Origin of the sequence: Bradyrhizobium sp. HKCCYLRH3097 (genome assembly GCF_051167875.1) — a bacterium.
Taxonomy (GTDB): Bacteria; Pseudomonadota; Alphaproteobacteria; order Rhizobiales; family Xanthobacteraceae; genus Bradyrhizobium.
Genome location: NZ_JBNPTX010000001.1, coordinates 1,078,140 through 1,135,810, shown reverse-complemented (window position 1 = coordinate 1,135,810; position 57,671 = coordinate 1,078,140). Strand labels below are relative to the sequence as shown.

Below are 57,671 nucleotides of genomic sequence, written 5' to 3'. Positions count from 1 at the left end.
TCGGCGCCGCCTCGCTCGACCTCGCCTTCGTCGCCGCCGGTCGCTTCGACGCCTATTGGGAACGCGACCTGCAGCCCTGGGACATCGCGGCCGGCCTGATCATGGTGCGCGAGGCCGGCGGCACCGTGTCGGGCATCGACGGCAAGGAGGACGCGCTGGCGACCGGGCACGTCGTGTGCGGCAACGAGGTCATTCACCGCGAGCTCGTGAAGGTGCTGAAGGCGGCGGCGTAGCTTTGATTCTGCGCGGCCACGCCGTTCGCACCGCTCGCTTCACATACGGTGTCGTCCCGGCCTTGAGCCGGGACCCATAACCACCGGCTGTTCTGATGGAGCGAGATGGGGCGACCTGCGCGCCTCAAACATCTCCCTGGGGGTATGGGTCCCGGATCTGCGCGCGCATACGCGCGCTTCTCCGGGACGACGCCGAGGATGGAGTTGGCGGCCGAGCTCTACCGCCGGAAAGCTATCTACAGCCTGAACGCTATCTGCGCCCGCTGGTGAACGCCTGCGGCGTCGCCCCTGGCAGCGCCGGAGAGTTGATGTCGCTGTCGATCCGATCGGACGACTGGCCGGCATAGCTGAAGCCGAGCGACAGGCTGACATTGGAGGTCGGCTTGAACTCGACGCCGCCATTGATCGCGTAGGCCGGCGTAGACGTCGAGCGTCCGTCGAATGTTGCGAACGGGCCGCCCAGGCCGGGATTGTATTTCAGCGTGTCGAAGCCGCCGTAGAGGCTGACGCCGCTCTTGAACGTGTAGCCGTATTGCGCGCCCTCGGTGGTATACGAGCCGAGCGCCCCATAGCGATTGACGATGTTCGGGCTCAGGCCGACTCCCGAAAGCGCCGCCCAATTGTTCGTCACGCTGTAGCGCCGCGAGAAGAAGCCGCTGTCGCTGCCGTTCGTCGTGAAGCTCGGAAAGTTGCCGTAGGAGTCGAGGCTGCCGGCATCGCTGAAGCCGACCGGCCAGCCCGGCAGCCAGTATTTCACGGGGCCCGACTGGGCGTGAGCCGCGTGGCTGACAAGGGAGAGACCAGCAAGCGCGATTGCGAAGACAGATTTGCGAGAGACCATCGACATGCCGTGACCGTTTACATGCTGTGGGAGCATACACGCGGAGAGTGGCGAACTCCAGCCGGCGTCGGTGGAGTTCCGTTCTCCCGGCACGAGCGGTGTGCTCCCCTCCCCCTGGCGGAGAGGGAAGCGGAGCGCCTGTGAGGCAAGACCGCGGCACAATCCTCCGAAAAGGCCTATTCAACCTCACTCACGGCTTCGCCGGCGCCGGCGGCCCATAAGCCTCAAGCTCCGCCACCGGCTCCGTCTTCTCCCGATCCCCCGCGAGCACGCGCTGGACCGAGACGAAGAACACGGGGACCATCAACAGCGCCAGGATCACCACCGCGATCATGCCGCCCATCACGTTGGTGCCGAGCGCCTGCTGGCTGGCACCGCCGGCGCCCGTCGCCATCGACATCGGCAGCACGCCGCAGACGAAGGCGAGACCGGTCATGATGATCGGGCGGAAGCGCAAGGAGCAGGCCTCGATCGTCGCCGCGACCAGCGGCTTGCCGTGGGCGCGCAGATCCTTGGCGAACTCGATGATCAGGATCGCGTCCTTGGCGGCGAGACCGATGATGGTGATCAGCGCCACCGTGAAGTACACGTCGTTGGACAGGCCGCGCAGATTGGCGGCGACGACGGCGCCGAGGATGCCGAGCGGCACGGTCAAGAGCACCGCGAGCGGGATCGTCCAGCTCTCGTAGAGCGCAGCGAGACACAGGAACACGACCAGTGCCGAGAGACCGAGCAGCAGCGGCGCCTGCGAGCCCGACAGCTTCTCCTGCAACGACTGTCCGGTCCATTCATAGCCGAAGCCACGCGGCAGCTTGGCGGCGAGCCGCTCCATTTCCTTGAGCGCATCGCCCGAGGTGTAGCCCGGCTTGGCCTCGCCGGAGATGCGGATCGCCGGATAGTAGTTGAAGCCGGCGATCTGGCTCGGTCCCTTGGCCCATTGGATGGTCGCGAACGACGAGAACGGCACCAGCTGCCCCTTGGCGTTCTTGACGCTGTAGTTGAGTATGTCGTCCGCGTTCATGCGGCTGATGCGGTCGGCCTGCACCACGACGCGTTGCATGCGGCCGCGGTTCGGGAAGTCGTTCACGTAAGTAGAGCCGAGATTGGTCGAGATCGTGGTGTTGATGTCCTCGAAGGTGACGCCGAAGGCGCCGGCCTTCTCGCGGTCGATCATCAGATTGACCTGGGGTCCCGGCGGCAGACCCTCGACATAGACCTTCTGCAGCACCGGGCTCGCATTGGCTTCCGCGATCAGCTGGTCGGCGGCAGCGGTCAGCGCAGCATAGCCCTTCTGGCCGCGGTCCTGCAGGCGGAAGCTGAAGCCCGAGGAGTTGCCGAGATTGTCGATCGGCGGCGGCTGCAGCGCCGTGATCTTGGCGTCGCGCAAGCCGGCGAGATCGCGATTGATGTCGGCGACCAGCGCCGCGGCGCTGTCACGCTTGCCGCGCTCCGACCAGTCCTTCAGCGAAATGAAGGCCTGGGCGGTGTTGACGCCCTGGCCGGCATAGCTGAAGCCGGTCAGGAAGGTGACGTCCTCGATCCCTTCGCGCTTGGCGAGATACCTCTCGACGGCCTCCACCGCGGCCTGCGTCCGCGCGTAGGACGAGTCCGCCGGCGTCTGGACGTCGGTGGTGATGAAGCCCTGGTCGTCGACCGGCAGGAAGCCGCCGGGCAACTGGATGAAGGCGAAGGTCAGCCCGACCAGGAAGATCGCATAGATCAGCATCAGCCGTCCGGTGCGCTTCAGCGCGCCGCCGACCACGCCGGTGTAGCGGTTGCGGCTGTTGTCCATGAAGCGGTTGAACCAGCCGAACACGCCCTTCTTCGCGTGGCCGTGGCCGGCCGTGACCGGCTTCAGCAGCGTCGCGCACAACGCCGGGGTCAGCGACAGCGCCAGCAGCGCCGAGAAGCCGATCGCCGCCACCATGGTGACCGAGAACTGCCGGTAGATGATGCCGACCGAGCCGGGGAAGAACGCCATCGGCACGAACACCGCCATCAGCACCAGCGTGATGCCGATGATGGCGCCGGTGATCTGGCCCATCGCCTTGCGCGTCGCCTCCTTCGGCGACAGCCCCTCCTCGGTCATGATGCGCTCGACGTTCTCGACCACGACGATGGCGTCATCGACGAGGATGCCGACCGCGAGCACCATGCCGAACATCGTCAGCATGTTGATGGAGTAGCCGACCAGCATCAGCGTTGCGCAGGTGCCGAGCAGCGCCACGGGCACCACGATGGTCGGAATGATGGTGTAGCGGATGTTCTGCAGGAACAGGAACATCACCACGAACACCAGCACCACGGCTTCGACCAGGGTCATCAGCACCCGCTTGATCGACGCCTTCACCACCGGCGTGATGTCGTAGGGAATCTCATAGCTGATGTTGGAGGGGAAGAAGCGCGACAGCTCCTTCATCTTGGCCTCGACCGCGCTCGCGGTCGCCAGCGCATTGCCGGTCGGCGACAGCAGCACCGAGAGACCCGCGGTCGGCCTGCCGTTGAGGCGGGTGTTGAACTGATAGCTGAGGCCGCCGATTTCGACGCGCGCGACATCGCGCAGCCGCACCGTCGAGCCATCGGGATTGGCGCGCAGGATGATCGATCCGAACTCGTCGGGCGAATCGAGCTGGCCCTTGACCAGCACCAGAGCCGAGGTGCGCTGCAAGGTCGTCGCGGGCTCGGCGCCGATGCTGCCCGAGGCGACCTGCGCGTTCTGCGCGCCGATCGCCTTGGTGACGTCGTCGGCAGTGAGGCCGTAGCCGATCAGCTTGGCGGGATCGAGCCAGACGCGCAGCGAGCGCTCGGTCGAATACAGCGTGGCGCGGCCGACGCCGGGAATGCGCCTGACTTCGCCGAGCACGTTGCGGATCATGAAGTCGCCGAGGCCGACCTCGTCGAGGCTGCCGTCGGTCGACTGCAGCGTGATGATCTGCAGCACCGCGGCGGAGGCTTCCTCGACCAGGATGCCCTGCTGGATGACGGCGCGCGGCAGCCGCGCCTCGACACGCTTGAGGCGGTTCTGCACCTCGACCGAGGCGTCATTGGTCGACGTGCCCGGCACGAAGTTCGCCGTGATCTCGACCTGGCCGAGCGAATCGCTGGTGGATTCGAAGTTGAGAATGCCGGAGGCGCCGTTGAGCTCCTCCTCGATCAGCCGCGTCACGCTGTTGTAGAGATTCTCCGGCGACGCGCCGGGGTAGCTGGTCGAGATCGAGATCGAGGGCGGCGCGATGATCGGATATTGCGCCACCGCCAGCAGCGGAATCGCGATCGCGCCGATCAGGCAGATGAACAGCGCGACCACCCAGGCAAAGATCGGCCTGTCGATGAAGAAGCTCGGCATGGCGACTTACCGCGTCGCCGACTTCGATTCGAGCTGCGTCGCGGCGCTGACCTCGGTCCAGACCTGCGGCGCGACCCTGTCGCCGGCGGCGAACTTCTGGAAGCCGTCCACCACGACCTTGTCGCCGGCGCGCAGACCGTCGGTGATCAGCACCAGGCCATCCTGGGTCGGGCCGGTGCGCACCGGCCTGGCGATCGCGCGGTTGTCGTCGCGGATGACGTAGACCTCGGACCCGCCGGCCGCGTTGCGCTGCACCGCCTGCTGCGGCACGCCGACGGAGTCGCTGTCGATGCCCTGCTCGATGCGGACGCGGACATACATGCCCGGCAGGAGCTCGCGCTTCGGATTGGCGAACTCGCCGCGCAAGGTGACCTGACCGGTGGCGGCATCGACCTTGGCGTCGGAGAACAGGAGCTTGCCCGGAATCGAATACGGCGTGCCGTCGTCGAGCACGAGACGGACCTTGATCGCGTCGGGCGCGATCTGGTCGAGGTCGCCGGACTCGAACGCCCGGCGCAGGCGGTTGAGCTCGCTCACCGACTGGGTGAAGTCGGCATAGATCGGATCGAGCTGCTGGATCGTGACCAGCGAGGTCTCGTTCTGGACCGCGATGGCGCCCTCGCTGACCTGGGCCGCGCCGACGATGCCGTCGATCGGCGCGCGCACGGTCGCATAGTCGAGATTGAGCTGGGCACGCGCAAGATCGGCCTTGCGGGCCTCGATGTCGGCCGCTGCCTCGCGCTCGGTCGAGATCGCCTTCTCGTTCTCGACCGCCGGGGCTGCGCGCTCCTTGAACAGCAGGCTGATGCGGTGGGCCTGCTGCACCGCGCGCTCATGCACCGCCTCGGCCTTGGCCAGCGCAGCCCGGCTCGACAGGATCTCCACCTCGAACGGCTTCGGATCGATGCGATAGAGCGGATCGCCCGCCTTGACCTCGCTGCCCTGGCGGAACAGCCGCTCGACGATGATGCCCGAGACGCGCGGACGGACGTCGGAGACGCGGGTCGGCGCGATGCGGCCGGGCAGCTCGCGCACGATCGCTCGCGCCTTCTGCTCGACGGTCACGATGCCGACGTCCGGAATAACGATCTGCTCATTGGCGGAGGCCTGAGCCTGGATGGGGTCGTTACAGCCGGCCAGCAGCGGCGCGGCGGCCGCGAGCATCAATGCACTGCTGACCAGCGACGCGCGAAAACGTGACATGCGTGGAGGAGCCCCCTCGATGATGATGATGATGAAAACCAGTCGACTGGATGGCCCAGTCATGGCGCCATTCTGGCGCTCGCCTTGCTGCAACATAGAAAAGAGCTGCTGCGACGCAACGCGAAACCCGGGCGGCTTGATGTCACACGAACTACATAACTGATAGATCAAGCTTTTTCGGGACTCACCTAATTGTGAGTGCTTTGTGGCAGCAGGTTCCCAGCAGGTTCCGCGGAGCGAAACGCGAATCCCCCTCCAGCGCTGCGGCATCCCGCCGCAGCGAACAAATTAGTTCGCCGGCCGCAGGCGGTAGTGACTGACGCCCCATTCACGGCCTTCGTCGTGCCCGAACAGACCCGCGGTGGCGAGGAAGAACCAGCGCCAGCGGCGCATCCACAGCGCCGTGTCGTCGCCATAGACCGGCTGCAGCACCTGCAGGATGCGGTTGTAATCGGCATCGAAATTGGCGAGCCAGTCCCGTGCCGTGTGCTGATAATGCGTGCCGCTCCAGCGCCATTCCTTCTCGACCGCGAACAGATCCGCGTACTGCCGGATCAGGCCGTGGCTCGGCATGATGCCGCCGGTGAAGAAGTGCTGCGCGATCCAGTCCTCGCGATCGTTGCGGTCGAACAGGTAGGATCCGGTGCGGTGGGTGAAGATGTGCATGAACAGGCGGCCGTCCGGCGCGAGCCATGATCTGACCCGCGACAGCAGCTCGCGCCAGTTCATCATGTGCTCGAACATCTCGACCGAGACGATGCGATCAAAGCGCGCGTCGGGAGCGAACCCGTTCATGTCGGCGGTGACGACCCGCAGGTTGAGCAGGCCGCGCGCGGCCGCCATCTCCTCGATCGCGCGGCGCTGCGAGTGCGAGTTGGAGACCGCCGTGATCTTCGCACGCGGGAACTGCCGGGCCATGAACAGCGACAGCGAGCCCCAGCCGCAGCCGAGCTCCAGAATGGTCTGGCCATCCTGGAGATCGGCATTGGCGACGGTCTGGCGCAGCGCCTCCTCCTCCGCCTCCCGCAGGGTCGAGACCGGCTCCTTGTAGAAGCAGCAGGAGTATTTGCGGTTCGGCCCGAGCACGCGGGCGAAGAACGCCGCCGGCACCTCATAGTGCTGGCTGTTCGCCGCGTCGGTATGCTCGGCGATCGGCCGCGTCGTCAGCAGGCGGGCGAACTCTGGGTCACCCATCGCATCGGCCCCGCCGAGCCGCGCCGCCGTGCGCGAGCACAATTCGGAGATCGCGGAGCGGATGACGGCATCGGGCAGCGGCACGCGCTCGGCGGCGCCGATGATGGTCGAGATGAAGCTCATGCGGTGGCTCCGTTACTTCGTAAAAGGATTTGGCGGCAGGGGAAAGAACGCGCTGGTGCGCGCCTGATAGGCCCGGTAGCGATCGCCGCGCGAGCGCAGCATCTGCTGTTCCAGCGGCGGGATGCCGGTGACGTGGACCAGGATCCAGTACATGAACAATGGCGCGAGCAGGCTGGCGAGGCCCCACGGATGGTCGAACGACAGCGCGATGACCGGATAGGACAGCCAGCACACCCACTCGAAGAAATAGTTGGGATGGCGCGACCAGCGCCACAGGCCGACGTCGCACACCTTGCCCTTGTTGGCAGGATCGGCGCGGAACGCCTTGAGCTGAGCGTCGGCGACGCCCTCGCCGGCGATGCCTGCGAACAGCACGAGGATGCCGAGATAGTCCTGCAGCCGAAGCTCGGCGGCCGGCGCATGGGCGGCGACGAACATCGCGAACACCAGCGGGATCGAGCCCCAGGCCTGCTGCTGCAGGAACAGGAACATCTTTCGCGGTGCGGCCGCACCCCATTGCCGGGCAAACTCCGCGTAGCGCGGATCGTCGGAGATGCCGCGGCTGCGCGCTGCGACATGGCCGCCGAGCCGCAGCGACCAGACCGCCACCAGCACCGCGACCAGCCACTGCCGCGCGTTGGGGGCGGCGCCGCCGGCGGGCCAGATCGCGCCGGCGGCGCCGACCAGCCCGACGGAAAATGTCCAGATCGTGTCGACCCAGCCGGAGTTGCCGGTGCGCTGCTGCACGACCCAGGCGAGCCCCATCAGCACCGACATCGCCACGGCCATCGCCAGCAGCGCCTGCAGATATTCAACGACGGTCATGACAAAGCCAGGGCGTTCCCGTTAGATATGAGCCACGGGACTAACTACGCCGCGGATGCCCGCCGGTTTCAGCCATAGTTCCGCGCAGGGACGGGATTGCGCTGATCGCGGCTTTTTTCCCGCTGCTGCTGTGCCATAGTGGATTTCAGGGACCGGTCCCCGCAACGGATGTCATCGACAATGCCTCAAGGCTCCCCTTCCCGCTCCGCGATGGATCTCGAACCGACCAAGCTGTCCACGCCCCGGATCTTCCTGGTGCGGATGCTGGTCTTCCTGGTGCTGTGCGCCCTGGTCGGTGTCGTGCTGTACAAGCAGATCATCCTGGCGTTCTTCGCCAATCCCGGCCTGAACGCGCTGATCGGGGCGGTACTGTTGATCGGCGTCATCCTGGCGTTCCGCCAGGTGGTCCGGCTCTATCCGGAAGTGTCCTGGGTCAACAATTTCCGCATCGCCGATCCCGGCCTGGCGGTGCCTCGCCACCCGGTCCTGCTGGCGCCGATGGCCGCGATCCTCGGCCGCGAGCGCTCGGGGCGAATGTCGATCTCGCAGCAGACCATGCGCCACCTGCTCGACTCGATCGCCACCCGGCTCGACGAGGCCCGCGACATCTCGCGCTACATGACCGGCCTCCTGGTGTTCCTGGGCCTGCTCGGCACGTTCTGGGGCCTGATCGAAACGGTCGGCTCGGTCGGCAAGGTGATCGAGGGGCTCAAGGTCGGTGGCGACGCCGGCGCGCTGTTCGATACGCTGAAGGGCGGCCTTGCCGCGCCGCTGGGCGGCATGGGCATCTCGTTCTCGTCCTCGCTGTTCGGCCTCGCCGGCTCGCTGATCCTCGGTTTCCTCGACCTGCAATCGAGCCAGGCGCAGAACCGCTTCTATACCGATCTGGAGGACTGGCTCGCTGGCACCGTGCGGGAATATGGCGGCAGCGGCGACACCGGTGCCGACCTCTCGGTTGCCATCGAGCGGCTGCGCACCGCCTTGGAGGACGGCTCCAACCGCGGCGCCACCGCGGCGATGGCCAACCTCGCCGAGGCGATCCAGGGCCTGGTCGGGCACATGCGCACCGAGCAGCAGATGATCCGCGAATGGGCCGATGGCCAGGGCGAGCAGAACCGCGAGATCAAGCGGCTGCTGGAGCGGCTGGCGCGGCAGACCGAGAAGAGTTGAGCTGCTCCGCCGGCCGGCCGAAGACGAACTAGGAGACGCTGAATGGCGCTTGCCCGTACCCGCCGTGGAGATTCCGGCCTCAACTACTGGCCGGGCTTCGTCGATGCGCTGTCGACGCTGGTGCTGTCGATCGTGTTCCTGCTGACCGTGTTCCTGGTGGTGCAGTTTTTCCTGTCGCAGGAGGTCACCGGCAAGGACAAGGCGCTGGAGCAACTCAACGCCAAGATCGCGCAGCTCAACGAGATGCTGTCCCTGGAGAAGCTCGGCAAGCTCTCGCTGGACGACCAGGTTGCGCAACTGCGCGCCGGGCTCGCAAGCGCCGAAGCTGAGCGCGACCGCGTCAAGGGCCTCTATGACGGGCTCGCCAATGCCGGCAGCAATGCCGCCGGCCGCGCCAACGAACTCAACCGGGCACTCGACTCCGAGAAGCAGGTCACGGCGCGGGCGCTGGCCCAGATCGAGGTGCTCAACCAGCAGATCAGCGCACTGCGCCGCCAGCTCGCCGCGCTCGAGGATGCGCTCGATGCCTCGGAGAAGCGCGACAAGGAATCGCAGAGCCGCATCGCCGATCTCGGCTCGCGCCTCAACGTCGCGCTGGCACAGCGGGTCCAGGAGCTGACCCGGTACCGCTCGGAGTTCTTCGGCCGGCTGCGCGCCATCCTCGGCAACCGTCCCGACATTCGCGTCGTCGGCGACCGCTTCGTGTTCCAGTCCGAGGTGTTCTTCGACACGGGGCAGGCCACCCTGCTGCCCGAGGGCCAGCAGGAGCTGAATTCGGTGGCGACGGCGCTGGTCGATCTCGACAAGCAGATCCCCGCCGAGATCTCCTGGGTGCTGCGGGTCGACGGCCACACCGACGTTCGTCCGATCAACAGCCCGGTGTTCAAGTCGAACTGGGAGTTGTCCTCGGCGCGCGCCATCTCGGTAGTGCAGTATCTGATCTCGCTCGGCGTCCCTGCGCAGCGCCTGGTCGCGGCGGGCTTCGCCGAATTCCAGCCGCTCGACCCCGCGAACACAGAGGACGCCTTCCGCCGCAACCGGCGTATCGAGCTGAAGCTGACGGAGCGGTGACGTCGAGCTCCACCCTGCGCCCCTATCGCGCCGACGACGAGGACGCGGCAATCGCGCTGTGGCAGGAGACGTGGCAGCTCGCCTATCCCGCCATCGATTTTGCCGCGCGCGTTCCGTGGTGGCGCGAACGCTGGCGCAGCGAGCTGGTGCCGAAGGCTGATGTGATCGTGGCCGAGGCGGAGGGCGTGCTCGCCGGGTTCGTCACGATCGATGCGACGGGCTATCTCGATCAGCTGGTCGTCTCGCCCGAGCATTGGGGCTCGCCGCTCGCTACTCAGTTGGTCGATGCAGCGAAGGAGCGATCACCTCACGGCATCACGCTGCTTGTGAACAAAGACAACGCGCGCGCGATCCGCTTCTACAAGCGCAACGGCTTCATTGAAGCCGGCGAGGACGTCAACCCGACCTCGGGCCGTCCCGTGCTGCGGATGGTGTGGATGCCAACACAATCTGTTGAATCCGAGATGGTGCCGCAATGACGCTGCGCTCCCTCTCCCCGTTCTTACGGGGAGAGTGTTGGGGTGAGGGGCAGCCACGCGCACCGACCGTGCGGAGAGCCCCCCTCACCCGGATTGCATCTGACGATGCAATCCGACCTCTCCCCGCACGCGGGGCGAGGTGCACCGAGCGCGCCGCGATTTCTATTCACACAATTGCTGGCGCAGGGAGCTAACGACTTCTCTGCTCGACCCGTTTCGTATTGTCCTCAAACGCCGCGAAACAGCACGCCGATCGTCAGCACCACGAACGCGATCGCCAGCGCGTCGAAAGCGTGCGCTGCCGACAGCAGCGGCACCGAAGCATGCATGTAGTGCGCGAGCATCGCGACGAGGGCGAGCACCAGCGCAATTGCGAAGATGACGAACGAGGGCGGCGTGAGGGCAAAACTGCCACGACGATAAGGCATGTCCGTTGCTCCTGTTGGGACCCGGCACGCCTGCTACGAGCGGCGCGCCATCTGTTCCGGCAGGGAACGTACAAGGCGGGAGAAAGGTTGCAGGGGCGGGAACGAGAATTCCGAGGGTGTTGCCGCCCGTCCACGGTGTTGCAGGAACTACACGCCCTCGAACTGCAGCCGGGCCAGCCGCGCATAGAGGCCGTTGGCCGCAACCAGCGACGTGTGGGTGCCCTGCTCGACGATGCGGCCGCGATCCATGACCAGGATGCGGTCGCAGGACAGCACCGTCGCGAGGCGATGCGCGATCACCAGCGTGGTACGGTCCTTCATCAGCCCCTCGAGCGCGGTCTGCACCAGCGTCTCGCTCTCGGCGTCGAGCGCCGAGGTCGCCTCGTCGAGCAGCAGCAGCGGCGCATCGCGCAGGATGGCGCGCGCGATGGCGATGCGCTGGCGCTGGCCGCCCGAGAGCGTGACGCCGCGCTCGCCGAGCGAGGTGTCGAAGCCGTCCGGCAAGCGGCGGATGAATTCGCTGGCATGAGCGAGATCGGCGGCGCGCTCGACCTCGGCGTCGGTCGCCTCCGGCCGGCCGAAGCGGATGTTCTCGCGCGCGCTTGTCGCGAACACCACGGATTCCTGCGGCACCAGCGCGATGCGCTCGCGCATCCTGCGCGGGTCGGCCGCGCGCACCGGCACACCGTCGAACGAGATCGAGCCGGAGGCGGGATCGTAGAAGCGCAGCAGAAGATGGAACAGCGTGCTCTTGCCGGCGCCGGAGGGGCCGACGATCGCGACCTTCTCACCGGCGCGGATCGCAAACGAGACGTCATCGAGGACGCGGACATCGGGGCGGCCCGGATAGGCGAAGCTGACCCGCTCGAAGCCGAGGTCGCCACGCGCCGGCTCCGGCATCGGGCGCGGCTGCGCGGGCGCCGTGATTTCCGGCTGCACGTGCAACAGCTCGAACAGCCGCTCGGCGGCGCCGGACGCCGCCGACACTTCGCCCCAGACCTCCGAGAGCTGGCCGAGCCCGGCGGCGGCGAAGGCCGCGTAGAGCACGAACTGACCGAGCCGTCCGGCGCTGATCGCACCGGTCAGCACGTCGTGGGAGCCGACCCAGAGGATCGCGACGACGCTGGAGAACACGATGAAGATGATGATCGCGGTGAGCACGCCGCGTGCCTGGGTCGAGACCCGCGCCGCCTCGTAGGCCTGCTCGACCTCGCCGCCGAAACGCGCCGCCGCGAGCCTCTCGCTGGTATAGGCCTGCACCGTCCTGATCGAGCCGATCAGCTCGGACGCATAGGCCGAGGCGTCGGCGAGCGTGTCCTGGGCGTTGCGCGACAGCCGCCGGACCCAGCGCCCGAACGCCACCAGCGGCAGCACGATCAGCGGGATCGCCAGCAGCACGAAGCCGGACAGCTTCGGGCTCGTGATCACCATCATTGCGGTGGCGCCGATGAACAGCAGCAGATTGCGCAGCGCGATGGAAACGGAGGCGCCCGCCGCCGATTTGATCTGGGTGGTGTCGGCGGTGAGCCGCGACACCAGCTCGCCAGAGCGCGCGGAATCGAAGAAGGACGGCGACAGCGACATCAGATGCGCGAACACGTCGCGCCGGAGATCGGCGACGATGCGCTCGCCGATCGTCATGACGAGGTAGTAGCGGGCCGCGCTTGCCAGCGCGAGCACCGCCACGACGGCGATCATGACGCTGAAATAGCTGTTGATCAGCTCGATGCCTTTCGGCGTGAAGCCGAAATCGATCATGCGGCGGACCGCGATCGGCACCAGAAGCGTGGTCAGGGCCGCGACCGTGAGCGCGATCAGCGCCAGCAGGGCGCGGCCGCGATAGCGCAGGACATAGGGAGACAGCGCCAGCAGCGGGCGCAGCTTCGAGCGCCGCACAGGGCTTGCCGGCTCGGCCAATGCCTCGACGGCCGCAACGGCATCTCCAACCGGATCCTGCCCTGGGGCAGCGCCCTGCCGCTCGTCAAGCCGTTCCACTGCGCTCATGGGCCACCTGAGAATTCTTCCAAATACCGATCTGCCGTCCTGATAGGCCCGCCGGGCCGGGCTTGGCAAATCCGGAAACGTACCAAGGTGTTCATCCGCGACCTTGGCTTGTTTTAGGCAGAACCTTGGGCTATAGAGCCCGCCAATTGTCCCCCTTCAGTGACGACAGGATCAGGCGCGGCCGCGTCGCATCATGTCTTCGCATCGTGCCGTAGGATCAGCCATGAAAGCCGACATTCACCCGAATTATCATACGATTACGGTCGTGATGACCGATGGCACCGAGTACCAGACCCGCTCGACCTGGGGCAAAGAGGGCGACAAGCTCAACCTCGACATCGACCCCAAGTCGCACCCGGCCTGGACCGGCGGCACCCAGCAGATCATGGATCGCGGCGGCCGTGTCTCGCGCTTCCAGAAAAAGTTCCAGGGCTTCCTCAAGAAGGATTGATGCCGTCTTGCCCTCGGCACCGGCCTTCCTGGCCTGCGCCTGATCGACAGCTCACAGCAAAACGCCCCCGGAAACGGGGGCGTTTTTGTTTCTGAGCTGGTCGCAACGAGACCTTCGGCTGGGGGAGCGGCCCCGGCGGGGGCCGTCCGATGCCGGGGCCTACTGCTCGAACGCGGCCTTCAGCCGGTTGAGATGCGGCACCAGCGGATTGCCGATCGCGCTCTGGTCCGGCGGCGGGGAATGAATGGTCGAGTCGAGCCGGCGGACCCGCACCTGCAAGCTCATCGAGCGCGAGATCAGGCTCTGCAGCTGCTGCGGCAGCTTCTCCAGCAGATCATCCGGCCCGGGATCTGCGGCGGTGAGCTTGACCTTGGTCTTCTCGCGGTTGGCCTGGCTCAGGGTCATCTCGCCCTCCTTCACCGCGCGGTGCAGGAGCAGCCAGGACGCCAGTTGCATCAGGCGAGTGGTGAGACGCATGCTCTCGGTCGCGTAGGTCAGGCTGACGGCGCGGTCGAGCGCCTTGGCCTCGTTGCGGCCGTCGCCATCGAGATAGGCGGCGGTCTCCTCGACCAGATCCATGCCTTCCCGGAACAGCGCGCCGAATGCAGCAGAATTGGTGAGCCGCTCGTTGAACTGAACCAGAGCGCCATCGCCCAGCAAACGGTCCGACATGGTTAACGCCTCTTAAACGCGACTGTTTACGCAACCCGGCAACGTCGCCGGTATGATGAACAAATCATTGCGCGGCCGGTTTCGAGAGTCCAGCAGCAACGCCTTTTATGGTTTCCACGGCGTGGGCCATGCCGTGCCCTCGTACCACTTGCGACTGCAACACGGCCGATCGCGGCCGAGTCGCAGGATCAGCTCAACTAGCAACCATGATCACGGCAATAGTTTGCAGTCGTCGAACGAGGATCGTCACGGCTGCCGCGGCGCACGGGATTTTCGCGCCTGACCTGCTGGCGACCGAAGACCGGCACGGGCGCAATGAGCCGGCACGACGTTCGTTCCACGATCGCCGCCTGCGCATGGCGAGCGCGCCACGGGCGACCGCCCGGTTCGCCCGGCTCGGCGCGGGCGCAAAAAAAGAGCCGCCGTTTCCGGCGGCTTTGAAGTTGATAACAGGGAGGCGTCAAACAGAGTGGACAGGAGCCACTCGGTGTCCAAACGAGGACGGTTCCGGTTGTAAACGCGAAAGCTTAATCAACCGTAAATGGCGAAAATTTTTCAATCTTCGTTAGCCATGTCGGCCACTGGCCGACCGCGTTTCTACGGCTGCGAGGTTCACGACTTGAAGATGCTGGCGGCGGCATCACGCGAGGCGCGCTTTTTCGCCACCGCCTGCTCGATGCGCTCGATCTCGGCCCGGAGCAGCGCCACCCGGCTGGTCAGCTCCTCGACCGACAGCATCGACAGATCCTGCCCGATCTCGTGCGAAACGGCCTTGCGGGGCCGATCGTCGTCCTCGTTCGCCATCTCACCCTCCTCCCGGTTGCCAGCCATGCCCCGGCTGGCTTAAGCACGCGGCAGCACCCGCTTTCAGCCCTCGCCGAAGGATTTCTCATGGAACAGCTGCCCGCGCAAATGACCGTGGTCGCCATCAGCCAGCCGGGCGGACCCGAGGTGCTCAAGCCGGAAACCCGGCCCGTGCCCAAGCCCGGCCCCGGCGAGATCCTGATCAAGGTGAAGGCCGCCGGCGTTAACCGTCCCGACGTCGCCCAGCGCTCCGGCAGCTATCCGCCGCCGCCCGGCGCCAGCGACCTGCCGGGGCTGGAAGTGGCCGGGGAGGTCGTGGCGCTCGGCGAGGGCGCCGTCCGGCACAAGCTCGGCGACACCGTGATGTCCTTGGTCGCCGGCGGCGGCTATGCGCAATACTGCATCGCACAAGATGCGCAGGCGATGGCGGTGCCGCCGGCGCTGTCCCTCCTGGAAGCCGGCGCCCTGCCCGAGACCCTGATGACGGTCTGGCACAACGTGTTCGAGCGCGGCGGCCTGAAGGCGGGCGAGACCCTGCTGGTGCATGGCGGCTCCTCCGGCATCGGGACCATGGCGATCCAGCTCGGCAAAGCATTCGGCGCCAAGGTGCTGGTCACCGTCGGCTCGCAGGACAAGGCCGACGCCTGCGTGAAGCTCGGCGCCGACCGCGCCATCAACTACAAGACGGAGGACTTCGTCGCCGTGGTCAAGGAAGCGACCGGCGGCAAGGGCGCCAACGTCATCCTCGACATGGTCGGCGGCGACTACATCGAGCGCAACTACGACGCCGCGGCCACCGATGGCCGCATCGTCCAGATCGCCTTCCTCGCCAGCCCCAAGGCGTCAGTCAATTTCGTCAAGCTGATGGTGAAGCGCCTGACCCATACCGGATCCACGCTGCGCCCGCGCAGCAACGCCGACAAGGCGGCGATGGTGGCGGCGATCGAGGCCAAGGTGATGCCGTTCCTGCGCGAGGGCCGCATCAAGCCATTGATGGACTCGACCTTTCCCCTCGCAGATGCAGCCAAAGCGCATGCACGCATGGAGACGAGCCAACATATTGGCAAAATTGTGTTGGAAATCTAGGCGCAGTCTAAACACAGCGTGTTTGGAAACTCTTTGATTCTCCTCGCTTTCGTGCCAATGATCGCGCACAGCTGAACCGTGCCTGGAACGGCTCCAATTAGCCCGGCGACGACCTCTTTCGATTTGGCTTGTTTCGCTTTGGATTGGTGTCGAACGCGGAGATTTGACATTGCGTCTGATCAGGTGCCTCGCGTCGTTGGCGGCGCTGGGCCTCGTGATGTGTGGTGCCGCTGCCCCCGCTCAGGCCGTTGACGCCGTCAGCGTTCGCAGCGACGCGCCTGCGATCGACCTCACGGGCATCCTCGATCATCAGCGCAGCGAGAACGACCGCATCCAGGTCTCGACCGCGCCCGGCACCGACGGCATCGTCCGCCGCATCGAGGTGCGGGCGCGCGAGGGCGGCCAGAACTGGATCGTGTTCGCACTGGCCAACAACACCGACGACCAGCTCGACCGCCTGATCGTGGCACCGCACTACCGCGTGGTCGGCTCCGGCGTGTTGTGGCCCGATCTCGGCCTGTCGCGCATCGCGACCATCACGCCCTCGGTCGGCGACCTGCCGGAGCGGCAGGAGAGCCCGACCGCCGACGTCTTCCGCGTCACCCTCGATCCGGGCTCGGTCGTTACCTTCGTGGCCGAGCTGCGCACGGACAAGCTGCCGCAGCTCTATCTGTGGGAGCCCGAGGCCTACAAGGACAAGGTCAACTCGTTCACGCTGTACCAGGGCATCGTGATCGGCATCTCCGGTCTTCTCGCCCTCGTTCTCACGATCCTGTTCGTGGTCAAGGGCAGTATCATGTTTCCGGCGGCCGCGGCGCTGGCCTGGGCGGTGCTGGTCTATATCGGCGTCGATTTCGGCTTCTGGGGCAAGGTCCTGGACATGTCGAACAATGCCGAGCGCGTCTGGCGCGCGGCGGGCGAGGCGATCCTCGCCGCGACCCTGCTGGTGTTCCTGTTCGCCTATCTCAATTTGTCGCGCTGGCACGTTCGCTACTCGCACATCACGCTGGGCTGGCTGTTCTTCCTGGGCTCGCTGGTCGCGGTGGCGCTGTTCGACCCGGCGGTGGCCTCGGGCATCGCGCGCATGTCGTTGCTCTTGATCGCCGTGCTGGGCTTTGCGCTGATCGTCTATCTCTCCAGCCACGGCTTCGACCGCGCGGTGCTGCTGATCCCGACCTGGTTCCTGCTCACGGTGTGGGTCGCCGCCGCCGGCATGACGGTTGCGGGCCAGGTCACCAACGACATCGTCGGCCCGGCGCTGCTCGGCGGCCTCGTGCTGATCGTGATGCTGATCGGCTTCACCGTGATGCAGCACGCCTTCGCCGGCGGCGGCGCCACCACCGGCATCGTCTCCGACGTCGAGCGCCGCGCGCTGGCGCTCGCCGGCTCCGGCGACCTGATCTGGGACTGGGACGTCTCCGCCGACAAGGTGTTCACCAGCCCGGAGACCGAGAGCCTGCTCGGCCTCAAGCGCGGCACGCTCGAAGGCCCGGCCGCGAAATGGCTCGAGGTGCTGCATCCGCTCGATCAGGACCGCTTCCGCGCCGCGCTCGACAGTGTCCTCGACCAGCGCCGCGGCCGCCTGGTGCAGGACTTCCGGCTGCGCACGCCCGACGGCCATTTCATGTGGTTCGCGCTGAAGGCGCGCCCCGTGGTCGGCTCCGACGGCGAGGTCTCGCGCGTGGTCGGCACCTTGACGGACGTGACCGAGTTCAAGAATGCCGAGGAGCGCCTGCTCCACGACAGCGTGCACGACAATCTGACCGGCCTGCCCAACCGCAAGCTGTTCATCGACCGTCTTGCCGCCGTCGCCAATTTCGCCAAGTCGATGCCGGCCATGCGGCCGACCCTGATGGTGATCGATCTCGACCGCTTCAAGCAGGTCAACGACTCCGTCGGCATCGCGGTCGGCGATTCCATCCTGCTGACCCTGGCGCGGCGGCTGTCGCGCATCCTCAAACCCCAGGACACGCTGGCGCGGCTGGCCGGCGATCAGTTCGGCCTGATCCTGCTGTCCGAGCAGGACCCCGCCCGCATCACCGCTTTCGCCGAGACCATCCGCAAGACCATCCGCGCGCCGATCGCCTTCAACGAGCGCGAGATCTTCCTGACCGCCTCGATCGGGCTCGCTTTGTCCGATCCGCAGACGCAACTGTCGGAGGACATCATCAAGGATGCCGAGCTTGCGATGTATCATTCCAAGCGCATCGGCGGCGACCGCATCGACGTCTACAAGCCGGCGATGCGCGCGCGCAAGAACGACCGCCTGACCCTGGAGAGCGAGCTGCGCCGCTCGATCGAGCGCCAGGAGATCACCATCCTTTACCAGCCGATCGTGCGGCTGGAGGATCGCTCGATCGCCGGCTTCGAGGCGTTGGCACGCTGGGACCATCCGAAGCTCGGCCGGATGTCGCCGATCGAGTTCATCACCATCGCGGAAGAGATCGGCCTGATCGTCGATCTCGGCACCTTCGTGCTCGACCAGACGGCGCGGCAGCTCTCGGTGTGGCAGCGCGCGACACGGCTGCGCGAGCCGATCTTCGCCAGCGTCAACGTCTCCTCCCGCCAGCTCCTGCGCCACGACCTGATCCACGACATCCGCTCGGTGCTGGCGCGCTCTTCGGTGGCGCGCGGCTCGCTCAAGATCGAGCTGACGGAATCGCTAGTGATGGAAAACCCCGAGCACGCCGCGCAGATGCTGGCGCGCATCCGCGAGCTCGGCGTCGGCCTGTCGATCGACGATTTCGGCACCGGCCATTCCTCGCTGGCCTATCTGCAGCGCTTCCCGTTCGACACCTTGAAGATCGACCAGTCGTTCGTGCGCACCACCGCGCGCGGCACCCGTCCCGTCATCCTCAAATCGATCATCGCGCTGGCGCACGACCTCGGCATGGACGTGGTGGCGGAAGGCGCGGAGACCGACTCCGATGCCGTCGAGCTCTATCAGCTCGGCTGCGAATACGCCCAGGGCTACGCCTTCGGCGAGCCGATGGACGCCGACGCCGCGATGCGGCTTCTCACGGAAGAGCGGCTGGAAGCGGCGAGCTGAGGCTGCAATGCATCCAGGACGGCAACAGCCTCAGGATGCATCTTTCATTTTGCTTCGTTTGAGGTAGATTTACCGCGGTACCGCGTAAAGGGTGCCGTGTGAGTGATGACCGATGCGTGCTTGCGGGGCAGAAGGCTCGCGACATGGCCCGTTCGCGACGAGCCTAGTCCGTCTCGAACTGCGACAGCGCCGTGAGCGCGCGGCGATAATTGTCGCCCCCAAGCCGGCGTGCCACCCGCTTCTCGTGCGCGGCGACCAGTGCATTGGCCTTCTTGAGCATCAGGCGGCCACGCGGCGTCAGGCCGAGCGCATGGGCCCTGCGGTCGTGCTCGGAGCGTTCGCGCACGATCAAGCCGGCCTGCTGCAGGTCGTCGAGCAGCGCGACCATGCGCGCGCGCTCGATGCCCAGCGCGCCGGCGATCGCGATCTGCGCGGCGCCGGGATTGGCCGCGATCGTCTCCAGGATCGAATAGAGGATGACGTCGAGGTCGATCGTCGCGAGCGCGGCGTTGACATCGCGGAAAATCCAGTGCTGCAGGCGGCGGACGAAATAGCCGAGATGGTTCTCGAGCTCACCGAGACCGATCCCGGAATCCTGGCTGGTTGTGTCTCGCTGCGCTCCGGTGCTCGCGCTCTTGGGCATGCTGGCTCGCTGACATGAGGCATCCTTGCCTAGACCGATGCCGTCGCAGGGGCAAGCCGCTCCAATCGGTCACATCCACAATAATTGCAAAGTACAACCATTCTGTTAGTCTCGCGGTCAACGAATACAACATGGGAGGGAAACGCATGCCGTCATCGATGGCGATGGTTGCCTGCATTGCAACCGCAATGCGGCGGCGCATTACACCCGATCGCGGCGCCCGCCGCGCAGCGTGTTCCTCCCGCACTGCAGCTTCAGCGATCACCTCCCGCAGCCCGGAGACACGCCATGGCTGATGCAGAACGCCGCGCCTCCGAGCCTGCGATGTTCGCCGAGCCGTCGATCGAGGCTGTCAGGCGCGACGACGGCGCGATCATCCTGCGCTCGCGCATGCCGCTGCAGCCGGCCGCGCGCTGCACCGGCGAATGGCTGGAGCATTGGGGCCGCCATTTCCCGGATCGCACGTTCCTGGCCGAACGTCGTGGCGACAACTGGACCTGGCTCACCTACGGCGAAACATTGATGCAGGTCCGCGCCGCCGCGGCCTGGATGCTCGCGCAGGGCCTCGGTCCGGAGCGTCCGCTCGCGATCCTCTCCGACAACAGCATCGCCCATGCCGTGCTGGCGCTCGCAGCGCAGCATGTCGGCATCCCCGTCTGCGCGATCTCGCCGGCCTATTCGCTGATGTCGACGGATCACGAGAAGCTGCGCGCGATGATCCGTCTGCTCGATCCGGGCGCCATCTTCGTCGCGCAGCGCGAGCCGTTCGCGCGCGCGCTCGCGGCCGTCGACGGCCTGCATCGGGCAACGATCATTGCCGGCGACGGCGATGGAACGAGCGCGGTGCCGCTGCAGACCCTGCTCGCGACGAAGCCCGGCGCCGAGGTCGACCGCGCCTTCGCCGCGGTCACGCCGGACACGGTGGCCAAGCTGCTGTTCACCTCCGGCTCGACCGGGCAGCCGAAAGCGGTGATCAACACGCACCGGATGCTGACCATGAGCCAGCAGGCCAAGGCGCAGTTGTGGATGTTCCTGCGCGAGGTCGAGGGCGGCCCCGTCATCGTCGACTGGCTGCCATGGAGTCACACCTTCGGCGCCAACCACAATTTCAACCTGGTGCTGAGCCACGGCGGATCGATCTACATCGACGGCGGCAAGCCTGCGCCGGGCCTGTTCGAGACGTCGCTCGCCAATCTACGCAGCCTGGTGCCGACGATCTATTTCAACGTGCCGCGCGGCTTCGACATGCTGGTCGCGGCACTCAGGTCCGACGACGATCTGCGCCGCAGATTTTTCTCCGGCGTCAGGTGCATCCTCTATGCGGCCGCGGCCTTGCCGCAAAATCTGTGGGATGCGCTCAACGAGATGAGCCGGGCCACGATCGGCCGCCCTGCACCGCTGGTGTCGGCGTGGGGCGCCACCGAGACATCGCCGCTCGCGACCGACTGCCACTTCTTCGCCGAGCGCGCCGGCAACATCGGCGTGCCCATCCCCGGCACAGAGCTCAAGCTGGTGCCGACCGGCGAGAAGCTCGAGGTGCGCGTGCGCGGGCCGAACGTGATGCCGGGCTATTGGAAGGCGCCCGAACTCACGGCCGCGGCTTTCGACGAGGAGGGCTTCTACAAGATCGGCGACGCCGTGAAGCTTGCAGATCCCGAGCATCCGGAGCGCGGCCTGTTCTTCGACGGCCGCATCACCGAGGATTTCAAGCTCAGCTCCGGGACATGGGTGAACGTCGGCGCGCTGCGCGTCGCCGGCATCGCGGCGCTGGCGCCGTTGGCGCAGGACATCGTGATCGCCGGCCACGGCACCGACGAGGTGCACTTTCTCATCGTGCCCAACATCGCAGCGTGCCGCGGCGCTGCCGGGATGACCGAGGCCGTCCCGGCCGGCGACGTTCTGGCGCATCCATCGGTGCGCACCGCCATCGCGCGAGGATTGGCCAGGCTCCGCACCGAGGCGGTCGGCTCGTCGCGCTATGCGACCCGTGCGCTGTTGATGGCGGAGCCGCCCTTGCTCGATGCCGGCGAGATCACTGACAAGGGCTATATCAACCAGCGCGCAGTGCTCACCCGCCGCGCCGATCTGGTCGCACGACTGAAGGATGAAACCGCGACCGAGCTGATCAGGCCCGACATGTCCTGACCCAGAACTACGCAACTACTCAACTCACTCACAAGACGGCGCTCGTATTACTACGGGAATGCCTCGCGAGTGCGGCAATTGGTTACCATCCACACTTAACCGGGCATCAACTGCGAATCCTTAAAATCACTCGCATCTAGCTCCCTCATTTGCCCGGACCGCCCCATGGCTCAGCCGCGTTTCTCTCTCGCTTTCCGCATCTACGCGATCATCGGCCTGTCGTTCTGTGGACTGGTGGGGCTCGCCGCAACGCAGAGCCAGAACCTCGAGACCGCTCTCAAGGATCAGCGGCAGAGCGAGCTGAGCCATCTGGCGCAGACGGCAGTCAGCATCGCCCGCGAGGAATATGACGCGATCGCGCGCGACAAGGTGCCGCCCGAGGTCGCGCAGAAGAAGGCGGCCGAGCGGATCGGCAAGCTGCGCTACGGCAGCGGCGACTACTTCTGGATCAACGACATGGGTCCGAAGATGGTCATGCATCCGATCAAGCCGGAGCTGAATGGTCAGAACCTCGCCGACAACAAGGACCCGACCGGCAAGCGGCTGTTCGTCGAAATGGTCGACGTCGTCAAGCGCCAGGGCGCCGGTGTCGTCGACTACATGTGGCCAAAGCCCGGCAAGGATGCGCCACAGCCGAAGATGTCCTATGTCGCCGGCTTCGAGCCCTGGGGCTGGATCATCGGCACCGGTGTCTATGTCGATGATCTCGAAGCCCAGATGTGGGAGAGCAAGCGCAGCGTGTTCATTGCCGCCATGCTGGTGATGCTGATCATCGGATCGATCACGCTGATCATCGCGCGGCGGATGTCGTCGGCGCTGGCCGCGATGAGTGGCGCGCTGACCGAGCTCGGCAATGGAAACTTCGACATCAAGCTGCCGGGCCAGAACCGCAGCGACGAGCTCGGCGACATGGCGCGCTCGATCGAGCAGTTCAGGCAGAAGACCGAGGAGAAGGCGCGGCAGACCGCGATGCTCGAAGACGAGCAGCGCCAGGTCGCAGAGCGCATCAAGACCAAGGCGCTGCAGGAGATGGCCGAAGCCGTCGAGCAGGCCGCCAGCAGCGCGGTCGGCGAGGTCGCGCAGGGAACCGGCCACATGGCCGACAATGCCAAGTCGATGACCGACAGTGCGCTGACGCTGGAGCGCAACTCGAGCAGCGTTGCGGCGGCGGCCGAGCAGGCCCTCGCCACCACCCAGACGGTCGCCAAGGCGTCGGCCCAGCTCGCCGCCTCGATCTCGCAGATCTCCAGCCAGGTCAGCTCGTCGCGCGAGCTCACGCGCAAGGCCGTTGCCGCCTCGTCCGACGCCCAGGCCACCATCGCGAAGCTGTCGGAAGCCGCCGACAAGGTCGGCGCCGTGACCAGCCTGATCAGCGAGATTGCCGGCCAGACCAACCTGCTGGCGCTGAACGCCACCATCGAGGCCGCCCGGGCCGGCGATGCAGGCCGCGGCTTTGCGGTCGTCGCCTCCGAGGTGAAATCGCTCGCCGAGCAGACCGCCAAGGCGACCAGCGAGATCGCGCAGCAGATTGCCGAGATTCAGGACTCGACCCGCGCCTCGGTCACCTCGATCGGGGCGATCGGCGAAGTCATCCGCAACGTCGAAGCCGTATCCTCCGGCATTGCCGATGCGATCCAGGCGCAGAACAGCGTGACCATCGAGATTTCGCGCACGGTCGAGGAGACGTCCGCCGCCGCGCGCGAGGTCGCCAGCCAGATCGCCGAGGTCTCTCGCGAAGCCAGCGAGGCCGGCCGGCGCTCGACCGACATCCGCGACGGCTCGACTGTTGTCGCCGACAAGGTGCAGCGGCTGCGCACCGAACTGGTGCGGGTGATCCGGACGTCGACTGCCGACGTCGATCGCCGGCTGTCGACGCGGCTCAACATCAACCGCCCGGGCACGCTGCAGGTGAACGGCGAAGCGATCCCTGTCACCGTGCGCAACCTCTCGCTCGGCGGCGCCCTGCTCGAAGCCGTTCCGGTTCGTCTGACGATGAACACGTCGGTGACGCTTGCCATCACCGGCATGGTGTCCGATCTGCCGGGGACCGTGACCCGCGTTGGCGACCGTACCGCGTTGGTCCAGTTCGCATTGAACCCGGAGCAATCGGCGCGGCTGACGGCGCTGGTCTCGGACCGTCAGGCGGCGTAACGCGCCGATCTCCGCCTCAACGGAAATGGCAGGCGACGAGATGCCCCTCGGCGCTTGCCTTCAATGGCGGCACTTCCTTGCTGCAGACGTCCTTGGCGATCGGGCAGCGGGTATGAAAGTGACAGCCCGATGGTGGATTGATCGGGCTCGGCACCTCGCCCTTGAGCCGCACGCGCTTGCGCTTGACGCTCGGATCCGGGATCGGCACCGCCGACAGCAGCGCCTCGGTGTAGGGATGTTTCGGCGTCGAATAGAGCTGGCGTGACGGCGCGGTCTCGACGATGCGGCCAAGATACATCACCGCGACGCGGCGGCTGATGTGCTCGACGACCGAGAGGTCGTGGGCGACGAACAGATAGGCGATGCCGAACTTCTGCTGCAGATCCTCGAGCAGGTTGATGACCTGGGCCTGGATCGACACATCGAGCGCCGACACCGGCTCGTCGCAGATGATCAGCTTGGGCTCGACCGCGATCGCCCGCGCGATGCCGATGCGCTGGCGCTGGCCGCCCGAGAACTCGTGCGGATAGCGCGTCATGTGGTCGGCCTGCAGGCCGACGGTCTCCAGGAGATGAACGATGCGCGCCTCGTATTGCTGGCGTGAGGTCGCCAGCCCATGGATGGTCAGCGCCTCGCCGATGATGGCGCCGATGGTCATGCGCGGGTTGAGCGAGGCATAGGGGTCCTGGAAGATGATCTGGATGTCGCGGCGAAGCGCGCGCAGGCTTTCGCCGGACAGCGCGATGACGTCCTTGCCCTCGAAATTCAGTTCGCCCGAGCTCGGCTCGATCAGCCGGAGGACGCAGCGCCCGGTGGTCGATTTGCCGCAGCCGGACTCGCCGACGAGGCCGAAGGTCTCGCTCGGCTCGATGTCGAAGTTGACGCCGTCCACGGCCCGCACGCTGCCGATCTGGCGCTTCAAGAGCCCGCCCCGGATCGGGAACGCCTTGGTCAGGTTGCGTACGCTGAGCAGCGGCGCGGGTACGACGGGGGTGGCAATGGCAGCTTCGGTCATCACAGCAACGTCTCTTCGGCGCGGATGCACGCCACCTTGTGGCCGGGCTCGATCTCGCGCAGCAGAGGCTGCGCGGTCCTGCAATCGGGAATGGCGAAGCGGCAGCGAGAGGCGAAGCGGCAGCCCTCCGGCGGATTGACCAGCTTCGGCACGCTGCCGGGGATGCTTTCCAGCCGGCTCTTCCTGACCGCGTCGAGATCGATCCGCGGGATCGAGCGGATCAGGCCCTGCGTATAGGGATGGCGCGGATTGGCAAACAGCCGCTCGACCGGCGCCTCCTCCGCGACCCGCCCGGCATACATCACCACGACACGCTGCGCGACCTCGGCCACGACGCCCATCGCGTGGGTGATCAGCATGATCGACATGCCGAGCCGCTCCTTCATGTCGAGCAGCAGATCGAGGATCTGCGCCTGGATCGTGACGTCGAGCGCCGTCGTCGGCTCGTCGGCGATCAGGAGCTTGGGATTGCATGACAGCGCCATCGCGATCATCACGCGCTGGCGCATGCCGCCGGAGAAATGATGCGGATAGTCGTGCACGCGGGCTTTCGGATTGGGGATCTGCACCAGCGCCAGCATCTCGGCCGCCCGATCCATCGCCGCCTTGTTGGACAGGCCCTGATGCAGCCGGATCACCTCGGCGATCTGATCGCCGACGGTGTAGACCGGGTTGAGCGAGGTCATCGGCTCCTGGAACACGATCGCGATCTCGCTGGCGCGGATCTTGTTCATCTCGGACGAGCCGAGCGGCACCAGGTCACGGCCCTGCCACAGGATCTGGCCCCCGGCGATGCGGCCGGGCGGCATCGCGATCAGCTTCAGCACCGACATCGCGGTGACGGTCTTGCCGGAGCCGGACTCGCCGACCACGCACAGGGTCTCGCCGCTGCCGATCGAGATGTCGACGCCGTCGACGGCCTGGACCTCGCCCTCGTCGGTGTTGAAATAGGTCTTCAGCCCCTTGATCTCGAGCAGCGGAGCTACGCGCGCGTCCATCACATCACCTTCCGCGGATCGAGCGCATCGCGCAGGCCATCGCCGATGAAGTTGATCGCGATGACCGTGAGGAAGATCGCGCCGCCGGCGAACAGCGCCCAATGCGGCGCGATGTCGAGATAGTCCTTGGCGTCGAACAGCAGCCGGCCCCAGGTCGGAATGTCCGGAGGGAAGCCGAGACCGAGGAACGACAACGTCGATTCCGCGATGATCGCGGCCGCGACGTCGATGGTGCCGGCGACGATCACCGGCCCCAGCGCGTTCGGCAGGATGTGGCGAACGACGAGACGGGTGTTGGAGGCGCCGAGCGCGCGCGCCGCCTCGACGAATTCCTTCTCGCGCAGCGACAGGAACTGGGCGCGGACCAGACGCGCCACATGCATCCAGCGGAAGCCGCCGATCACGAGCACGATGAGCACGAACACGCCGCCTTCCGGGCCGAGCCAGCCCTTGAGGAAATCGCGGAACAAATAGATGATCAGGAGCAGCAGCGGCAGTTGCGGCAGCGACAGAAACAGATCGGTCAGCCACATCAGCGCGGCATCCACCGGTCCCTTGGCCGAGCCGGCGATCGCACCGACGAGAATGCCGACGAACAGCGCCACGCCCATCGCGGCAAAGCCGACCGCAAGCGAGATGCGGCCGCCATAGATCATGCGCGCCAGCAGATCCTGGCCGAGATCGTCCGTGCCGAACGGGTGCTCCCAGGACGGCGGCGCGAGGCGTGCCGTGAAGTCGATCTCGTTGATCGGAATCCGCCACAGCCACGGGCCGAGCAGGATCGAGAGCGCGAGCAGCAGCAGCACGACGATGCTGGCCGCCGCGAGGCGGTGACGGAGGAAGCGGCGGAGCGCGTCGCGGCCCGGCGAGAAACGCCGTTTGGGCGATGCGACGACCGGCACCGTCTCAACGGAAGGAGATGCGTGGGTCAAGCCAGCCATACAGAATGTCTGCGATGAGGTTGAAGAGGACGACGAGGCAGGCGAACACGAAGGTCACCGCCATGATGACCGGCGTATCGTTGGCGAGGATCGCGCTGATCAGGAGCGAGCCGATGCCGGGAATGCGGAAGATCTGCTCGGTGACGATGGCGCCGCCGAACACCGTCGGCATCTGCAGCGCGACCAGCGTCACCACCGGGATCAGCGCATTGCGCACGACGTGCTTGACGATCACCTTGCGCTCGTCGAGGCCCTTGGAACGCGCGGTCGTGACGTAGTCGAGCTTGATGACGTCGAGCACGGCGGAACGGACATAGCGCGTATAGGACGCCGCCTGGTAGAGGCCGAGCACCATGACCGGCATGATCGCCTGCTTGATGCTCTCCCACCACCATTGCCAGCCGGTCGCCTGCAGGTCGGCGCGATAGACGAACGGCAGCCAGCCGAGATTGACGCTGAAGATCAGGATCAGCAACAGGCCGGTGAAGAAGGTCGGCAGCGAGAAGCCGATGAAGGCGAAGGTGTTGGCGATCTGGTCGAAGATCGAATACGGCCGCCGCGCCGCGAGCACGCCCACCGGCAGCGCCACCGCCAGCGCCAGGATCTGCGCGGTGCCGACCACGTAGAGCGTGGTCGGTATCCGCTGCAGGATCAGCGTGTCGACGTTGACGCGGCTGGCGAAGGAGAAGCCCCAGTCGCCCTGGAACATGGCGACCAGCCAGTGGACATAGCGCAACAGCACGGGATCGTTCATCCCGAACTTGATGCGCAGCGCCTCGCGCACCTCGGGCGGCACGTTCGGGTTGCTCGCGAGCTCGCCGAATGGATCGCCCGGTGCCAGCGCGAGCAGCACGAACAGAATGAGACTGATGCCGAGCAGGCTCGGCACAGCGACGATGAGGCGCCTGAGAAGATAGTTTCCCATCGCTCCACCCCTACAATGTCTGGCTGGTCATGCTGGCCGCGCGTCAGCTCGCCCGATACCAGGTGGCGATGAACGCCAGATCGTTGTCCCAGCCGCTCTTGTACAGCACCATGCCGTTCTTCACGCCGATCGCATTGAGCCGGTTGATCTCCGGCAGGACGTAGTTGTCACGCACGACGAGATCGTTGAGCTTGATGAACAGCGCGGCGCGCTTGACCGGATCGAGCTCGCTCTGGGCCAGCATGTAGGTCTCGTCATACTCCTTGTTCTGCCAGCGGCAGATGTTGCGGCCCTGCCACTTGTTCTCCTTGGTCGCGGCCTCGGTGGACACGAACTGGTTCATGAAGAACTGCGGATCCGCCTGCGGCATCGTGGTCTGATACATCTGCATGTCGCAGTAGAAATGCGAGTAGGTGTCGGGGTTCGCGACGTCCGAGGAGAAGAACACCGACGCGACCACCGACTTCAGCTCGACCTCGATGCCGGCCTTCTGGAACGCCTGCTTGATGATCGCCTGGTTCTTCTGGCGCGGGCCGTTGATCGAGGTCTGGAACACGAATTTGAGCGGCTTGCCGTCCTTCTCGCGGATGCCGGAGGCGCCCTTCTTCCAGCCGGCGGCGTCGAGGATCTGGTTGGCCTTCTCGATCGAGAACTCGAAAGTATTGTTCTTGGAGCGGAAGCGCTCGGGGTTGTTGAGAAAGTTGGGCGTCGCGACGCCGGCGCGTCCATAGATGAATTTCTGCACCGACGCACGGTCGATCAGGAGATTGATCGCCTTGCGCACCTCGGGATCGGAGAACAGCGGGTGCTTGGTCTTCAGGCTGGCGCGCTCGCCGTCGACCTCGACATTGGGATCGGTGACGTTGAGGCCGATATACTCGATGTTGCCGGTCAGCGTCAGCTCGGTCTTGCCCTGGCCGCCCGCCTCGAGCTTGGTCAGGATCTCGTCCTCGACCTGCAGATTGTAGGCGTAATCGTATTCACCGGTCTGCAGCACTGCGCGCGCAGCGGAGACCGCGTCGCCGCCGCCCTTGATCTCGACCGTGTCGAAATAGGGCTGCGTCGGCACGTGATAGTCCGGAAAGCGCTTGCCGGCGACGGTGTCGCCCGGCTTGAAGTCCACGAACATGTAGGGACCGGTACCGACCGGCTTCAGGTTCGCCGGCGCCTCGCGCGACTTCGCCCCGATATAATCCGCAAAGTGATGCTTGGGGATGATGCAGCCGAACGAGGCGACGAAGGCATCGGCCCAGAACGGCGTCGGCTGCGGAAAGACCAGCTTCACGGTCAGATCGTCGATCTTCTCGATCGACTTGACGTTCTTGTAGCTGCCGATCGAGACCGCCGAGGTCTCGGGGTTGTTGGCGTATTCCCAGTTGAAGATGACGTCGTCGGCCGTGAACGGCTTGCCGTCGTGCCATTTGACGCCCTTCTTCAGCTTCCAGGTCACCGACATGCCGTCGGCGGCAAGACCGCCGTTCTCCTTGCTCGGAATCTCGGCCGCGAGAATCGGCACCAGATTGCCGTCCTTGTCCCATCCGGCCAGCGGTTCGTAGAACAGGCGGCTGGCCTCCTGGTCCTTGGTGCCGATGGCGAAATGCGGATTGAGCAGCGTCGGCGCCTGCCAGAGCAGCAGCTTGAGCGGACCGCCGCCACCGGCCTTGGTCGGCTTGTAGGGGATGGCATCAGCAGCGACCGCGGCGCCTGAGTAGGAGAGCATCGCGCCAGCCATCGGCGCGGTCAGCCCCACGGCAATCATCCGCTGCACAAATTCGCGCCGTGACAGGCGTCCTGCTTTGACATCAGCGATCTGGCTACGGAGGTCACGCTCGTTCATCCATCGACTCCAAAGGTGGTGCTGAATGCCAAAAACGCGTCCCCGTCCTGGATCGATCGGGAACTGCATAAAATTGGATCAGCCTTCGAAGCGACTGTCAAAGCAGAATCCGGGCCAATTCCGCAATAAAGAACGGATCGATTGTCGCACTTCGCAGATGCGGAAAGATTGACTGCGAGTCACATCCCGGAAAATGGAACTACTCGCTCGCGACGGTCGCCACACACCGGAATGTTCTGCTTCGGAATGAACGCTCTCGATGTGCGCTCAGCTCTCGCGACACCAGTTCGGCAACTGCCCGAGGTCATTGTCCCATTCCGAGGAATGGCTCGACAAACCTTTGCGGATGCCGCTGACGCGCGGACCCGGCGACGCCATCGTTGATCATCAGCATCTCCATGTCGCAGTAGACGTGCGTGTAGGTGTCGGAATTGGCGACGTCGCTGGAGAAGAACGCCGAGCCACCACCGACTTCGGCTCGAGCTCGATGCCCGCCTTCTGGCAGGCCTACGTGACGATGACATGGTTCTTCGGCCGCGGGACGTTGGTGGAGATCTGGATCACGAGCTTGAGCGGCTTGCCGCCCTTCTCGCGAATGCCGTTCGCGCCCTTCTTCCAGCCGGCGTTCTCCAAAACCTCGATCGCCTCGTCGACGTTGAGCGCGAAGCACTACCGCCGGAAAATCAGGACACAGCCCCAGTGCCGCGGGCACGGATGCAGCTCAGCGCTCCGGCTTCAGCTTGCGGAAGCGGACGCCCTTGCCATCGGGCAGCCGGGTCGCGACATAGCCCGCCGCCAGGCAGGCCTCGCGCTGCGGCATCTTCTCCTGCGGACTTCGCAGGCTGTCCCACCACGAGGCGCGCTGCGCGGCGCGCGGCAGGCCGTCGCCGATCAGCTCCTCGATCTCGTCGAGGCTGAGCACCAGCTCGGGGCGGGTCTGCCGCTTGAGATAGTCTCGAAGCGCATCATAGTCCGGCAAGTCTCGACTCCATCGTACCAGCGCGTGTGCGGCCGCCTTGACGACAGGCGCGGCGAACGCAACGACTCGTTAACCTAACATGCGTTACTTCGGCTTTATCCGTCAGTCTACGGACGGGACTCCACGGGGGACGGGACGATCCGATGCGCTGGACACGCCGAACGGGCCGGGCGACGCAGCCTTGGCGGCTTTCGGCGCGCACGCTGATCACCTGCTCCATCTCGACCATCATCGGTTTCTCCGCCATCTGCGCCAGCGTCATGATCGACCTGCGCCGGAGCGAGGAAGTCCGCGCCCGGCAGGCGCTGGAGAACATGGCCGCCAGCATCGGCGCCGACATCAGCCGCACCGTCGAGCTCTACGATCTCTCGCTGCGGGCGGTGGCCAGCAACATGTTGCTGCCCGAAATCAACGAGGTCAGCAAGCACGTCCGCCAATTGATCCTGTTCGACCGTTCGTCCACCGCGAAGAATTTCGGCACCATCCAAGTCTTTGATGCCCGCGGGCGGCTGTCGCTCGAGTCGTCGACGCTCGACCCGCTGCCGGAGGACCGCAGCGACGCCGATTTCTTCCAGGTGCATCGCGACCGGCCCGACACCGGGCTCTATGTCGGGCGGCCCGCTCAGCATCATGGCCAATATTCCATCGTTCTCAGCCGCCGCATCTCGACGCCGGACGGACGCTTCGCCGGCGTCGTCGCCGGCTCGATCCGCCTCGGCTATTTCCGCGACCTGTTCGCAAGGCTCACGCTCGGGGCGGGCGACAACATCACCGTGCTCCGGCGCGACGGCACCGTCATCGTCAGCGCGCCGTTCGATTCCGGCGCGATCGGGCGCAACCTGGCGCGGGCGCCGGCCGTGACCCGCGCGCTCACCGAGCCGGCCGGCTGGTCGAGCAGCTATGGCGCGCTGGACGATCTGCCGCGGCTGCTGGTCTGGCGCAATGCCAATGAGCCGCTGGTCGTGATCGCCAGCAAGTCGTGGGACAGCGTCTATGCATACTGGCGCCATGAGGCTGCAGAGATCGGGGCGATGATGCTGGCGCTGATCGTGTTCGTCCTGGCCGCGACGCAGGTCGCCGCGCGCGAGATCCAGCTCCGGGCGAAGGTCGAATCCAGACTGGAGCAGCTCGCGACCACGGATCCGCTGACGGGCCTGAAGAATCGGCGCAAGTTCGACGAGACCATCGAACTCGAATGGCGGCGGGCGCAGCGCGCCGGCGCGCCGCTGGGGCTGCTGATGATCGATGCCGATCACTTCAAGAGCTACAACGACACCCATGGGCACCAGGCCGGCGATCAGGTGCTGGTCGGCATCGCCGTGTGCATCTCCGATTCGGTGCGGCGCGCCGGCGACTGCGCCGCGCGTTATGGCGGCGAGGAGTTCGCGGTGCTGCTGCCGGGGACCTCGGAAGCGGATGCGCTGCGCGTCGCGGAGACGATCCGCAGCAAGGTCAAGCTGTGGGCGGGAGAAGCGTGCACCACCTCGATCAGCATCGGCGCCGCCAGCGTCACGCCGTCGCGCGACACGGACTGGACCGGCCTGCTCAATGCCGCCGACCGCGCCCTGTACATGGCCAAGGCCGCGGGCCGTAACCGCTGCGCCAGCGCAGCGGTGCGTCATCCGTCACCCGCGGCTTCGCTGGCGGCGTGATGCCGCCAACCGCCTCGAAGGCGCGGCATTTCGCGCCGGCTTGGCCTCAGCCCTTGCCTTCGAGATAGCGCTTCATGTCCGCGCGCAGGCCATCGCGCAGGTCGGCTCGCGCCATGGCGAAGGCGATGTTGGCCCTCAGGAAGCCGGACTTCGAGCCGCAATCATGCCGCTCGCCGTCGAAGTCCACGCCGTAGAATTTCTGCGTCTTCGACAGACCGATCATCGCGTCGGTGAGCTGGATCTCGCCGCCGGCGCCGCGCTCCTGCGTCGCGAGGATCTGGAAGATCTCCGGCTGCAGGATGTAGCGCCCGGTGATCGAGAAGTTCGACGGCGCGGTGCCCTTGGCCGGCTTCTCGACCATGCCGTCGACCTCGAACATCTTGCCGTCGCGCTTGCCGACGCCGCAGATGCCGTATTGATGGGTCTGATCGGCCGGCACCTCCTGCACGGCGAGCACGTTGCTCTTTTCCGGCAGCTTGCTGGCGGCAGCAATCATCTGCGCCAGGCACCCCGGCGCGTTCAGCACCAGCTCGTCGGGCAGCACCACCGCGAACGGCTCGTCACCGACGATGTCGCGCGCGCACCACACGGCATGGCCGAGCCCGAGCGGCGCCTGCTGGCGGGTGAAGCTGACCGCGCCGGCCTCCGGCTGGTCGCGCGCGAGGATTTCCATCTCGGTCTTCTTGCCGCGCGCCGCGAGCGTCGCGTCGAGCTCGTACATGCGGTCGAAATGATCCTCGATCGCGGTCTTGTTTCGCCCGGTCACGAACACGAAATGCTCGATGCCCGCCTCCTTGGCTTCGTCGAAGACGTATTGGATGAGCGGCTTGTCGACGATCGTCAGCATTTCCTTCGGCATCGCCTTGGTGGCGGGCAGGACGCGGGTGCCGAGACCGGCGACCGGAAAAACGGCTTTGCGGATCTTCATGGGGATGACTAGACCTTGTGGCGATATGAATGCGAAATCGATCGCATTTTAGGTAGCTCGTTTGCAGCCGAGAACAAAGGCGGATGTTGGTCCAGTGTTCCGCTCGACACGGACCGAACGGCTAAATTTCGCTGCGGAAATCGTTAACCTTGTTAATCTCCCGTTAAGCAGGACCGGGCCTCGTGGAGGCCGATCTTCCATGCGATCTGGATCGAGACATGATGCGACGGAACGTGATGCTGACAGCTCTGAAGGCCGGTGCTGGCGCGGCGGTTCTGGTCACGGCGTTGACGGTGGTGTCTGGTTCCGCTGTCGCGCAATCCTCAGGCGGGCCGCTGAACTTTCTCGACGGCCTGTTCACGGGCACCCTGACGAAGGGCGACCCCGCCCCCAACCAGCCCCCTGCCGCCGGCGGGCCGCAGCCGTGGAGCGGCCAGGACGGCGCCTCCGGCCATCCGCTGATGACGGCGGCGGCGATCCGCGAAGCCGCCGGCAATTTCGACAATTGCGTCGCCGGCATGTGGCCAGATGCCGCACGACGCAACATCACGCAGGACAATTTCCAGCGCTTTACCGCCGGCCTGTCGCCGGACCTGCGCATCATGGACCTGCTCGACGCGCAGCCCGAATTCACCAAATCGATCTGGGACTATCTCGACATCCTGGTGAACGACAACCGGCTGGCGAAGGGCCGCGAGGTGCTGGCGAAGTACAAGCCGCAGTTCGATGCGGCCGAGCGTACCTATGGCGTCGACCGCTACATCGTCGCTTCGATCTGGGGCATCGAGTCCAACTACTCGACCCAGATCGGCGACCGTAGCGTGCTGCAGTCGACCGCGACGCTCGCCTGCATCGGCCGCCGCCAGGCCTATTTCAAGGATGAGTTCCTCTCCGCCCTGGAAATCCTCAATCGCGGCGATTTGCGCCCCGAGCAGTTGCGCGGCTCCTGGGCAGGCGCCTTCGGCCCGACCCAGTTCATGCCGACCGCGTTCAAGCGCTTCGCCGTCGATGCCGATGGTGACGGCCGCCGCGACGTCGTCGACAATCCGGCCGACCTGATCGCCTCCACCGCCAACAATCTGAAGAAGGACGGCTGGCAGAGCGGCCAGAGCTGGGGCTACGAGGTCGTGGTGCCCCAGGGCTTCAACTACATGCTCGCCGACCGCGCCAAGAGCATGAGCTTCGCCCAGTGGGAACAGCTCGGCCTGCGGCGGGCCAACGGTCAGCCGTTCCCGACTGGCGCCGAAAAGGCCTATCTGCTGGCGCCGGCCGGCGCCCAGGGCCCCGGCTTCCTGATGCTGCAGAACTTCCGCGTCATCATGAAATACAACCCTGCGGAAGCCTATGCGCTGGCGATCGGACACTTCGCCGACCGCCTCCGCGGCGCACCGCCGTTCGTTCAGGCCTGGCCGCGCGAGGAGCGAACGCTGTCGCGCGGCGAGCGGCTCGAGCTGCAGCAATTGCTCGCCGAGCGCGGATTTTACCGCGGAACGCCGGACGGCCAGTTCGGCGGCCAGACGCGCGAGGCGCTGCGGAACTTCCAGGCCTCGATCGGGGCGCCGGCGGACGGATTTGCCACCTCGGATGTGCTCGAACGGCTGCGGACGCGCTGATCGCAGCCCCAATCTGCCCTGCCGGTAACCTTCTGGGGCGATTACCGGCGCCGTCAACACCATCCGGTGAATGCCCGTTTGCGGCCTGATTCGCGTCCTATTATATGAATCGTCACGATCACGCCGCGCGACGGGTGCGCATGTCAAAGCTGAAGTCCATCCTCAAGCTGTTGAACGAGCCCGGCCCGCTGGTCGTGCTGGCGGTCGTCATCGCCATGCTCGTCGGCATCGCCGGTCCCGCCTCGGCCCAGTTCTTCAACTTCAACCCGTTCGCTTCGCCCCGCCCGGCACCGCGCGGCGGTGGAGGTGGCGGAGGTTGGTTCGGCGGCGAATTCTTCGCTCCGTTCCCGCAGCAACAGCCGAAGAGGGTGATCCAAGACTATTCCAAGGCGCCGCCGCCGGAGAAGCGTGACGGCGCGCCGGACCGCTACGTGCTGGTGCTCGGCGACGCCATGGCCGACTGGCTCGCCTATGGCCTGGAAGAGGCCTATGCCGAGCAGCCCGACATGGGCGTGACCCGCAGGATCCGGACCACGTCGGGCCTCATCAAGTATCAGCCCAGGGGCGAGCCGGCCGACTGGGCCGCCGCCGCCAAGGGTATCCTGGCGACCGAACGCGCCGACGCCATCGTCATCATGCTCGGCCTCAACGACCGCATCTCGCTGCGCGAGCCCGCGATCGAGAAGACCGACGACAAGAAGGGCGACAAGGCCAAGAAGGATGCCAAGGCCAAGCCTGGTGAGACAAAGCCTGGTGAGACAAAGCCCGGTGAGGCCAAGCCGGGCGAAGCCAAGCCGGATGGCAAGGCCGACACGGCGGCCAAGCCCGACGACAAGGCTGCCGATACCGATCTGCCGCAGGACGAGGCCGACAACGACACGCCTGCGGTCGCGGCACCGGAGAAGGCCGCCCGCTCGCCGGGCGGCCTCTACGAGTTCCGGGACGAGCGCTGGGTCGAGCTGTATACGAAGAAGATCGAGGAGATGATCGCGATCGCCAAGAGCAAGGGCGTGCCCGTGCTCTGGGTCGGCCTGCCCGCGGTTCGCGGTCCCAAGGGGACGGCGGACACGCTGTTCCTCGACTCGCTGTATCGCGATGCCGCCGGCAAGGCCGGCATCACCTATGTCGATGTCTGGGACGGCTTCGTCGACGAGGCCGGCCGCTTCCTGCAGAAAGGCCCGGACTTCGAGGGCCAGATCCGCCAGCTGCGCTCCTATGACGGCGTCTATTTCACCAAGCCGGGCGCGCGCAAGCTCGCCCATTATGCCGAGCGTGAGATCAACCGGCTGCTCGCGGCCCGTTCCGCGCCGCTCGAGCTGCCGAACGAGCCGGCCACGCCGGACGCCAATGCCGTACCGGGCCAGCCGGCGCCGCGGCCAGTCGCCGGCCCGATCCTGCCGCTGGTGGCGTCATCCGTCGGCACCGATCAGTTGCTGGGCGGCCCCGGCTCCCGACCTGCGGCGATCGACGCGCTGGCGGCCCGAACCCTGGTCAAGGGCGAGGCGCTGAGCCCGCCGGCCGGCCGCGCCGACGATTTCGTCTGGCCTCGCCGCGAGGTCGGCCGTGAGCAGGCCAAGGAGCCGCCGAAGGAGCCGACCCGGCCCGAAGCGCCGATGGCAGCGACTTCGCCGGCGGAAGCGACGCCGGCAGCACCTGGGCCGGTGTCGCCGCAGCCGCGGCAAAGGCGGCTGACCACGCCGGGGGCGCCCACCCAGCAGCCGCCAGCTCAAACGCCGCAGCCGAATCAGGGCGTTCGTGAGTTTTTTGGCTTCGGCGCGCCTCAGCAGCAACAGCAGCCGGCGCGGCCGCCCGCCGCGCGCAATCCGAACGCGCCGCCGCGGCCGCCAGGATTGGTCGGCCGCTCGGCAGCATCGCTGGAGACCCAGGGCCGCTGATCGTGACCACATTTCGGCGCTGAGGGCGATCGACGCGGATCATTCCGGACCAAGGTGCCAATGACAAATCGGCCCGCATTCGAGAGCGAATGCGGGCCGATTGTCATCTGATCGTCAGCGGGTCTTTGCGGGCTCAGTAGCGCCAGCGCTGCGGCGGCTGCGGCCGGCTCGGCGAGCGCATCAGCATCGCCAGTAGGAAGCCGATGCCGCCGGCGACCAGCAGCGCGCCCATCGGATTGTCCTGAACCCGCTTGGTCAGCGCCTGCGTGCCGTCACGCAGCGTCTCGGAGCTGTTGCCGAACGTATCCTTGGCGAAATCCATCGCCGCATCGCCAGCCTCGCGCGCCGCGTCCTTGGCCTGGCCATACATGTTCTGCACGACGCCGGAGGCCTCGCGTGCACGCCCCGACGCCTGCGTGCTCTTGTCGCCCAACATCTCGCCGACGCCGCCTTCGATCTTGCCTGCGACATCCTTGGCCGTACCGGTCAGCCGATCCTGATCCATTGCCGCTCTCCTTCTCTGCATTGTGCGGGATTGCTGGCCTGCTAACCGGCCAGCACGGCGCAGGTTCCGGACGACTACAAAATCAGGCCGCCGTCGACGACGAGGGTCTGGCCGATGATGTAGGACGACAGCGGGGAGGCCAGGAACAGCGCCGCACCGGCCATGTCCTGCGGCGTCCCCAGCCGCCGCAGCGGAATGCGCTGCAGCGCGCCCTCGAGGCGCTTCGGATTGGCGGTCGTCACCTTGGTCATCTTGGTGTCGACGAGCCCGGGCGCGATCCCGTTGACGCGGATGCCGTCTTCCGCCCACGCCTCGGCCAGGGTTCGCGTCAATCCCATCGCGCCGGTCTTCGAGGCGTTGTAGGCCGGATTGCCCATGGTCGAATGATAGGCGGCGGTCGACGAGACGATGATGAGCGCGCCCCCGGCATCGCGCAGCAGGCCGTGAAATTTCGTCGCACAGGCCATCAGGCTGATGAGGTTGACCTCGACCACCTTGCGAAAGCCCTCCATGGCGAATTCGCCGCGCCGGTACAATACCGCGCCCTGCGCCAGCACCAGCACATCGAGCCGATCGAACCGCGGCGCGAAGCTCTCGATCGCGCCGGGATCGCTCACATCGAGCTGATAGTAGTTCACCCCTGCGAGATCGGAGCCCTCACCTTCGGCATAATCGGCGGCGCTCGCCCGCGTGCCGCTGACGTCGACGCGCGCGCCCTGCGCGCGAAACGCCTGCGCGATGCCGTTGCCGATGCCGCTCGATCCGCCAATCACCAGCACCGAGCGTCCCGTGAAATCGAGCGCGTTCATCTCCCCACTCCTTCTCTTGTTGTTTGTCGGATGGTGTGGGGATCGGCGCAGGCCCTGTCAACGGCATCGCGGGCTGTGGCGACCCCGGCATCGGCGCCTTCGCATCAATGCTGCTGCGCAGCTACTTCATCGGTGTCAGCCGCAGCAGGCGGCCGGGCGAGTCGTCCTCGATGACCCAGACGGCGCCGTCCGGCGCCACGGCGACGTCGCGGATGCGCTCGCCCATGTCCCAGCGCTCGGCCTCGTCAGGCTGACCATCGGCCCGGAAGGCAACGCGGACCAGCGCGTGCACCCGCAAGCCTCCGATCAGCGCCGATCCCTTCCATTGCGGAAACATCGGACCATCATAGAAGACCAGGCCGGCCGGCGCGATCACAGGATCCCAATAGAGCGGCGGCGGCGCGAGGTCGGGCCGCGTCGCATGCCGCGGGATCGGCGTGCCGTTGTAATTGTCGCCGTTCGACACCAGCGGCCAGCCGTAGTTCTTGCCCGGCTCGATCAGGTTCAGTTCGTCGCCGCCGCGCGGTCCCATCTCGTGCAGCCAGAGCTTGCCATCTGATGCGAAGGCGAGCCCGTAGGGATTGCGGTGGCCGGTGGTCCACGTCTGGGCCGGCACGCCCTTGTCCTCGGCCATGGGATTGTCCGACGGAGTCGCGCCGTCGAGATCGAGCCTGAGCACCTTGCCGCGCGCCTGCCGTGGATCCTGGGCGCTGTTCGGCTGCATGCGGTCGCCGACGGTCAGGAACAGATGCGTTCCCGACGGATCGAACGCGATGATGCCGCCGGGCTGCCCGCCGCCGCCGGCGGGCGTCTGGCGCCAGATGACGGTGGGGTCGGTCAGCGTGGCGTTGTCATTCGAAACCGACAACACGGCACGGGTCAGGACGAGCCGGCTGCCCTCGCTGCTCGGCTCGGTGTAGGTGAGATAGATCTGCGACGTCGTCGCGAAGCTCGGCGACACCGCAATGTCCAGGAGGCCGTTCTGTCCGCGCGCCGCGACGGCGGGCACGTTGCCGATCTGGATCTTCTGCCCACCTTGCGTGACGAGAAAGATCCGGCCCGGCTTCTCCGTGACCAGCATCCGCCCATCCGGCAGGAAGGCGATGGCCCAGGGCGTATCGAACTCGGCAACGCTCCGCGCCTCGAACGGGCGCACGGCGCTTGCCTTGCGATCGCCGGCATTGATGCTCTCGGCTCGCGCGGCCGTGGTCGCAACGAGTCCCATCACCAATGCCAGGCGCATGAAGGTCGTGGAGAGCACCATGATCACTCCGGTTTGTTGATTTGTGTCGTCGGCAACGAGAATTCGGCCATGCCGGATCGGTGCCTACCGAATGCGTCCGATCAGTGATAATCCCGACGGCGAGCATGCGATCCGCATTTTTCCGTGAGCCGCAAATATGCACCAGCACAGGCAACTCAGCCGCTCGGTCAAGGGATTGACCGTCCTGATCACCGGCGCCGCGTCGGGGATGGGGCGCGCGACCGCGCGCGTGTTCGCCGATGAAGGCGCCAGGGTCGCAGTCACCGATGTCGATGAGAACGCGGCCCGCGCGGTGGCGGCAGACATCGAGGCCAGCGGCGGAACGGCGCGCGCCTGGCGGCTCGACCTCGTCGACCGCAACGCCATCGCGGCCGTCGTCGGCGATGCTGCGACGCATTTCGGCGGGCTCGACGTCATCGTCAACAATGCCGGCATCTCGGTGCATGTCGCGATCGACGACGAAGCCTACGACGAGGCCTGGGCAAGAGGGCTTGCCATCATGCTGACGGCGCAGCAGCGCGTCATCCGTGCCGCGCTGCCGCATCTGCGCCACTCGAACAGCCCGCGCATCGTCAATATCGCTTCGACCGAGGCGCTCGGCGCAACCGCGCGGCACAGCGCCTATTCGGCTGCAAAGGCCGGGGTGACCGGATTGACGCGCTCGCTTGCGGTCGAGCTCGGCCGCGATCGCATCACCGTCAACTGCATCTGTCCGGGCCCGATCACCACGGCGATGACCGCGCGCATTCCCGACGAGCAGAAGGCGGTCTACGCGCGGCGCCGCACCGCGCTTGGCCGCTATGGCGATCCCGAAGAAGTCGCGCACATGACCTTGAGCCTGTGCCTGCCGGCCGCCTCGTTCCTCACCGGAGCGGTGATCCCGGTCGCGCAACGCATGATGTCGAGACAGCTCATGCCCGACGTGTGAGCCGAGGGATCCTCCCCCCGGCGGGCATCAAATCCCTGAAGCAGCGCAACTGCCCTGACGCTGTCGAGCCACAGATCGGCCGCCGGCAACCTGCCATCCGCGAACAGCGCCTCGAGTCGCTGCTTCACGACGTCATGACGGAGGCGGCACGCCGGCTGACGGTTGCTCGTGTCCCACATCAGGACCTTGTCGGTCTTGTGCGGTACTACCTGATCGATGACCACGATGGCCTCCGACCGCCCTATTACTCGGCAACGAAGGCAGAACGGATGCGCTTGCTTGAAAGCCTTAGCCTCGCTGTCCCAGCGGGTATCATAGCCGCGTTCGCGGGCACTGCCCCGCTTAGCATCGTACTCAGCACGGGCTTTGCGGCGCGAACGCTGCCCAGCTGGCCTGAATGTCGGCGGCTTGGCTGGCTTCGGAATGTAGCTGCCTTATCTTTCAGCGGCACAACTGCCTAATTCGGCAGACCTGAAGGTCCACAGCATTCCAAGAGATGCATACACAGGCACGCTTCACTGAAAGCTGCTGAGCCTTCAGGGACTACCGCCCCTTCACCCGTCACGGGCACATCGGATTATCAGCATGCTTCAAACAGCGCTGAATACGTTGCAGGCGCAGCTCGATCTCGGGCAGCTTACTATCGTCCATGGGCGCGGCAGCGTACTGTTGGCGCAGCTTCACTACTCGGGCACTGATTCGCTCGCCGATGACGTCTGTTAGAACGTCCACTGCAAGTCCATCCCGCGGCTCAATTGGACCAGCTTCTGAGATCGCCTTAGCAAGGTCGCCGCATATTTTATCTATCGCCGTGCCGGTCGGCAGGCCCTGCAATTCTGCTGGCCAGCCCTTAGCGAGATCAATTCGACTTCTATAGAGTGTTGCCAGAGCGTCAAGGTAGCGCTTGCTCTCAGCCATCTTCGAACAAGCGCCTCTAAGTTCATCCGTGCCGGCGTAATCCGTAAAGCTCGCTTTGAGAGCGGACGTTGCCTGAACAGGCCATTCTGTCATCTTCACCTTGCCGAGGTACGTCGCGTTGGCCCGTTTGACCGCCGTCTTCACCTCATCAGCAGGCGTTACGACGGGTGGTTCATATGTTCCGAGTCCGAAGTTCGCATCGTCGTGCAAGGCGTCGTCCATCCTTTGCTTGAGCCAAGCGACATTGCCTGCGGTTGCCTGATAGCCGGAAACAACGTGACGATGTTGAACAGAAACCTTGGCTACAAGATTCCCTTTGTCGGGCCCAACAACCACGTATTGAGCCGCTCCTCGATAGAGTTCGAAGTCGATATCGTTTCCGTTATTGAAATAAGTGGGATCCCACTTGCGATAATCGCCAACTTCGACCACGCCAAGGGCGCTATCCGCTAGATGCGCGACAATGGCTGCCGCTAACGGCTTCGCTGCAGCCCTCACGTCCCGCATGTAGATATCCATGGCGAGCGGGGCACCATATTTCCGAAGGGCCACCACGCCACCGAACAGTCGATTTCCGGTGTTTTGAAGTCGCTTTAACGAATCACTAGTAAGCGGCGCTAGCTTAATGTCGTTAGCGCTCTTCAACCGTGGAGCAATAGCCCGGACAGCAAGATAGGTATCGACGGCCCCTGACCACCCCATTGGGCTCGGTATAGCGACCTGAATTGCCGATGATCCGGGCTCTCCAACGAGCGAACCTTTGCCTTTTAGTGATGCTGCTAGAAATCCCCGCAGATAATCGGGATCGAGCGTATCCAGACCGTCCGCCGCCTGCTCCGGCTGTAGAGCCGGATCGAAAAATACGGCTCCAGTAAACACGTCATTTGCCGCATCATCGGTTCCGTACAACGATATGGCCGTGAGGCACTGCGCGAAATCGTAGTACGTCAGATAGCTTGGTGCCTCCTTGTTTCGGCAGCTTTGTATCTTTGACTTGTATTCGTGCGTCAATAAAGCCTGAAACGCCGAAATTGACACGTAGTATTCTTGTCTTTGACGGACCGAGAGAATGTTCAGCCGCCGATTAAATTCGTCCAATCGATCGGTGATCTCGTCGAATCGAGTCTGCATCGACGAATATATTGTATCGAGGGCGCGATCCACGCGATCGAAGCGGTCGTTCATTTCTGCCTGGAGCTGATGAATATCCGCTCTCACGGAGGAGAAGCCCGACTGCAATAGCGCGATGGTCGGATCTTGACCGCCCGGTCCAAACAGACCCACGATCGAAAGTGCAGCATTCGCGATGTTGCCGCTCAACAGGATCTTTGCGGCATCTGTTACACCGCTGCGACTTAAGTCCACAACCGCATCGGCGATCGCTCCGATGCTCTTTGCGCCGGTTGTGAGCTTGTACTGTGCATCAGGGCTATTTCTGAGAATAACTCTACCAAGAAGCTGAACTGTTGAGACACCGGCAGCTATGCGCTCATGTTGAGCGACGACCCGCACCGTCTCCGCCTTTTTTCTGTTCTCATCGATGATGAGCTGCGACAGCTTGTTGTGGTCTCCCGCGAGTTGCGTGAGCTCTCCCTGAAGGGTCTTCAAGCCTCCCTTCATGTCCTTGATGTCAGCTTTTATGACTTTGCCGTCCTTCTCGAGTTGAACGACGTCGACGCTGACGCTGCCAAATATTAGGTCAACGTAGTCTCTCACCAGCTGGTCGCCGACCTTGACGTCAGCCGAAAGTGCGTCGAATCGAATGTCTACCGCGGCCTGATACAGTGCCTGATGCCAATCCTTGTTGCAGTCGCCGACTTTGGGCAGATCCGTCAGATCAATTGTCGAAGAAACTAGCGGACCAGCAGGCGTGTATCCAGCAAGGAGATTTACCATCCATGTCGCACCGGCCGTGCTCATGCAGTCTTGCCATGCTGGGTCCAAATCGCGATTTATGAACGCTCTCCCCCCGGTGCTTTCTACAAATAGCGACCTCTTTTTTAAATCCGGTGCGTATTCTGGTTTGATTTCGATTCTATACGCGCCGCCGGCGATTTCCCCTGATTTGGCCCTCTCGATGATGATTTGCCTTTCGGTATCGGTAAGCGCCGACGCGCGATGAGCAGACAAGAGCAAAACGAGCAAACCAATCGCAAGCCGCATGACTCCCCCACTCGAAGAGCGGTCCGTTTCTGCGAACCGCGATAGCAGCCCAAATTGTTTTTCTAGACGCGAACAACAATATACTGACGCCAAAATCTCGCCACAGTCTAGAATCGTTTCTCGATCTGTCAAAGAAGCAAGCGCGGCAGGAACGGTGGAGTTCCCTTTTTTGGGCGCAAGATGCCGGCACTCCAACAACGACGGCATAAATCTATCAGGCAGACCAAATGCTTAGTTGAGTTTCCTGTCGAAACGTTTTCGCTCTCGATCTACCGTCACGATTGGGGAGACGCTTTGCGTTCAAATAACGGGCCGCCAGTCGCGAAAGCGAAGCTGCCGCCGCTCGACTGACGGCGCGCCCAGGGGGATGCGCGCTGCAATGCAACATTCGGCCAATCACGCCGCGCCGAGGGTTTCTTGCCGAGTTAATCTGAGATGTTGTGGCACCAGCTGACGACGCAGGACGCGAGGAAGCGACCGAGCGGATCTGAGGCGTCGCGATGTTCCGCCGTCGCCTGCACAACCTCCTGCGGCTCCTGCAGACCCTTGTCGAGCCGTCTGACGCGCCGGCATGACAGCCGTGCAGGCGGCGATCCGCGCCTTGCGTTGACTTCGCGCATCGCCGGCGTAGCCTCTTCCTTCAGAAGAAGCGGACAGGAGTCCGCCCTGATGAGGACGCGAGGAGGAGACCATGGCGATCGCCATCCGGCAGCTGCATCCGCATTTCGTCGGCGAAGTATCCGGTGTCGATCTGCGCAAGCCTCTCGCTCGGGACGAGGTCGCGCAGTTGCAGACCGCGATCGATCACTACGCCGTTCTCGTATTTCACGATCAGGACGTCACCGACGAGCAGCAGCTCGCCTTCGCGCTCAGCTTCGGCGACCGCGAGCAGGCGCGCGGCGGCACCGTCACCAAGAAGGAGGATTACCGCCTCACCACCGGCCTCAACGACGTCTCCAATCTCGGCAAGGATGGCAAGCCGCTGCCATCAGACCATCGCACGCATCTGTTCAATCTCGGCAACTGCCTGTGGCACTCCGACAGCTCGTTCCGGCCGATCCCGGCGAAATACTCGATCCTCTCGGCGCGGATCGTGAACCCGAAGGGCGGCAACACCGAATTCGCCGACATGCGCGCCGCCTATGACGCGCTCGACCAGGAGACCAAGGCCGAGATCGAGGATCTCGTCTGCGAACATTCGCTGATGTATTCGCGCGGCGCGCTCGGCTTCCTCGACTACACCGACGAGGAGAAGGAGATGTTCAAGCCGGTCAGGCAGCGGCTGGTCCGCACTCATCCTGCCCATGGCCGCAAGTCGCTCTATCTGTCATCGCATGCCGGCGCCATCATCGGCATGAGCATGCCGGAAGGCCGGCTGCTGCTGCGCGACCTCACCGAGCATGCCACGCGGCCCGAGTTCGTCTACGTCCACAAATGGACGCTGCACGACCTGATCATGTGGGACAACAGGCAGACCATGCATCGCGTGCGCCGCTACGATCAGTCGCAACCGCGCGACATGCGCCGCGCCACGGTGGCCGGCACCGAACCGACGGTGGCGCAGCAGGCGGCGGAGCAGTTCGGCCTTCAGCAGAGATGCGCGGCCTCATCCCTCTCCATGTCGTCATTGCGAGGAGCGAAGCGCAGAGGCAATCCAGACAGCATCCGCGGTGGACATTCTGGATTGCTTCCGCCTACGCTCTCCAAGCTTCGGCGGACAAGTCGCTGCGCTCGCAATGACGGCGGAGAGGCAGAGCGCCCCATTGAGCCTTCTCTGATCCCAGCGAGCACGGGAGCTCCAACCGGACGATAAGGCCTATGCGTGCCCGGCGGCGTTGGACAGCATGCCGGGATCAATGCCGATCTTGCGCAGCGCGAGATCGTATTTGGCGTCGACATTGTCGCCGAAGATCAGCTCCGGATCGGCGTCGCAATGCAGCCAGCCATTGTCCTGGATCTCTTCCTCCAACTGGCCGGCGCGCCAGCCGGCATAGCCGAGGGCGAGGATGGCGTGCTTCGGACCGTCGCCCTTGGCGATCGCCTTGAGGATGTCGATCGTCGTCGTCAGGCAGACGCCGTCGTTGATCTTCAAGGTCGCGTTGGCGATGAAGTAGTCGCTCGAATGCAGCACGAAGCCGCGCCCGGTATCGACCGGGCCGCCGCTCAGCACCTTCATCGTCTCGGCGCTGTCGGGCAGGCTGATCTGATCGCTCTTCTCGATGATATTCAGTTGCATCAGGAGCTGAGGGAAGTCGATGCTGCCCGCCGGCCGGTTCACCATGATACCCATGGCGCCCTCGGCCGAATGCGCGCAGAGATAGATCACCGAGCGCTCGAAACGGGAATCGCCCATCACGGGCATCGCAACCAGCAGCTGACCGTCGAGGTAACCACCGTGAGAGGTGTGATCCCCGATCCCTGTCACTTTGCGGCGAATGTCGCCCAGCCTTTTTGCCTCAGGATTCATCCGCAAGGACTCTCATGATCATCGATATCCTGATATTGGGATGCGCATCTGTCAATCAAGGTTCAGGTCCTCGCGAGGAAATCTGCTCACAAGCATTTCAATGGTTTGCGCCCGAACCGCACTCTAAAGACGTCTCATGTCCGCCTTGGTTCCTCACCACTCTGCCACACTGCTCGTCGCGACCGTCGTATCATCCTGCCTTGCGTTCGGCGCGCAGGCGCAGGATTCCTCGCCCTGGCAGCGCGACAGCCACTCCGCGGTGCGCCTGCTCGCGGGCTCGCGCAGCGGTCCGGTCATGCTGGGCGGCATCGCCTTCGCGCTGCAGCCGGGATGGAAGACCTATTGGCGAACGCCCGGCGATTCAGGCGTGCCGCCGCGGTTCGACTTTTCCAAGTCGGAGAACGTCGAAGCGGTGACGGTTCTGTGGCCCGCGCCGACAAAGTTCGACGACGGCGCCGGCGGACACTCGCTCGGCTATCATGATCAGGTCGTGCTGCCGCTGCGCATCGTCGCCAAGAACCCCGACAAGCCGATGACCCTGCGCGCCGACGTCAGCTACGCGGTCTGCGAGAAGATCTGCATTCCCGTCGAGGCAAAGGCCGAGCTCGCCTTCACCAGCGTCGCCAGCACCGAGGATACGGCGCTCTCGGCGGCCCTCGACACGGTGCCGAAGCCGGCCACTGTCGGCGACGCCATTCCCTTGACGATCCGCGACGTCAAGCGCGACGGCCCGAAGGACGTCGTCGTCGACGTCGCCGTCGCCGATCCGCGCGGTGTCCAGCTCTATGTCGAGGGGCCGACGCCTGACTGGGCACTGCCGATCCCGACCGTGCGCGACAGCGGCATGCCGGGCATCAAGCGCTTCGCCTTCGAGCTCGACGGCGTTCCGCCGGGCGTGAAGCCGGACGGCGCGGCCCTGAAATTCACGCTGGTCGGCCCCGACAAGTCTTACGAGTTCAACTTCACTCTGCCGTGACGGCTGTAGCGCCGCGCGACCGACGCGGCGCCGGCCCAACTCAATCTTAACGTTGCGTTGATAGGGAAGCACCATCGCCGCCATCCGCGCGGCCGTGGAGCCGGACCCCGCCGTGGCCGTGATGGATGCCCGCAACGCCCCCGCATCGAGCGGCCTCGCGGCCCGCCTGAAGGCGCGCCTGGCCGCGCTCGGCGGCAGCGGCGAGGCATCGCTGACGCGCCGCCTGGCCGGCACCATCTTCCTGATCCGCGTGCTCAGCGCGGGCCTCGCCTATCTCAGCCAGATCCTGCTCGCGCGCTGGATGGGCGGCTCGGACTACGGCACCTATGTCTATGTCTGGACCTGGGTGCTGCTGCTCGGCAGCATGCTGGATGTCGGCATCGCCTCCTCGGCGCAGAAGATCATTCCGGACTACCGCACCTCGGGCCAGCAGGCGCTGCTGCGCGGCTTCCTCTCCGGCGGACGCTGGCTGACGCTGGCGACGTCCACCGCTGCGGCGCTGCTGCTCGCCGGCCTGATCGCGCTGCTGTCGCCCTGGATCGACGCCGGCGAGCGCATGCCGCTCTACATCGGCTGCCTCACCTTGCCAGCCTTCGTCGTCGCCAACACCCAGGACGGCATCGCCCGCTCGCACGACTGGATGACGCTCGGCCTGATGCCGCAATTCATCATCCGCCAGACGCTGATCATCGGCTTCACGGCAGGCGCCTTCGTGCTCGGCCTCGATCTCGGCGCCACCGCTGCGATGGCCGCGAGCGCGGCCGCGGTGTGGCTTGCGATGCTCGGCCAGATGCTGGTGCTGAACAACCGGCTCCGCGGCCACGTCGAGCCAGGTCCCAAACAATATGATCTCCGCGGCTGGCTCGCGATCTCGCTGCCGATCCTCTTGGTCGAGAGCTTCTATCTGCTGCTGTCCTACACCGACGTGCTGGTGCTGCAGCAATTCCGCTCTTCCGAGGAGGTCGGCATCTATTTCGCGGTGGTGAAGACGCTCGCGCTGGTGTCGTTCATCCACTACGCGATGTCGGCGACGACGGCGCATCGCTTCGCCGAATACCACGCGCTCGGCGACAAGGCGCGGCTGTCGGCCTATGTCGCGCATGCGATCAAGTGGACGTTCTGGCCGTCGCTCGCGGCGACGCTGGTGCTGCTCGCGCTCGGCAAGCCGCTGCTGTTTCTGTTCGGCGCGCAGTTCACCGCCGGCTACGACATCATGTTCATCGCCGCAATCGGGCTCGTCGTACGCGCCGCGATCGGACCGGTGGAGCGGCTGCTCAACATGCTGGGCCAGCAGCGCGCCTGCGCCATGGCCTATGCGGCGGCCTTCGTCATGAACCTCGTGCTCTGCATCCTGCTGGTGCCGCAGTTCGGCGGCCACGGCGCCGCGGCGGCGACCTCGCTGTCGCTGGCCTTCGAGACCGTGCTGCTGTTCCGGATCGTCAAGCAGCGGCTCGGGCTGCATGTCCTCGCCTTCGGCAAGGCATCTTGAGGAAACCATATTGACGCATCTGTTGCGTCATCTTGGCCTCGCCTTGGCGGAACTGCGAGCGTCGTGCCGCCACGCCTCGTCTCGCCCGGCGATCACGCAAGTGTTGGGTGCAACGCCTTGATATTGGCGCGATCCTCCGGGCACATGATTTGAATGCGCGCTGGGGGAGAATGAGATGTCGAGACTGGGGGTCGCACTATCGCTGGCCGGAACCGTGATGCTGGCCGGCTGCATGGAAGCGACGCTGTCGCCGACGTCAGACGCGGCGTTGACGCCCCGCGACCGTCAGTTGCTGGCGCACGCGCCCTATGCCGAGGCGCAGATCCCGCAACAGTTCCAGCGCCACATGGTCGACTACACCCGGCAGGAACAGCCGGGCACGATCGTCGTCGATACCGATGCGCGCTTCCTGTACTACGTGCTGCCCGACCGCAAGGCGATCCGCTACGGCGTCGCCGTCGGCGAAGAGGCGATGGCCTTCTCCGGCGTCGCCACCGTCGGCAAGCTCGCGGAATGGCCGGACTGGGTTCCCACCGCCGACATCCAGGCGCGCCTCGGGCCGTATCCGAAGCGCGTCGCCGGCGGCCCGGCGAATCCGCTCGGCGCCCGCGCCATCTATCTGTACGAGGGCAACAAGGACACCCTGTACCGCATCCACGGCACCAACCAGCCCGAATATATCGGCCAGGCGATCTCGTCGGGCTGCATCCGCATGACCAATACCGACGTCGCCGACCTCTACAACCACGTCCAGCTCGGATCGACCGTGGTCGTGCTGCCGCCGGGCCAGAGCGTCGCGTCCACCACCGCGAACGTATTCGCCCGCCGCAGCTGATATCGCGACGTTCTGCGACGCGCGCGGGTTACGGCGCGGGGTCGACGCTCAGGTACTCCGGAGGCACGTGGTCGGTCAGCCAGACGCCGTTGTCCGCAACGAAGAACTTCAAGCGATCCCGATGCATCGCTGCGGCATCGACGCGCAGCACGATGGGCTCGCCGTGCCGGCGCCCGACATTGACGGCCGTCGCCTCATCCAAAGACAGATGCACCTGCTGGCGTGACTGCGGCCTCAAGCCTTCTGCCATGATCGCTTCGACGAAGCGCGTCGCCGTTCCGTGATACAGCACGGCGGGCGGCTCGCGCGGGGTCAAGCCGAGTTCCACCGCCACCGAATGTCCCTGCGCCGCCCGAATGCGCTGCCCGTCCTGCGAGACCGTGAAGCGCTTCTTGTCGCTGGTCGCGACCACCTGCTCCAGATCGGCCCGGCTGAGGACGGTCCCCGCCGCCGCCGCGCGCGCGATCAGATCATCGATGATCGCCCAGCCCTGCCCATCCAGCACCAAGCCGATTGTATCTGGCTGGTGGCGCAGCACGAGACTGAGGAACTTGCTCAAGCGGACCGGATCGAAGGCCATCGTCTGCATCCTAGCCGTAGCGCAGCTTCAGGCCGAGGATCGCCGCCACCAGGCCGAGCGTGATCGCGTTGGCGACGACCAGCGGCAGGTCGCTGATCAGCGCGCCGTAGAGCAGCCACATCGAGTTGCCGGTGGTCTGCAGCACGAACATGCCCATCGAGATGTCATGGGTCGAGCGCGACCGCCAGGCCTTGATGACCTGCGGCAGGAACGAGCTCGTGGTGCAGATGGCGGCGCCGAGGCCGATGATCGTGGTCAGCAAGGTCGAGGGTCCGTGCGCTGGTCGTGGAAACGCACGCTTGTAGAATGGACCGCGCCGAAGCGAAACCCGCCCCGGCGCGAAACTGGTGCCTTGTTCAGCGCTCCCTGCGATCGTTACGCCGCCGTCCAACCGCCGTCGATCGAGAGGTTGGTGCCGGTGATCTGCGCCGCATCGTCGCCGCACAGGAACAGCGCCAGCGCCGCGACCTGCTCGGAGGTCACGAACTCCTTGGTCGGCTGCGCCGCGAGCAGCACGTCGTTGATGACCTGTTCCTTGGTGAGGTTGCGCGCCTTCATGGTGTCCGGAATCTGCTTCTCCACCAGCGGCGTCCACACATAGCCCGGCGAGATGCAGTTGCAGGTGATCTTGAAGGTCGCGAGCTCGAGCGCCACGGTCTTGGTGAGGCCGGCGATGCCGTGCTTGGCCGAGACATAGGCCGACTTGAACGGCGAGGCGACCAGCGAATGCGCGGACGCCGTGTTGATGATGCGGCCCCAGCCGCGCTTCTTCATGCCGGGAACGGCGGCACGGATGCCGTAGAACGCGGACGACAGGTTGATCGCGATGATCTGCTCCCACTTCTCCGGCGGGAAGTCTTCGACCGGCGAGACGAACTGGATGCCGGCATTGTTGACGAGGATGTCGACCGAGCCGAACGTGGTCTCGCCGAGCGCGATCATGCCGGCGATCTCGGCCGGCTTGCTCATGTCGGCCGGCGAGTGCACGGCCTTGACCTTGAAGTCGCTCTCGATCGCCGCACGCTCCTTCTCGATGTCGGCTGGCGCGCCGAAACCGTTGAGCACGATGTTCGCGCCGGCGGACGCGAAGGCGCGCGCATAGGCCAGCCCGATGCCGCTGGTCGAGCCGGTCACGACCGCGGTCTTGCCCTTCAGATTCGTCGTCATTGCTTCACTCCTTCTTGGCGGCAGCGAGACTGCCGTCCTGCGTGAGATCGTAGGTGACCATGGTCTCGCCGGACTGCGGCCGCTCCAGCCAGTCCTTGTGGCGCATCGACTGGTGGACATCGCGCACGCCCGCTTCCCAATGCTCGACCATCGCGACATGGGAAAAATCGTAGTCCTTGGAGGACGTCTCGTAGTTCTTGCTGCGATAGATCAGGTGCACCACCGTGACGGTGTTTTCCTGCGCCGCCTTGCACAGGATCTCGAGCGAGGGATCGTTGCGCAGCTCGTCGGGCAGCTTGGCATAGAGCTCGCGCAGCGCCTTGCGCGTGTTGTGGATCATGCGGTTCTTGTCGGTGTTCATCCGCGTCCGGCTGGAATAGCGGATGTCCTTCTCGCGCTCGGCGGCCTCCAGCAGCGTCCGCGGCAGATCGCCGCGCGCGGAGAACAGATCGACCTGGAAGATCAGCAGATCACGATCGGTCTCGGTATCGAGCACGTAGTCCAGCGGCGTGTTGGAGGCGATGCCGCCGTCCCAATAGTGCTCGCCGTCGATCTCGACCGGCGGGAAGCCGGGCGGCAGCGCGCCCGACGCCATGATGTGCTCGGGCCCGATCCGCTTGCCCTGCTTCCTGAATTCGACATTGTCGAAATAGGTGAAGTTGCCGGTGGTGACGCCGACGGCTCCGACGGAGAGCCGCGTCTTCAGATCGTTGATGCGGTCGAAATCGACCAGCCGTTCCAGGGTCCGCTTGAGCGGCGCGGTGTCGTAATAGCTGACCGATTGCAGCGTGCCTGACGGCCACAGCGGCGCCGGTGGGAAGCGCGGCGTGAAGAAGCCGGGCACGCCGAACGCCGCGATCAGCCCGGCGCTGACTTCGTTGAAGGCCGAGCGGTGATGATCGCCATTGAGCAGCGGCTTCCACGGCACCGGCGACGACACCATCTCCCAAAATTCCTTGAGACGGCCAATGCGTTTCTCCCGGTCGTTGCCGGCGATGATCGCGGCATTGATGGCGCCGATCGAGATACCGGCGACCCATTCCGGTTCGAAATCGAAATGGCACAGTGCCTGATAGGCGCCGGCCTGATAGGAGCCGAGCGCGCCGCCGCCCTGCAGGACGAGCACGCGTTGCGATTCGGCGGGGGTTGCAGGCAGCGGGGGAAATGGATGTTGCGTCATTACCGCGGTCATTAGCAAAGCAAGGCGCCACCGTGGCGTCACTTCGCGGTGACGTCAATCCACCCCAAGGGCTAGGCCGGCCTGACTCGCGCGCGAGCCATGCGCACGCGGCCTGCGCAGGGCGGCGGCAGCCCAGCCTGTCAGGAGGGCTTCTTGCCGTCCGGCGCGGCCAGGATCATGGTCCAGAACACTTTGTACTTGGTGTTCGGAGCATAGCTCGCTGCGATGCCTATTTTTGTGACACCGCTCTTGAGCATGTTGGCGCGATGCGGCGGCGAGTCACGCCAGCCGGAAAACGCCTCCGCCAGCGTGTGATAACCGGCCGACACGTTCTCGACCGCGACGACAGCGTCATAGCCGGCACCCGTCAGGCGCTTCGCCAGCGGGGCGCGCACGTCATGATCGAGCTTGTTCTTGTCGGCCATCGCCTGCGACTGCGATTCCGCCAGCCGCATCAGCTCGGGGTCGACCTCGACCGTGCCGAGCCCGTTGTTCTGGCGGTATTGCGAGATCATCGTCGCCGCAGCCACCGCATCGAGCTTGGCGCCCGCGACCGCCATATCGGCATACATGGTCGGCGCCTGCACGACCGGCGTCTCGGCCGCACAGCCGGCGAGCAGGAATGCAATGGAGAGAGCGAGAGCCAGACGCTTCAATGAACCAATCCCTATGCCGATGCGAGAGGCGGGTTGTTGCACATCAACCGTGGCTGAAAGGTGAATCGGCGGTAAGTTCCGTCGCGACAATTGCGGCCATTCCTGCCGGCAACCGTTCGTCAACCATAGGAGCAGTTCGGTCAAGCCAGGAACGGCACGACGCCCTCGGTGTCGTCCTGGCCTTGAGCCGGGACCTTACTCCGCAGCGGTCGTGGTGAGACCCGATGCCGCTCCGGCGTGCCTCAAGCAAGCTTCACGGCGTATGGTTCCCGGATCAGCGCCCGCCAACGCTTTCGCGTTGCCGGGCTTGTCCGGGACGACACCGCATGTTTGGCAGCGATCCGGGACGAGCCCGAACAGCCCCTACCCGGCCGCGAAAATCCGATAATGCCGCGGCTTCAGGCCGATGCGGTCGCCGATGCGGAGCTCGCGGTCGCGGGGGGCGTCGATCTCGATGGTCGAGCCTTCAGTCAGCGCGATCTCGGCGCGCTGCACTGGGCCGAAGCTGCGGACGTGGGTGACGGCGCCGTGCAGCGTGCCGCTGTCCGCGGAGCCGATCAGCATGTCGTGCCGGCGCACGAACAAGGTCGAGGCGCCCGCGGCCACGCCCTCTGCAGCCAGGTCCAGCGGCCGCCCGTTCAGATGCACGGCGCCGCCGGAGATCTCCACCGGCAGCATGATCGATTCGCCGATGAAGCCGTGCACGAAGGCCGTCGCCGGACTGTCGTAAACGTCGCTCGGCGAGCCGACCTGCTCGATGCGGCCCTTGTCCATCACCACGACGCGGTGCGCGACCTCGAGTGCCTCCTCCTGATCATGCGTCACGAAGATCGAGGTGACGTTGATCGAGTGATGCAGGGTGCGCAGCCATTGCCGCAGCTCCTTGCGCACCTTGGCGTCGAGCGCGCCGAACGGCTCGTCGAGCAGGAGGATGCGCGGCTGGATGGCGAGCGCGCGCGCCAGCGCGATGCGCTGGCGCTGGCCGCCGGAGAGCTGGCTCGGATAGCGATCGGCGAGCCAGTCGAGCTGGACGAGGTCGAGCAGCTCCTTCACGCGCGCGCGGATCTCAGCCTCGCTCTTGCGGATGCGGCGCGGCTGCACGCGCAGGCCAAAGGCGACGTTCTCGAACACGTTCATGTGCCGGAACAGCGCGTAGTGCTGAAACACGAAGCCGACGTGACGCTCGCGCGCGCCGCGATCGAGCGCGCTCTCGCCGTCGAACAGGATCTCGCCGGAATCGGGCCACTCCAGCCCGGCGATGATCCGCAGCAAGGTCGTCTTGCCCGACCCGGACGGGCCCAGCAGCGCCAGCAATTCGCCGTCGGCGACCTTGAGATCGACGCCGTCGAGGGCCTTGAACGTGCCGAACGTCTTGACGACACCCCTGACTTCAATGGTCACGCGGACCTCCCTCATCGAGTTGCCGTTCGAGGACGGTTTTGACGACCAGCGTGATCAGCGCGAGCATCGCCAAGAGCGAGGCGATCGCGAATGAGGCGACCATCTGGTATTCGTTGTAGAGGATCTCGACCAGCAGCGGCATCGTATTGGTCTCGCCGCGGATATGGCCGGACACGACCGAGACGGCGCCGAACTCGCCCATCGCGCGCGCGTTGCAGAGCAGCACGCCATACAGCACGCCCCATTTGATGTTCGGCAGGGTGACGCGGAAGAACGTCTGCAGGCCGGACGCGCCGAGCGAGATCGCCGCCTCCTCCTCCTGCGTGCCCTGCTCCTGCATCAGCGGGATCAGTGCGCGCGCCACGAACGGGAAGGTCACGAACACGGTCGCCAACGCGATGCCGGGAAAGGCGAACAGTATCTGCAGGCCATGGCTCTGCATCCACGGACCGAAGAACCCCTGCGCGCCGAACAGCAGCACGAACACGAGGCCCGATATCACCGGGCTCACCGAGAACGGCAGATCGATCAGGGTGATCAGGAACGTCTTGCCCGGAAAGTCGAACTTGGCGATCGCCCAGGCGGCGCACAGGCCGAACACGAGATTGGTCCCGACCGAGACCAGCGCCACCAGCAGCGTCAGGCGGATCGCGGCCCACGCCTCGGCGTCGGCAAGCGCGGTGAAATAGGCCGCGATGCCCTTGCCGAACGCTTCCACGAACACGACGATCAGCGGCAGCACCACGAACACCGACAGGAACGCCAACGCCAGCGTAGTGATGACGATGCGGACCAGGCGCGGCTCGGTGCGCGGATCGGGGCGGCCGGCCTGCGCGACGTGCGGGCTGGCCGCGGACGATGCCACGGATGGCGCCTGCAGGGTCATCTCCACGCTCATGTCGGGTCCTAGTTCAAGGGCGCCCGGCTCTGCGCCCAGCGCTGCAACCGGTTCACGGCAAAGATGATCAGGAACGCCACGACCAGCATCACCACCGCGATCGCGGTGGCATCGGCGTAGCGGAATTCGGACAGCCGGATCACGATCAGCAGCGGCGCGATCTCGGAGACGTTCGGCAGATTGCCGGCGATGAAGATCACCGATCCGTACTCGCCGACAGCGCGCGCAAAGGCGAGTGCGAAGCCAGTGAGCAGCGCCGGCGTCAGGCTCGGCAGGATCACGCGGGCCACGATCTGCCAGCGCCCGGCGCCGAGGCTCGCCGCCGCCTCCTCGATCTCCGGATCGAGATCGATCAGCACCGGCTGCACGGTGCGGACGACAAAGGGGATGCCGATGAAGATCATCGCAACGAAGATGCCGAGCGGCGTGAACGCCACCTTGATGCCCATTGCGGCGAGCGGCGCGCCGAGCCAGCCCTTCTGTGCGAACAGCGCCGTCAGCGCCACGCCCGCCACCGCCGTCGGCAGCGCGAACGGCACGTCGACGATGGCGTCGAACAGGCGGCGCCCGGGAAAGCGGTAGCGCACCAGCGCCCAGACGACGATGGTGCCCATCACCAGATTGACGCAGGCGGCGGCGAAGGCGAGCCCGAACGAGATCTTCAGCGCGCTCAAGGTGCGACGGCTGGTGACGATGCCCCAGAACTGCTCCAGGCTGAGATCGGTCGAGCGGACGAACAGTCCCGCCAGTGGAATCAGGACGATCAGCGACAGCCAGGTCAGCGTCAGCCCCATGGTGAGACCAAAGCCCGGCAAGGTGCTGCGACGTGGTGCAAGTACGTTCAAAAAAAGGCCTGGTCCGTTGATGATCGGTGTCGATGGGCTTGAATCGATTGTGGTGTCCGGCCGCCGCCCCCAGCCTCGTCTCGGCAATCGAGACCGGGGACCGCGTCTCATGCGCGATATCGCAGATCGCCGCAACGCCAGCTTCTTGCCTTGTTGTCTCGAAGCCGTATCAGATCGGCGGTCACCAACTTGTTCCTTCTGATTCGATCAATTCTTGTAGATTTGATCGAAGATTCCGCCTTCCGCAAAATGGTCCTTCTGGGCCTTGGTCCAGCCGCCGAACACCTCGTCGATGGTGAACAACTCGACCTTGGCGAAGGCAGCCTCGTACTTCTTGGCCACCTCGGGATCACGCGGACGGTAGGAGTTGCGTGCGGCAATTTCCTGACCTTCCTTTGTATACCAGTATTTCAGGTAGGATTCAGCCACACTTCGCGTGCCCTTTTTGTCGGCCACCGAGTCGACCACCGCAACTGGCGGTTCGGCCAGGATCGACAGCTGCGGCGCGACGATCTCGAACTTGTCCTTGCCGAACTCACGCAGGGCCAGATGCGCCTCGTTCTCCCAGGCGAGCAGGACGTCGCCGACACCGCGCTCCACAAAGGTCACGGTGGCGCCGCGGGCGCCGGTGTCGAGCACAGGGACGTGCTGATAGAGGTCGCCGACGAACTGCTTGGCCTTGTCGGCCGAGCCGAACTTCTTCAGCGCATAGCCCCAGGCGGCCAGATAGTTCCAGCGCGCGCCGCCGGATGTCTTCGGATTGGGCGTGATGACGTCGACGCCCTTCTTGAGCAGGTCGTCCCAGTCCTTGATGCCCTTGGGATTGCCTTTGCGCACCAGGAAAACGATGGTCGAGGTGTAGGGCGAGGCATTCTGCGGCAGTCGCTTTTGCCATTCCTTGTCGAGCAGACCCTTGCCCGCGATCGCGTCGATGTCATAGGCGAGCGCCAGGGTCACGACGTCGGCCTGCAGCCCGTCGATGACGCTGCGGGCCTGCGCACCGGAGCCGCCATGCGACTGCTTGACCTCGACGCTCTTGCCGGTCTCCTTCTGATAGGCGGCTGAAAACGCCTTATTGAACTCGACGTAGAGCTCGCGGGTCGGGTCATATGAGACGTTGAGCAGACTGATGTCCGCGGCATAGGCCGATCCTGCCCATGCCAGGCCTGCGACCGCAGCCAGAAGACGTCGCATCATCATCCAAGCTCTCCGTTCCATTCACCGCCCGCAATGTTGCAGGCGCGCACTGCAGATCGCCAAATGTTCACGTCGGAGTCAACGGAACCGGATTTTCTTGTTTCCGGCCGGACATAGGCATTTTGCTACGAAGCGCTCGGCGTTGGGATAGCTGTTCTTGCCGCGGCACAATGTCGTCATGGGCTGCCAGGTCAGCCGGCCGGTGAGTTTCGAACTACACCTTCGAGGTCGCGATCGTGTGGATGCCGCATTCGGTCTTGTCACGGCCGCGCCAACGGCCGGCCCGCTCGTCCTCGCCGGAGTCGGCGCGGCTTGTGCAGGGCATGCATCCGATCGAGCGGAAGCCGGCGGCGACCAGCGGATGCTGCGGCAGATTGGCAGAGCGGTAGATCGCCGCGATCTCCTCGCGGGTCACATTGGCGAACGGATTGAATTTCACCCGCACGCCGTCCTGCTCGACGACCGGGATCGCCGCCCGCAAGCCGCCCTGGAAACGCTTGCGGCCGTTGATCCAGGCGGCGAACGGCGCCAGCGCGCGTGCCAGCGGCTCGACTTTGCGGATGCGGCAGCAGGCGTCGGGATCGGAGAACCACAGATCGTTGTCGGCGTCCTCGCGCTCGAGCGCGGCGGCGTCCGGCTTCATCGAGCGGACGTCTTGCAGGCCGAGGATCTCGATGAGCCGGTCGCGATAG

Annotated in this window: 48 protein-coding genes and 2 pseudogenes (2 of these 50 cut by a window edge); 17 read left to right on the top strand and 33 right to left on the bottom strand. The window is 65.4% G+C overall.

All coding sequences use genetic code 11. The features are described from left to right. A protein-coding gene (locus ACQR0U_RS05115) for an inositol monophosphatase family protein (protein ID WP_315713903.1) crosses the window boundary here: on the top strand, positions 1–233 show its 3' end. The gene continues 559 nt to the left of window position 1, outside the view; 233 of the gene's 792 nt are visible here — the last part of the coding sequence; the start codon falls outside the window, past its left edge; its stop codon occupies positions 231–233. Positions 234–483: 250 nt separating this feature from the next. Here ACQR0U_RS05115 and ACQR0U_RS05110 read toward each other — a convergent pair whose 3' ends face one another. The 5 genes from ACQR0U_RS05110 to ACQR0U_RS05090 form a co-directional block, all read right to left on the bottom strand. Next, positions 484–1,080 (bottom strand): outer membrane protein, encoded by a 597-nt coding sequence (locus ACQR0U_RS05110; protein WP_316169474.1) that lies wholly within the window; start codon positions 1,078–1,080, stop codon positions 484–486. A 184-nt stretch (positions 1,081–1,264) separates the two neighbouring features. Continuing rightward, entirely contained in the window at positions 1,265–4,420 is a 3,156-nt protein-coding gene (locus ACQR0U_RS05105) for a multidrug efflux RND transporter permease subunit (protein WP_316201456.1), read from the bottom strand. 6 nt (positions 4,421–4,426) lie between these two features. Next, on the bottom strand, positions 4,427–5,623 hold the full coding sequence (locus tag ACQR0U_RS05100) for an efflux RND transporter periplasmic adaptor subunit (protein ID WP_315713900.1): 1,197 nt from the start codon (positions 5,621–5,623) through the stop codon (positions 4,427–4,429). Between the two features lie 288 nt (positions 5,624–5,911). Beyond that, complete coding sequence (locus ACQR0U_RS05095) at positions 5,912–6,940, bottom strand: SAM-dependent methyltransferase (protein ID WP_316165777.1); 1,029 nt, start codon at positions 6,938–6,940, stop codon at positions 5,912–5,914. A gap of 12 nt (positions 6,941–6,952) precedes the next feature. Further along, a complete protein-coding gene (locus ACQR0U_RS05090; RefSeq protein WP_315826019.1) occupies positions 6,953–7,765 on the bottom strand; it encodes a DUF1295 domain-containing protein in 813 nt (270 codons plus the stop codon). A gap of 180 nt (positions 7,766–7,945) precedes the next feature. Between ACQR0U_RS05090 and ACQR0U_RS05085 the strand changes: the two genes are divergently transcribed. The 3 genes from ACQR0U_RS05085 to ACQR0U_RS05075 are packed head-to-tail and all read left to right on the top strand — an operon-like array spanning position 7,946 to position 10,485. Next, a complete protein-coding gene (locus ACQR0U_RS05085; RefSeq protein ID WP_315713897.1) occupies positions 7,946–8,935 on the top strand; it encodes a flagellar motor protein MotA in 990 nt (329 codons plus the stop codon). A 42-nt stretch (positions 8,936–8,977) separates the two neighbouring features. After that, positions 8,978–10,006, top strand: a complete 1,029-nt coding sequence (locus ACQR0U_RS05080; RefSeq protein ID WP_315734445.1) for a peptidoglycan -binding protein — start codon at positions 8,978–8,980, stop codon at positions 10,004–10,006. Further along, on the top strand, positions 10,003–10,485 hold the full coding sequence (locus tag ACQR0U_RS05075; RefSeq protein WP_315713895.1) for a GNAT family N-acetyltransferase: 483 nt from the start codon (positions 10,003–10,005) through the stop codon (positions 10,483–10,485). The genes ACQR0U_RS05080 and ACQR0U_RS05075 overlap by 4 nt, the downstream gene beginning before the upstream one ends. 227 nt (positions 10,486–10,712) lie before the next feature. Here ACQR0U_RS05075 and ACQR0U_RS05070 read toward each other — a convergent pair whose 3' ends face one another. Beyond that, positions 10,713–10,913 (bottom strand): hypothetical protein, encoded by a 201-nt coding sequence (locus ACQR0U_RS05070; protein ID WP_006614616.1) that lies wholly within the window; start codon positions 10,911–10,913, stop codon positions 10,713–10,715. Positions 10,914–11,060: 147 nt separating this feature from the next. Beyond that, positions 11,061–12,917, bottom strand: coding sequence for an ABC transporter ATP-binding protein/permease (locus ACQR0U_RS05065; RefSeq protein WP_434842669.1), 1,857 nt, complete (start codon positions 12,915–12,917; stop codon positions 11,061–11,063). Positions 12,918–13,140: 223 nt separating this feature from the next. On the opposite strand from ACQR0U_RS05065, the gene rpmE reads away from it, so the two are divergent. Continuing rightward, positions 13,141–13,368 (top strand): 50S ribosomal protein L31, encoded by a 228-nt coding sequence (gene rpmE / locus ACQR0U_RS05060; RefSeq protein WP_012046762.1) that lies wholly within the window; start codon positions 13,141–13,143, stop codon positions 13,366–13,368. Positions 13,369–13,527: 159 nt separating this feature from the next. Here rpmE and ACQR0U_RS05055 read toward each other — a convergent pair whose 3' ends face one another. Then, the gene (locus tag ACQR0U_RS05055; protein ID WP_315713893.1) at positions 13,528–14,040 is read right to left on the bottom strand and encodes a DUF1465 family protein; all 513 of its coding nucleotides are present in this window, start codon (positions 14,038–14,040) and stop codon (positions 13,528–13,530) included. Positions 14,041–14,652: 612 nt separating this feature from the next. After that, positions 14,653–14,844: a DUF1192 domain-containing protein gene (locus tag ACQR0U_RS05050; protein WP_315713892.1), complete on the bottom strand. Its 192-nt coding sequence runs from the start codon at positions 14,842–14,844 to the stop codon at positions 14,653–14,655. Positions 14,845–14,931: 87 nt separating this feature from the next. Here ACQR0U_RS05050 and ACQR0U_RS05045 point away from each other — a divergent pair, with 87 nt between their 5' ends. Both ACQR0U_RS05045 and ACQR0U_RS05040 read left to right on the top strand, forming a co-directional pair. Continuing rightward, positions 14,932–15,930 (top strand): NAD(P)H-quinone oxidoreductase, encoded by a 999-nt coding sequence (locus tag ACQR0U_RS05045; protein WP_316193520.1) that lies wholly within the window; start codon positions 14,932–14,934, stop codon positions 15,928–15,930. A gap of 169 nt (positions 15,931–16,099) precedes the next feature. Next, positions 16,100–18,979: an EAL domain-containing protein gene (locus ACQR0U_RS05040; protein ID WP_315713890.1), complete on the top strand. Its 2,880-nt coding sequence runs from the start codon at positions 16,100–16,102 to the stop codon at positions 18,977–18,979. 163 nt (positions 18,980–19,142) lie between these two features. On the opposite strand, the gene ACQR0U_RS05035 is transcribed toward ACQR0U_RS05040, so the two are convergent. Continuing rightward, positions 19,143–19,622 (bottom strand): MarR family winged helix-turn-helix transcriptional regulator, encoded by a 480-nt coding sequence (locus ACQR0U_RS05035; RefSeq protein ID WP_316169479.1) that lies wholly within the window; start codon positions 19,620–19,622, stop codon positions 19,143–19,145. Positions 19,623–19,910: 288 nt separating this feature from the next. Here ACQR0U_RS05035 and ACQR0U_RS05030 point away from each other — a divergent pair, with 288 nt between their 5' ends. After that, entirely contained in the window at positions 19,911–21,767 is a 1,857-nt protein-coding gene (locus ACQR0U_RS05030) for a feruloyl-CoA synthase (protein ID WP_316201458.1), read from the top strand. A 165-nt stretch (positions 21,768–21,932) separates the two neighbouring features. Then, complete coding sequence (locus tag ACQR0U_RS05025) at positions 21,933–23,918, top strand: cache domain-containing protein (protein WP_316201459.1); 1,986 nt, start codon at positions 21,933–21,935, stop codon at positions 23,916–23,918. Between the two features lie 16 nt (positions 23,919–23,934). On the opposite strand, the gene ACQR0U_RS05020 is transcribed toward ACQR0U_RS05025, so the two are convergent. From ACQR0U_RS05020 to ACQR0U_RS04990, 7 genes and pseudogenes are all read right to left on the bottom strand, one after another. Then, complete coding sequence (locus ACQR0U_RS05020; RefSeq protein ID WP_315713886.1) at positions 23,935–24,933, bottom strand: ABC transporter ATP-binding protein; 999 nt, start codon at positions 24,931–24,933, stop codon at positions 23,935–23,937. Further along, complete coding sequence (locus ACQR0U_RS05015; RefSeq protein WP_315826015.1) at positions 24,933–25,931, bottom strand: ABC transporter ATP-binding protein; 999 nt, start codon at positions 25,929–25,931, stop codon at positions 24,933–24,935. The genes ACQR0U_RS05020 and ACQR0U_RS05015 overlap by 1 nt, the downstream gene beginning before the upstream one ends. Continuing rightward, positions 25,931–26,872 carry an ABC transporter permease gene (locus ACQR0U_RS05010; protein ID WP_315826014.1) on the bottom strand — a complete coding sequence of 314 codons (942 nt, stop codon included), beginning with the start codon at positions 26,870–26,872 and terminating at the stop codon, positions 25,931–25,933. The genes ACQR0U_RS05015 and ACQR0U_RS05010 overlap by 1 nt, the downstream gene beginning before the upstream one ends. Beyond that, entirely contained in the window at positions 26,838–27,797 is a 960-nt protein-coding gene (locus ACQR0U_RS05005) for an ABC transporter permease (RefSeq protein ID WP_315713883.1), read from the bottom strand. The genes ACQR0U_RS05010 and ACQR0U_RS05005 overlap by 35 nt, the downstream gene beginning before the upstream one ends. 43 nt (positions 27,798–27,840) lie before the next feature. Next, positions 27,841–29,634, bottom strand: a complete 1,794-nt coding sequence (locus tag ACQR0U_RS05000; protein WP_315713882.1) for a peptide ABC transporter substrate-binding protein — start codon at positions 29,632–29,634, stop codon at positions 27,841–27,843. Between the two features lie 267 nt (positions 29,635–29,901). Then, positions 29,902–30,300 (bottom strand): annotated as a pseudogene (locus tag ACQR0U_RS04995) (hypothetical protein); the annotation flags it as partial. Positions 30,301–30,355: 55 nt separating this feature from the next. After that, on the bottom strand, positions 30,356–30,613 hold the full coding sequence (locus ACQR0U_RS04990) for a DUF7662 domain-containing protein (RefSeq protein WP_315713880.1): 258 nt from the start codon (positions 30,611–30,613) through the stop codon (positions 30,356–30,358). Between the two features lie 143 nt (positions 30,614–30,756). On the opposite strand from ACQR0U_RS04990, the gene ACQR0U_RS04985 reads away from it, so the two are divergent. After that, positions 30,757–32,265: a sensor domain-containing diguanylate cyclase gene (locus ACQR0U_RS04985; RefSeq protein WP_316172636.1), complete on the top strand. Its 1,509-nt coding sequence runs from the start codon at positions 30,757–30,759 to the stop codon at positions 32,263–32,265. A 46-nt stretch (positions 32,266–32,311) separates the two neighbouring features. Here ACQR0U_RS04985 and galU read toward each other — a convergent pair whose 3' ends face one another. Beyond that, entirely contained in the window at positions 32,312–33,193 is an 882-nt protein-coding gene (gene galU / locus ACQR0U_RS04980; RefSeq protein ID WP_315713878.1) for a UTP--glucose-1-phosphate uridylyltransferase GalU, read from the bottom strand. 218 nt (positions 33,194–33,411) lie between these two features. Here galU and ACQR0U_RS04975 point away from each other — a divergent pair, with 218 nt between their 5' ends. Both ACQR0U_RS04975 and ACQR0U_RS04970 read left to right on the top strand, forming a co-directional pair. Beyond that, entirely contained in the window at positions 33,412–34,806 is a 1,395-nt protein-coding gene (locus ACQR0U_RS04975) for a lytic murein transglycosylase (protein ID WP_315713877.1), read from the top strand. 140 nt (positions 34,807–34,946) lie between these two features. Continuing rightward, a complete protein-coding gene (locus ACQR0U_RS04970; protein ID WP_315713876.1) occupies positions 34,947–36,701 on the top strand; it encodes a DUF459 domain-containing protein in 1,755 nt (584 codons plus the stop codon). Between the two features lie 133 nt (positions 36,702–36,834). Here ACQR0U_RS04970 and ACQR0U_RS04965 read toward each other — a convergent pair whose 3' ends face one another. From ACQR0U_RS04965 to ACQR0U_RS04955, 3 genes are all read right to left on the bottom strand, one after another. After that, positions 36,835–37,206 (bottom strand): CsbD family protein, encoded by a 372-nt coding sequence (locus tag ACQR0U_RS04965; RefSeq protein ID WP_315826013.1) that lies wholly within the window; start codon positions 37,204–37,206, stop codon positions 36,835–36,837. A 74-nt stretch (positions 37,207–37,280) separates the two neighbouring features. Beyond that, positions 37,281–38,015: an SDR family NAD(P)-dependent oxidoreductase gene (locus ACQR0U_RS04960; protein ID WP_315826012.1), complete on the bottom strand. Its 735-nt coding sequence runs from the start codon at positions 38,013–38,015 to the stop codon at positions 37,281–37,283. 121 nt (positions 38,016–38,136) lie between these two features. Next, positions 38,137–39,279, bottom strand: a complete 1,143-nt coding sequence (locus ACQR0U_RS04955; RefSeq protein ID WP_315826011.1) for a PQQ-dependent sugar dehydrogenase — start codon at positions 39,277–39,279, stop codon at positions 38,137–38,139. A gap of 136 nt (positions 39,280–39,415) precedes the next feature. Here ACQR0U_RS04955 and ACQR0U_RS04950 point away from each other — a divergent pair, with 136 nt between their 5' ends. Further along, a complete protein-coding gene (locus ACQR0U_RS04950; RefSeq protein WP_434842668.1) occupies positions 39,416–40,207 on the top strand; it encodes an SDR family NAD(P)-dependent oxidoreductase in 792 nt (263 codons plus the stop codon). Positions 40,208–40,768: 561 nt separating this feature from the next. On the opposite strand, the gene ACQR0U_RS04945 is transcribed toward ACQR0U_RS04950, so the two are convergent. Continuing rightward, positions 40,769–43,288 (bottom strand): hypothetical protein, encoded by a 2,520-nt coding sequence (locus ACQR0U_RS04945; protein WP_434872090.1) that lies wholly within the window; start codon positions 43,286–43,288, stop codon positions 40,769–40,771. 691 nt (positions 43,289–43,979) lie between these two features. Between ACQR0U_RS04945 and ACQR0U_RS04940 the strand changes: the two are divergent. Beyond that, a pseudogene (locus tag ACQR0U_RS04940) lies at positions 43,980–44,864 on the top strand (TauD/TfdA dioxygenase family protein); the annotation flags it as partial. A gap of 240 nt (positions 44,865–45,104) precedes the next feature. Here the strand turns inward: ACQR0U_RS04940 and ACQR0U_RS04935 are convergent. After that, on the bottom strand, positions 45,105–45,755 hold the full coding sequence (locus ACQR0U_RS04935; RefSeq protein WP_315713870.1) for a YqgE/AlgH family protein: 651 nt from the start codon (positions 45,753–45,755) through the stop codon (positions 45,105–45,107). A gap of 136 nt (positions 45,756–45,891) precedes the next feature. Here ACQR0U_RS04935 and ACQR0U_RS04930 point away from each other — a divergent pair, with 136 nt between their 5' ends. From ACQR0U_RS04930 to ACQR0U_RS04920, 3 genes are all read left to right on the top strand, one after another. Next, complete coding sequence (locus ACQR0U_RS04930; protein ID WP_315713869.1) at positions 45,892–46,731, top strand: protein-disulfide reductase DsbD domain-containing protein; 840 nt, start codon at positions 45,892–45,894, stop codon at positions 46,729–46,731. A gap of 112 nt (positions 46,732–46,843) precedes the next feature. Then, positions 46,844–48,220, top strand: coding sequence for a lipopolysaccharide biosynthesis protein (locus tag ACQR0U_RS04925; protein ID WP_316225837.1), 1,377 nt, complete (start codon positions 46,844–46,846; stop codon positions 48,218–48,220). A gap of 175 nt (positions 48,221–48,395) precedes the next feature. Next, positions 48,396–49,055: a L,D-transpeptidase gene (locus ACQR0U_RS04920; protein WP_315713867.1), complete on the top strand. Its 660-nt coding sequence runs from the start codon at positions 48,396–48,398 to the stop codon at positions 49,053–49,055. A 28-nt stretch (positions 49,056–49,083) separates the two neighbouring features. On the opposite strand, the gene ACQR0U_RS04915 is transcribed toward ACQR0U_RS04920, so the two are convergent. The 10 genes from ACQR0U_RS04915 to ACQR0U_RS04870 form a co-directional block, all read right to left on the bottom strand. Next, complete coding sequence (locus ACQR0U_RS04915; protein WP_315713866.1) at positions 49,084–49,635, bottom strand: RNA 2'-phosphotransferase; 552 nt, start codon at positions 49,633–49,635, stop codon at positions 49,084–49,086. A 10-nt stretch (positions 49,636–49,645) separates the two neighbouring features. Continuing rightward, positions 49,646–49,897: a SemiSWEET transporter gene (locus ACQR0U_RS04910; protein ID WP_315713865.1), complete on the bottom strand. Its 252-nt coding sequence runs from the start codon at positions 49,895–49,897 to the stop codon at positions 49,646–49,648. Positions 49,898–50,010: 113 nt separating this feature from the next. Further along, entirely contained in the window at positions 50,011–50,802 is a 792-nt protein-coding gene (locus tag ACQR0U_RS04905; RefSeq protein ID WP_172134430.1) for a 3-hydroxybutyrate dehydrogenase, read from the bottom strand. Between the two features lie 4 nt (positions 50,803–50,806). After that, on the bottom strand, positions 50,807–51,982 hold the full coding sequence (locus ACQR0U_RS04900; protein ID WP_316159343.1) for a patatin-like phospholipase family protein: 1,176 nt from the start codon (positions 51,980–51,982) through the stop codon (positions 50,807–50,809). Positions 51,983–52,122: 140 nt separating this feature from the next. Next, positions 52,123–52,638: a CAP domain-containing protein gene (locus ACQR0U_RS04895; protein WP_315714371.1), complete on the bottom strand. Its 516-nt coding sequence runs from the start codon at positions 52,636–52,638 to the stop codon at positions 52,123–52,125. Between the two features lie 363 nt (positions 52,639–53,001). Next, the gene (locus ACQR0U_RS04890; protein WP_315713863.1) at positions 53,002–54,039 is read right to left on the bottom strand and encodes a sulfate/molybdate ABC transporter ATP-binding protein; all 1,038 of its coding nucleotides are present in this window, start codon (positions 54,037–54,039) and stop codon (positions 53,002–53,004) included. Beyond that, the gene (cysW, locus tag ACQR0U_RS04885; RefSeq protein ID WP_316165794.1) at positions 54,029–54,937 is read right to left on the bottom strand and encodes a sulfate ABC transporter permease subunit CysW; all 909 of its coding nucleotides are present in this window, start codon (positions 54,935–54,937) and stop codon (positions 54,029–54,031) included. The genes ACQR0U_RS04890 and cysW overlap by 11 nt, the downstream gene beginning before the upstream one ends. Positions 54,938–54,945: 8 nt before the next feature. Then, entirely contained in the window at positions 54,946–55,782 is an 837-nt protein-coding gene (gene cysT / locus ACQR0U_RS04880) for a sulfate ABC transporter permease subunit CysT (RefSeq protein WP_315713861.1), read from the bottom strand. Positions 55,783–55,989: 207 nt separating this feature from the next. Next, positions 55,990–56,979: a sulfate ABC transporter substrate-binding protein gene (locus ACQR0U_RS04875; RefSeq protein ID WP_315714369.1), complete on the bottom strand. Its 990-nt coding sequence runs from the start codon at positions 56,977–56,979 to the stop codon at positions 55,990–55,992. 214 nt (positions 56,980–57,193) lie between these two features. Beyond that, a protein-coding gene (locus ACQR0U_RS04870; protein WP_315713860.1) for a phosphoadenylyl-sulfate reductase crosses the window boundary here: on the bottom strand, positions 57,194–57,671 show its 3' portion. 248 nt of this gene lie beyond the right edge of the window; the window shows 478 of its 726 coding nt (coding positions 249–726); its start codon lies beyond the right edge, outside the window; the stop codon is at positions 57,194–57,196.

Bases quoted from the DNA above. Each gene is read 5' to 3' on its own strand.
- ACQR0U_RS05025 (WP_316201459.1), top strand. From the start codon at position 21,933: ATGGCTCAGCCGCGTTTCTCTCTCGCTTTCCGCATCTACGCGATCATC.
- ACQR0U_RS05045 (WP_316193520.1), top strand. From the start codon at position 14,932: ATGGAACAGCTGCCCGCGCAAATGACCGTGGTCGCCATCAGCCAGCCG.
- ACQR0U_RS04930 (WP_315713869.1), top strand. From the start codon at position 45,892: ATGTCCGCCTTGGTTCCTCACCACTCTGCCACACTGCTCGTCGCGACC.
- ACQR0U_RS04970 (WP_315713876.1), top strand. From the start codon at position 34,947: ATGTCAAAGCTGAAGTCCATCCTCAAGCTGTTGAACGAGCCCGGCCCG.
- ACQR0U_RS04950 (WP_434842668.1), top strand. From the start codon at position 39,416: ATGCACCAGCACAGGCAACTCAGCCGCTCGGTCAAGGGATTGACCGTC.
- ACQR0U_RS05065 (WP_434842669.1), bottom strand. From the start codon at position 12,917: ATGAGCGCAGTGGAACGGCTTGACGAGCGGCAGGGCGCTGCCCCAGGG.
- ACQR0U_RS04935 (WP_315713870.1), bottom strand. From the start codon at position 45,755: ATGAATCCTGAGGCAAAAAGGCTGGGCGACATTCGCCGCAAAGTGACA.
- ACQR0U_RS04965 (WP_315826013.1), bottom strand. From the start codon at position 37,206: ATGGATCAGGATCGGCTGACCGGTACGGCCAAGGATGTCGCAGGCAAG.
- ACQR0U_RS04960 (WP_315826012.1), bottom strand. From the start codon at position 38,015: ATGAACGCGCTCGATTTCACGGGACGCTCGGTGCTGGTGATTGGCGGA.
- ACQR0U_RS05100 (WP_315713900.1), bottom strand. From the start codon at position 5,623: ATGTCACGTTTTCGCGCGTCGCTGGTCAGCAGTGCATTGATGCTCGCG.
- ACQR0U_RS05015 (WP_315826015.1), bottom strand. From the start codon at position 25,931: ATGGACGCGCGCGTAGCTCCGCTGCTCGAGATCAAGGGGCTGAAGACC.
- ACQR0U_RS05020 (WP_315713886.1), bottom strand. From the start codon at position 24,933: ATGACCGAAGCTGCCATTGCCACCCCCGTCGTACCCGCGCCGCTGCTC.
- ACQR0U_RS05095 (WP_316165777.1), bottom strand. From the start codon at position 6,940: ATGAGCTTCATCTCGACCATCATCGGCGCCGCCGAGCGCGTGCCGCTG.
- ACQR0U_RS04900 (WP_316159343.1), bottom strand. From the start codon at position 51,982: ATGACGCAACATCCATTTCCCCCGCTGCCTGCAACCCCCGCCGAATCG.
- ACQR0U_RS05110 (WP_316169474.1), bottom strand. From the start codon at position 1,080: ATGTCGATGGTCTCTCGCAAATCTGTCTTCGCAATCGCGCTTGCTGGT.
- ACQR0U_RS05080 (WP_315734445.1), top strand. From the start codon at position 8,978: ATGGCGCTTGCCCGTACCCGCCGTGGAGATTCCGGCCTCAACTACTGG.
- ACQR0U_RS05030 (WP_316201458.1), top strand. From the start codon at position 19,911: ATGGCTGATGCAGAACGCCGCGCCTCCGAGCCTGCGATGTTCGCCGAG.
- ACQR0U_RS04905 (WP_172134430.1), bottom strand. From the start codon at position 50,802: ATGACGACGAATCTGAAGGGCAAGACCGCGGTCGTGACCGGCTCGACC.
- rpmE (WP_012046762.1), top strand. From the start codon at position 13,141: ATGAAAGCCGACATTCACCCGAATTATCATACGATTACGGTCGTGATG.
- ACQR0U_RS05105 (WP_316201456.1), bottom strand. From the start codon at position 4,420: ATGCCGAGCTTCTTCATCGACAGGCCGATCTTTGCCTGGGTGGTCGCG.
- ACQR0U_RS04875 (WP_315714369.1), bottom strand. From the start codon at position 56,979: ATGATGCGACGTCTTCTGGCTGCGGTCGCAGGCCTGGCATGGGCAGGA.
- ACQR0U_RS04975 (WP_315713877.1), top strand. From the start codon at position 33,412: ATGATGCGACGGAACGTGATGCTGACAGCTCTGAAGGCCGGTGCTGGC.
- ACQR0U_RS05085 (WP_315713897.1), top strand. From the start codon at position 7,946: ATGCCTCAAGGCTCCCCTTCCCGCTCCGCGATGGATCTCGAACCGACC.
- ACQR0U_RS04915 (WP_315713866.1), bottom strand. From the start codon at position 49,635: ATGGCCTTCGATCCGGTCCGCTTGAGCAAGTTCCTCAGTCTCGTGCTG.
- ACQR0U_RS05090 (WP_315826019.1), bottom strand. From the start codon at position 7,765: ATGACCGTCGTTGAATATCTGCAGGCGCTGCTGGCGATGGCCGTGGCG.
- galU (WP_315713878.1), bottom strand. From the start codon at position 33,193: ATGAAGATCCGCAAAGCCGTTTTTCCGGTCGCCGGTCTCGGCACCCGC.
- ACQR0U_RS05010 (WP_315826014.1), bottom strand. From the start codon at position 26,872: ATGGCTGGCTTGACCCACGCATCTCCTTCCGTTGAGACGGTGCCGGTC.
- ACQR0U_RS05000 (WP_315713882.1), bottom strand. From the start codon at position 29,634: ATGAACGAGCGTGACCTCCGTAGCCAGATCGCTGATGTCAAAGCAGGA.
- ACQR0U_RS04945 (WP_434872090.1), bottom strand. From the start codon at position 43,288: ATGCGGCTTGCGATTGGTTTGCTCGTTTTGCTCTTGTCTGCTCATCGC.
- ACQR0U_RS05070 (WP_006614616.1), bottom strand. From the start codon at position 10,913: ATGCCTTATCGTCGTGGCAGTTTTGCCCTCACGCCGCCCTCGTTCGTC.
- ACQR0U_RS05035 (WP_316169479.1), bottom strand. From the start codon at position 19,622: ATGCCCAAGAGCGCGAGCACCGGAGCGCAGCGAGACACAACCAGCCAG.
- ACQR0U_RS05005 (WP_315713883.1), bottom strand. From the start codon at position 27,797: ATGGGAAACTATCTTCTCAGGCGCCTCATCGTCGCTGTGCCGAGCCTG.
- ACQR0U_RS04955 (WP_315826011.1), bottom strand. From the start codon at position 39,279: ATGGTGCTCTCCACGACCTTCATGCGCCTGGCATTGGTGATGGGACTC.
- ACQR0U_RS04985 (WP_316172636.1), top strand. From the start codon at position 30,757: ATGCGCTGGACACGCCGAACGGGCCGGGCGACGCAGCCTTGGCGGCTT.
- ACQR0U_RS05055 (WP_315713893.1), bottom strand. From the start codon at position 14,040: ATGTCGGACCGTTTGCTGGGCGATGGCGCTCTGGTTCAGTTCAACGAG.
- ACQR0U_RS05050 (WP_315713892.1), bottom strand. From the start codon at position 14,844: ATGGCGAACGAGGACGACGATCGGCCCCGCAAGGCCGTTTCGCACGAG.
- cysW (WP_316165794.1), bottom strand. From the start codon at position 54,937: ATGAGCGTGGAGATGACCCTGCAGGCGCCATCCGTGGCATCGTCCGCG.
- ACQR0U_RS04920 (WP_315713867.1), top strand. From the start codon at position 48,396: ATGTCGAGACTGGGGGTCGCACTATCGCTGGCCGGAACCGTGATGCTG.